General features: G+C 60.2%; 36 protein-coding genes (1 of these 36 cut by a window edge). 14 read left to right on the top strand and 22 right to left on the bottom strand.

Going from position 1 to position 47,052, the window contains the following annotated elements; all coding sequences use genetic code 11:
• The 3 genes in view from atuC to IB250_RS11085 are tightly spaced (at most 14 nt apart) and all read right to left on the bottom strand, a layout consistent with a single transcriptional unit that may run on beyond the window.
• A protein-coding gene (atuC, locus tag IB250_RS11075; RefSeq protein ID WP_192344112.1) for a geranyl-CoA carboxylase subunit beta crosses the window boundary here: on the bottom strand, positions 1 to 978 show its 5' portion. Its footprint begins 639 nt before the window's first position; the window shows 978 of its 1,617 coding nt (coding positions 1–978); its start codon is at positions 976 to 978; its stop codon lies off the left edge, out of view.
• Between the two features lie 2 nt (positions 979 to 980).
• Positions 981 to 1,895, bottom strand: coding sequence for an SDR family oxidoreductase (locus IB250_RS11080; RefSeq protein WP_192344113.1), 915 nt, complete (start codon positions 1,893 to 1,895; stop codon positions 981 to 983).
• A 14-nt stretch (positions 1,896 to 1,909) separates the two neighbouring features.
• Positions 1,910 to 3,712 (bottom strand): acyclic terpene utilization AtuA family protein, encoded by a 1,803-nt coding sequence (locus IB250_RS11085; RefSeq protein WP_192344114.1) that lies wholly within the window; start codon positions 3,710 to 3,712, stop codon positions 1,910 to 1,912.
• A 178-nt stretch (positions 3,713 to 3,890) separates the two neighbouring features.
• Between IB250_RS11085 and IB250_RS11090 the strand changes: the two genes are divergently transcribed.
• The 3 genes from IB250_RS11090 (at position 3,891) to IB250_RS11100 (ending at position 6,531) form a co-directional block, all read left to right on the top strand.
• Positions 3,891 to 4,517 (top strand): TetR/AcrR family transcriptional regulator, encoded by a 627-nt coding sequence (locus tag IB250_RS11090; RefSeq protein WP_192344115.1) that lies wholly within the window; start codon positions 3,891 to 3,893, stop codon positions 4,515 to 4,517.
• A gap of 93 nt (positions 4,518 to 4,610) precedes the next feature.
• Positions 4,611 to 5,405: a substrate-binding periplasmic protein gene (locus tag IB250_RS11095; protein ID WP_192344116.1), complete on the top strand. Its 795-nt coding sequence runs from the start codon at positions 4,611 to 4,613 to the stop codon at positions 5,403 to 5,405.
• Between the two features lie 112 nt (positions 5,406 to 5,517).
• Positions 5,518 to 6,531: a GNAT family N-acetyltransferase gene (locus tag IB250_RS11100; RefSeq protein ID WP_192344117.1), complete on the top strand. Its 1,014-nt coding sequence runs from the start codon at positions 5,518 to 5,520 to the stop codon at positions 6,529 to 6,531.
• An 81-nt stretch (positions 6,532 to 6,612) separates the two neighbouring features.
• Here IB250_RS11100 and IB250_RS11105 read toward each other — a convergent pair whose 3' ends face one another.
• Complete coding sequence (locus tag IB250_RS11105; RefSeq protein ID WP_007894994.1) at positions 6,613 to 7,161, bottom strand: RNA polymerase factor sigma-70; 549 nt, start codon at positions 7,159 to 7,161, stop codon at positions 6,613 to 6,615.
• A 381-nt stretch (positions 7,162 to 7,542) separates the two neighbouring features.
• Between IB250_RS11105 and IB250_RS11110 the strand changes: the two genes are divergently transcribed.
• Together IB250_RS11110 and IB250_RS11115 are read left to right on the top strand one after the other, a co-directional pair.
• A complete protein-coding gene (locus IB250_RS11110; protein ID WP_192344118.1) occupies positions 7,543 to 20,526 on the top strand; it encodes a non-ribosomal peptide synthetase in 12,984 nt (4,327 codons plus the stop codon).
• 202 nt (positions 20,527 to 20,728) lie between these two features.
• Complete coding sequence (locus IB250_RS11115) at positions 20,729 to 21,541, top strand: alpha/beta fold hydrolase (protein ID WP_192344119.1); 813 nt, start codon at positions 20,729 to 20,731, stop codon at positions 21,539 to 21,541.
• Between the two features lie 94 nt (positions 21,542 to 21,635).
• Here IB250_RS11115 and dsbG read toward each other — a convergent pair whose 3' ends face one another.
• The 5 genes from dsbG to IB250_RS11140 form a co-directional block, all read right to left on the bottom strand.
• A complete protein-coding gene (gene dsbG, locus IB250_RS11120; protein ID WP_192344120.1) occupies positions 21,636 to 22,403 on the bottom strand; it encodes a thiol:disulfide interchange protein DsbG in 768 nt (255 codons plus the stop codon).
• Positions 22,379 to 23,245 carry a TlpA disulfide reductase family protein gene (locus IB250_RS11125; RefSeq protein WP_192344121.1) on the bottom strand — a complete coding sequence of 289 codons (867 nt, stop codon included), beginning with the start codon at positions 23,243 to 23,245 and terminating at the stop codon, positions 22,379 to 22,381. Before IB250_RS11125 ends, dsbG begins: the two co-directional genes overlap by 25 nt.
• The gene (dsbD, locus tag IB250_RS11130; protein ID WP_192344122.1) at positions 23,245 to 24,987 is read right to left on the bottom strand and encodes a protein-disulfide reductase DsbD; all 1,743 of its coding nucleotides are present in this window, start codon (positions 24,985 to 24,987) and stop codon (positions 23,245 to 23,247) included. Before dsbD ends, IB250_RS11125 begins: the two co-directional genes overlap by 1 nt.
• A gap of 140 nt (positions 24,988 to 25,127) precedes the next feature.
• Positions 25,128 to 26,096, bottom strand: coding sequence for a tetratricopeptide repeat protein (locus tag IB250_RS11135; RefSeq protein ID WP_192344123.1), 969 nt, complete (start codon positions 26,094 to 26,096; stop codon positions 25,128 to 25,130).
• A gap of 176 nt (positions 26,097 to 26,272) precedes the next feature.
• Entirely contained in the window at positions 26,273 to 26,968 is a 696-nt protein-coding gene (locus IB250_RS11140; RefSeq protein WP_192344124.1) for a hypothetical protein, read from the bottom strand.
• 323 nt (positions 26,969 to 27,291) lie between these two features.
• Here IB250_RS11140 and IB250_RS11145 point away from each other — a divergent pair, with 323 nt between their 5' ends.
• The 5 genes from IB250_RS11145 (at position 27,292) to IB250_RS11165 (ending at position 31,907) form a co-directional block, all read left to right on the top strand.
• A complete protein-coding gene (locus tag IB250_RS11145; protein ID WP_192344125.1) occupies positions 27,292 to 27,972 on the top strand; it encodes a response regulator in 681 nt (226 codons plus the stop codon).
• Positions 27,969 to 29,294 carry an ATP-binding protein gene (locus tag IB250_RS11150; RefSeq protein WP_192344126.1) on the top strand — a complete coding sequence of 442 codons (1,326 nt, stop codon included), beginning with the start codon at positions 27,969 to 27,971 and terminating at the stop codon, positions 29,292 to 29,294. The genes IB250_RS11145 and IB250_RS11150 overlap by 4 nt, the downstream gene beginning before the upstream one ends.
• 262 nt (positions 29,295 to 29,556) lie before the next feature.
• Positions 29,557 to 30,042 (top strand): GNAT family N-acetyltransferase, encoded by a 486-nt coding sequence (locus IB250_RS11155; RefSeq protein ID WP_192344127.1) that lies wholly within the window; start codon positions 29,557 to 29,559, stop codon positions 30,040 to 30,042.
• Between the two features lie 143 nt (positions 30,043 to 30,185).
• Positions 30,186 to 31,598: an aspartate aminotransferase family protein gene (locus IB250_RS11160; RefSeq protein ID WP_192344128.1), complete on the top strand. Its 1,413-nt coding sequence runs from the start codon at positions 30,186 to 30,188 to the stop codon at positions 31,596 to 31,598.
• Between the two features lie 81 nt (positions 31,599 to 31,679).
• On the top strand, positions 31,680 to 31,907 hold the full coding sequence (locus tag IB250_RS11165) for an MbtH family protein (protein ID WP_007934245.1): 228 nt from the start codon (positions 31,680 to 31,682) through the stop codon (positions 31,905 to 31,907).
• Positions 31,908 to 32,111: 204 nt separating this feature from the next.
• Here IB250_RS11165 and IB250_RS11170 read toward each other — a convergent pair whose 3' ends face one another.
• The 9 genes from IB250_RS11170 to IB250_RS11210 form a co-directional block, all read right to left on the bottom strand.
• The gene (locus IB250_RS11170; RefSeq protein ID WP_192344129.1) at positions 32,112 to 33,083 is read right to left on the bottom strand and encodes a metal ABC transporter substrate-binding protein; all 972 of its coding nucleotides are present in this window, start codon (positions 33,081 to 33,083) and stop codon (positions 32,112 to 32,114) included.
• A complete protein-coding gene (locus IB250_RS11175; protein WP_192344130.1) occupies positions 33,084 to 33,983 on the bottom strand; it encodes a metal ABC transporter permease in 900 nt (299 codons plus the stop codon).
• Entirely contained in the window at positions 33,983 to 34,732 is a 750-nt protein-coding gene (locus IB250_RS11180; protein WP_192344131.1) for a metal ABC transporter ATP-binding protein, read from the bottom strand. The genes IB250_RS11175 and IB250_RS11180 overlap by 1 nt, the downstream gene beginning before the upstream one ends.
• Positions 34,729 to 35,658, bottom strand: coding sequence for a metal ABC transporter substrate-binding protein (locus tag IB250_RS11185; RefSeq protein WP_192344132.1), 930 nt, complete (start codon positions 35,656 to 35,658; stop codon positions 34,729 to 34,731). Before IB250_RS11185 ends, IB250_RS11180 begins: the two co-directional genes overlap by 4 nt.
• 35 nt (positions 35,659 to 35,693) lie before the next feature.
• Positions 35,694 to 36,269, bottom strand: coding sequence for a DUF6162 family protein (locus IB250_RS11190; RefSeq protein WP_192344133.1), 576 nt, complete (start codon positions 36,267 to 36,269; stop codon positions 35,694 to 35,696).
• The gene (locus tag IB250_RS11195) at positions 36,266 to 36,586 is read right to left on the bottom strand and encodes a hypothetical protein (RefSeq protein WP_063341052.1); all 321 of its coding nucleotides are present in this window, start codon (positions 36,584 to 36,586) and stop codon (positions 36,266 to 36,268) included. Before IB250_RS11195 ends, IB250_RS11190 begins: the two co-directional genes overlap by 4 nt.
• Positions 36,583 to 37,125: a thiamine pyrophosphate-binding protein gene (locus tag IB250_RS11200; protein ID WP_192344134.1), complete on the bottom strand. Its 543-nt coding sequence runs from the start codon at positions 37,123 to 37,125 to the stop codon at positions 36,583 to 36,585. The genes IB250_RS11195 and IB250_RS11200 overlap by 4 nt, the downstream gene beginning before the upstream one ends.
• Complete coding sequence (locus tag IB250_RS11205; protein WP_192344135.1) at positions 37,122 to 38,327, bottom strand: PepSY-associated TM helix domain-containing protein; 1,206 nt, start codon at positions 38,325 to 38,327, stop codon at positions 37,122 to 37,124. The genes IB250_RS11200 and IB250_RS11205 overlap by 4 nt, the downstream gene beginning before the upstream one ends.
• A 359-nt stretch (positions 38,328 to 38,686) precedes the next feature.
• Positions 38,687 to 39,145, bottom strand: a complete 459-nt coding sequence (locus IB250_RS11210) for a VOC family protein (protein WP_192344136.1) — start codon at positions 39,143 to 39,145, stop codon at positions 38,687 to 38,689.
• A 223-nt stretch (positions 39,146 to 39,368) separates the two neighbouring features.
• Between IB250_RS11210 and IB250_RS11215 the strand changes: the two genes are divergently transcribed.
• The 4 genes from IB250_RS11215 to IB250_RS11230 all read left to right on the top strand — a co-directional run bounded on the left by IB250_RS11215 (position 39,369) and on the right by IB250_RS11230 (position 43,586).
• Positions 39,369 to 39,638, top strand: coding sequence for a hypothetical protein (locus IB250_RS11215; RefSeq protein ID WP_192344137.1), 270 nt, complete (start codon positions 39,369 to 39,371; stop codon positions 39,636 to 39,638).
• Between the two features lie 97 nt (positions 39,639 to 39,735).
• Positions 39,736 to 40,350 carry a LysE family translocator gene (locus tag IB250_RS11220; RefSeq protein WP_008075565.1) on the top strand — a complete coding sequence of 205 codons (615 nt, stop codon included), beginning with the start codon at positions 39,736 to 39,738 and terminating at the stop codon, positions 40,348 to 40,350.
• 205 nt (positions 40,351 to 40,555) lie between these two features.
• Entirely contained in the window at positions 40,556 to 41,722 is a 1,167-nt protein-coding gene (locus tag IB250_RS11225) for a cysteine desulfurase family protein (RefSeq protein ID WP_192344138.1), read from the top strand.
• A gap of 55 nt (positions 41,723 to 41,777) precedes the next feature.
• Positions 41,778 to 43,586: an aminopeptidase P family protein gene (locus IB250_RS11230; protein WP_192344139.1), complete on the top strand. Its 1,809-nt coding sequence runs from the start codon at positions 41,778 to 41,780 to the stop codon at positions 43,584 to 43,586.
• A gap of 58 nt (positions 43,587 to 43,644) precedes the next feature.
• On the opposite strand, the gene IB250_RS11235 is transcribed toward IB250_RS11230, so the two are convergent.
• From IB250_RS11235 to rhtA, 4 genes are all read right to left on the bottom strand, one after another.
• The gene (locus tag IB250_RS11235; protein WP_192344140.1) at positions 43,645 to 44,241 is read right to left on the bottom strand and encodes a 2-hydroxychromene-2-carboxylate isomerase; all 597 of its coding nucleotides are present in this window, start codon (positions 44,239 to 44,241) and stop codon (positions 43,645 to 43,647) included.
• 37 nt (positions 44,242 to 44,278) lie between these two features.
• A complete protein-coding gene (locus IB250_RS11240) occupies positions 44,279 to 45,019 on the bottom strand; it encodes an SDR family oxidoreductase (protein WP_192344141.1) in 741 nt (246 codons plus the stop codon).
• 98 nt (positions 45,020 to 45,117) lie between these two features.
• The gene (locus tag IB250_RS11245) at positions 45,118 to 45,399 is read right to left on the bottom strand and encodes a hypothetical protein (RefSeq protein WP_192344142.1); all 282 of its coding nucleotides are present in this window, start codon (positions 45,397 to 45,399) and stop codon (positions 45,118 to 45,120) included.
• A gap of 168 nt (positions 45,400 to 45,567) precedes the next feature.
• Positions 45,568 to 46,455, bottom strand: coding sequence for a threonine/homoserine exporter RhtA (gene rhtA, locus IB250_RS11250; protein ID WP_192344143.1), 888 nt, complete (start codon positions 46,453 to 46,455; stop codon positions 45,568 to 45,570).
• Between the last annotated feature and the right edge of the window lie 597 nt (positions 46,456 to 47,052).

The following is a 47,052-nucleotide window of genomic DNA, read 5'->3' on the forward strand; positions in this document are numbered from 1 at the left end:
TTGCTGATCGAACTCGCCCTTGAATTCGAGGAAGTTCGACGCGTCGGCAACCCGGGCGATGATTTCGCGCACGTCGTAGGACTTTTTCGGGTCATCCGGGATCAGTCCCAGCAGTTCGTCGATGGGGTAGAGCGGTTCTTCCCACCGACGTTCGGGTAACCATGGCAACTGATCGTTCCACGGCAACAGGCTCATGATCTCACGCACCTGGCGCACGCCATCGGCATCGTTCTCGGCCAGGTATTCGGCAGTGCCGGCGGTTTGCGCATGCATCTGGGCGCCGCCCAGTTCTTCGTCGGTAGCGACTTCACCGGTGGCAGCCTTGAGCAGCGGCGGTCCGGCAAGAAACAGCTTGGCCTTGCCGCGCACCACCACCACGTAATCCGACAACCCCGGCTGATAAGCACCGCCCGCCGTGGCCGAGCCATGGACCACGGTGATTTGCGGCAAGCCCATGGCCGACATCCGCGCCTGATTGGCAAAGCTGCGCGCGCCTTCGACGAAAATCTCCGCCGCGTAATTGAGGTTGGCGCCTCCGCTTTCCGCGAGGGTGATTACCGGCAATTTGTTTTCCATGGCGATCTGTTGCAGGCGCAGGGATTTTTTCAAACCGCTGGGGGAAATGGTTCCACCCTTGATCGCGCTGTTGTTCGCCACCACCAAAACCCGCGCGCCGGACACGTAACCGATCCCGGCGATCAAACCGCCGCCGGCCGAGCTGCCGTCCTTGTCGTCGTGCAGCTTGTAGCCGGCCAGGCTCGCCAGTTCGAGGAACGGCGCGCCGGGGTCAAGCAGCAGGTTAAGCCGCTCCCGGGGCAGCAGTTGCCCGCGCTTGTCGAACCTGGGCTTGGCTTCGGCGGCCTTGCTCAGCAGGTTCTGTTCGAGCTGGCGGACCTGCTCGATGCCGGCCAGCATGGCCGCACGGTGACGAGCGAACGATTCGCTGAACGGGTCTACCTGGGACTGGATGACCGGCATGGTTATTCCTTGTCCTTGAGTTCGTCTGGTTTGGAGGCGTCAGGTTTGGACGCGTCGGGTCTGAGTACTTCGGGTAAATAGGCGCGGTGAAAGCCGTTGTAGGAATGACTGTTCTGCGCCTTGTGCATCGGCCACGCCCGCCCGCCGAGGCTGGCGGCGCCGTCGATGCGCAACGTGCTGCCGCTGACAAAAGCGGCTGCCGGGCTGAGCAGAAAAACAATCGCCGCGCTGATTTCCGATTCGGTGCCGATGCGCTTGAGCGGTACGTGTTCGCACAGGGTCGGGATTACGGCCCGGAACGCACCTTCGTAGGTGTCCATGCCGCTGGAAGCGACCCAGCCCGGCGCGACGGCGTTGACCCGCACGCCGGCATAGCCCCATTCAAACGCGGCGGTCTTGGTGAAGTTGTCCATGCCCGAGCGCGCCGCGCCCGAGTGACCCATGCCGGGCATGCCGCCCCACATGTCGGCGAGCATGTTGACGATGGCGCCGCCGTGCTTGCTCATGGACTGATTGAACACCTCACGGGCCATCAGAAAACCACCCACCAGATTGGTGCGCAGTATGGTTTCGAAACCTTTCTGATTGATCGACGCCAGGGGCGAGGGGTACTGCCCGCCGGCATTGTTGACCAGCCCATGAATCGGCCCGTGTTTGCGGATCAATTCGCTGACCAATTGCGTGACGGCGTCTTCATCGCGGATATCGCAGACCTGCCAACTGGCTTTCCCTCCGTCTTCGGTGATTTCGGCGGTGACCTTTTTCAGTTTCTCGGCATTACGCCCCACCAGCAGCACCTGCGCGCCGAGGGCTGCGAGCTCGTGGGCGGTGCAACGGCCGATACCGCTGCCGCCACCGGTGACGATGATGTTTTGGCCAGCGAACAGGTCGGGTTTGTAAATCGAGTCATAAGCCATGGCGACGGTTTCCTCTAGTTGACCTGATCGGCGATGCGCCGAGGCACCGGAATCTGGATCTCCAGCAGTTGTTGGGCGAACGCCTTGCCTTGCGGATCGATCCGCAGGCTGGCCACGCCACCGCCGCCGAGCGCGTTCTCCAGAAGAAAATTAAAGCTCTGAGTGCCGGGTAAATACCAGCGTTCGACACGCCCGTGGATCGGGTCGAGGACATGGCTCATCCAATCGACCATCACCTCCGGTGTCAGCGCTTCGGCGATCCATGGCAGGTAGTCGGGATGGCGGGCCATGACGCCGATATTGCTGTGATTGCCCTTGTCGCCGGAACGCGCCACGGCGAGTTTGATCAGGGCCACGCTGGCGTCGGCGCGCTCGGTGGGTTGGGGCGGATCGAACGGTAGCGGCAAGTCATCCGGATCGAGTACATCGAGGGCGGGCAGGGCGCACGGGTGGCGCTCACCGGCGAGGTCGATTTGCAGGGTGCAAGCCGTTTTGTCGATCAGGAATGAAAACAGCCGAATCAGCGGGTACACCGTCGGCCGCCCGCCGACGATCCCGGTCAACCCCGGCGCCATGCCGGTGGCGGCTTGGGCGATTTCCCGGGAAAACAGAATCAAGGCCTGTTTGCTTGGGTGGCGCACGGCGAGTTTGATCACCACTTCGCGGCTGTCCTGGCGCTGGCCGTGGGGGCCATAAGTCGCTTCGCTGCCCAGCAACTCAATGTTCACTTCGCTGTAGGGCGCCCAGCCGCGCTGGCTGAACATTTCCGAGGTTTTGTTGATGATCGCCCGGCTGACCCGTCGGGCCTTGGCCACGGCATCGATCCCGGCGATCAGGCAACTGGCGGTGCAGCGGAAACCGTCCGGATATGTGGCGCTGACCTTGTAGTGATCGGTCGGCGGCAAGCCTTTAGCGCCATGCACCTGAACCGCGTTTTTACCTTGCTGCACGAGTTTGACCTGACTGAAATCGCATACCACGTCGGGCAGCAAATAGGCCTGCGGGTCGCCGATTTCATACAGCATCTGCTCGCCAACGGTCAGGGGCGTAACCAGGCCGCCGGAACCATCGGGTTTGCTGACGATAAACTGGCCGTCGGCGCCGACTTCGACGATCGGAAAACCGATGTGTTCGTAATCGGGCACGTCGTGCCAATCGGTGAAATTGCCGCCGGTGCACTGGGCGCCACATTCAATGAGATGCCCGGCCAATGCAGCCTGGGCGAGTTTGTCGTAGTCGTGCCACGACCAGTCGAACTCATGCACCAGCGCGGCGCTGACCACGGCGCTGTCGACCACGCGCCCGGTAATCACAATGTCGGCGCCCAGGCGCAGGGCTTCGACGATGCCCGGCGCGCCGAGGTAGGCGTTGGTCGATACGCACATCGGCGGCAGGGGCGTACCACTGAACATCTCATGCAGGCCAAGGCTGCTCAGGTGTTTGAACTGCGGCTGCAGATCGTCACCCGACAGCACGGCAATCTTCAGCGTCACCCCGACCTTGTCGCAAGCCGCTTGCAGGGCAGCGGCGCAAGCTTGTGGATTGACGCCGCCGGCATTGCTGATGACGCGGATCTTCTGTTCCGCGAGCTGGTTGAGGAGGGGACTGAGGACTTCGATGAAGTCGCTGGCGTAGCCGGCCCCCGGATCTTTCATCCTCGCCCCGGCCATGATCGACATCGTGATCTCGGCCAGATAATCGAACACCAGATAGTCCAGCCGCCCGCCTTCCACCAGTTGCTCGGCGGCGGTCGAGGTGTCGCCCCAGAATGCGCTGGCGCACCCGATGCGGATTGTTTTAGGCGCAGTCAATTCCATAACCACCTCCGACAGAAGTGCTTCGAGACTACCAAGCAAGCGCTTGGTTTGTAAACGGCTGAAATATCTTCTGCCCAAGCGCTTGCTTGGTCGTCCCCGCCAGCTTAAATTGCCCGCGCAACCCTGCTGTTTTAGCGGGCAGCGGCGCAATTGATTGATCGACTGTAGGAGAGAACGGGTGGACGAGCAAAAAGCCCTGAGGGTGATGCGCGAATTGGTCGACAGCGGCCAATTGACCGACCCGGACAGCGCCCGCGGCAAACTGCTGCAAGTGGCCGCTCACCTGTTTCGTCATAAAGGTTATGAACGTACCACCGTGCGTGACCTTGCCGGTGCGGTAGGTATTCAGTCTGGCAGTATTTTTCATCACTTCAAAAGCAAGGATGAGATCCTGCGGGCAGTGATGGAGGAGACCATTCGCTACAACACCGCGTTGATGCGTGCAGCCCTGGCCGAGGCCGGCAGTGTGCGCGAGCGGGTTTTGGCGCTGATTCGCTGCGAATTGCAGTCGATCATGGGCGGCAGCGGCGAAGCCATGGCGGTGCTGGTGTATGAGTGGCGTTCGCTATCAGCGGAAGGTCAGGCGCAAGTTTTGGCGCTGCGTGATATTTATGAAGACATCTGGTTGCAGGTGCTGGGCGAAGCCAAGGACGCCGGTTTTATCCGTGGCGACGTGTTCATCACCCGCCGTTTCCTGACGGGCGCGTTATCCTGGACCACCACCTGGTTTCGTGCCGATGGCAACATGAGCCTCGATCAATTGGCCGATGAGGCGTTGATTCTGGTGCTTGAAGAACGGCAGTGAACCGTCTATCTCGGCAAGAAACTGGCTAAGTTGGCGAAACCGCCTAGCTTGAATGCATTGATGGATATTTTTTTCGGGGAGTAGGCTGTTTTGATGTCTTCACCAATTCGAACAGTGTCTCGGCTTTTGCTGGCGGCGCTTGCTGTGTGCTGCGTGTTGCCATCTCAGGCTGCGCAACAGGTGCGGGTCGGTGCCGCGCATTTTCCACCCTACACCGTGCGCCCGGAGTCCGGTGCCGACACCGGTCTGTTGCCGCAACTGGTGGAAGCGCTGAATCAGTTGCAAACGGACTATCAGTTTGTACTGGTGCCCACCTCGATTCCTCGACGTTTCAACGATTTCAAGGACGGCCGGGTCGACATGGCGATTTTCGAGAACCCGAACTGGGGGTGGAAGGACATCCCGCACACCCTCGTCGACATGGGCCTGGAAGATGCAGAAATCTTTGTCGCGCAGAAGCAACCCGGTCGCGATGAGAATTACTTCAAGGACCTGACGGGCAAGCGTCTGGCGCTGTACAGCGGCTATCACTACGAGTTTGCCAATTTCAATGCCGATCCCAAGTATCTGGCCGACGCCTACAAGGCCACGCTGACCTATTCCCATGACAGCAACTTGCTGATGGTGCTGCGCGCACGAGCGGACATTGCCTTGGTGACACGTTCGTACCTGAGCGATTACCTGCTGCGTAACGAGAAAGTCGGCGAGCAATTGCTGGTGTCGCAACGGATCGATCAGGTCTATCACCATTACGCGCTGATTCGCCCGCAGGCGCCGATTACCGGTGAAGCGTTTGGCAAGTTGCTGCAAGGCCTGCGGAACAACGGCCAGATGCTGAAGATTTTCAACCCCTACAAAATTGCCCTGGTGCCGGTGGGCAAGCCCTGAATCGTGCCCCTGATTAGTGCCATGGGACGAGCATTTGGCGACTGCGCTTAAATTTCCAGCCCCGGCTCACGTCACATCGTTGAACTGTCGACGATTACCGTGAGCCCCACCCATGTCCAATCTGAATGACCTGACCACCCTGGCCTTGCCGTCAGGCAACTGTCTTGTAGCCGATGAAACCGCCAGCCGCCTGAGCCTCAGCCTGCAAGGGCAACCGTTGATCGAGCTGCGGCTGACCCGCGAGCCGCAATTGCATCTGCGGCTGGAGGAGCGTTTCGGCCGTCCTGACGGTCAGGCATTCTGGGCGGCTTGCTATTGGCTGTTTGCCCGTGACGCGGCGTGTCAGCGTCTGATCTGGCAACTCGATGACGTGCCCACCGAAGCCTTGCTCAGCGGATTGCTGATCGCGACCGAAGTCACCGGCCAGTATCGCTGCGAACGCACGCTGTTCTGGCAATTGCCTCAGCCGTGGCTGGGTGAGTCGCGCACTGGCAGCTATCCGCAGCAAATGGTCATCAGTGGCGGCAAGCGCCATCCATTGCGTGCGGTCAAACCCCGTGGTGAGGTGTATCGACGTTTCGATGCGCGGCTCGGTGCGTGGGTTTCCCTGCGCACGGTAGAAATCGAGCATGACCTGGCGCGTTTCAACCGATGGCAGAACAGCCCGCGGGTGGCGAGTTTCTGGCAGGAGGAGGGCAGTCTCGAGAAGCATCGTGAATACCTGAGCAAGCTCGAAGCCGACCCGCATACCTTGACGCTGATCGGCTGCTTCGATGATCAGCCGTTTGCCTATTTTGAAGCCTATTGGGCCAAGGAAGATCGCATTGCGCCGTTCTACGATGCCGGCGATTACGACCGTGGCATTCACATGCTGGTGGGCGAAGAAACTCATCGCGGCCCGCACAAGGTGGCGAGCTGGCTATCGGCGCTGGTGCATTACCTGTTTCTCGACGATCCACGCACTCAACGAGTGGTCGCCGAGCCTCGCGCCGACAACGCGAAGATGATCGGGCATATGCACAATCAGTGTTTCCACTGCGAAAAAGAGTTCGACTTCCCGCACAAGCGCGCGGCGCTGATGGTGTTGGGGCGTGAGCGGTTTTTTGATCGGTGTTCGTTGGCTTGATGCGTAAGGCTCAAGACTTGCTTTGGTCTTGAGCCAGCCATCGCGAGCCTGCTCGCGATGGGGGCGCCGCGATTTAAAATCTTAACGGCGCGCGAAGGTATCCGCACGATTGCCCGACACCTTGCGGCAATGCACCAGCGCATCACGAATCATGAAGTTCACCAGGGTGGGCGAGACGCCGAGTTCCTTGGCGATGTCTTTTTGCGGTACGCCGTGCAGGCGGTACATCTCGAAGGCGTAACGGGTGCGGCTGGGCAGCTCCGTCAGCGCATCGGCAATGTTTTCCAGGGTCGAGAAATTCATGTGCGAGGTTTCCGGCGAAGCGCCCTGAATCACCACGTTCAGACCTTCCTCTTCCGGGCCCGAATACTTCTGCTCCAGCGCTTGCTTGCGGTAATGATCGATCGCCAGGTTGCGCACGATCTGAAACAGATAGCTGAGCTGCGCCTTGATTGATGACGTGATCTGCGGCGCCGATTGCAGCCGGAAGAACGCATCCTGCACAACATCTTCGGCGCGTGATCGGCAACCGGTGATGCGGGCGGCAATCTTGACCAGAATCAGTCGGTTGTCGACGAAGGCCTGAAGTAGCGGTGAATCGCACCTGCTTGTGGATACTTGTTCCGTCATTGGAAATCACCTTGCTGCAAATAGGGTCGTGGGACGACAGGGGGGTCGGAGTCGTCCTACACATCGAGCGACAAATTAGGCTTAATGATAATGATTGTCAATTGAGAAATAGAATTAATGCTCCGCATAAGAGCAGAGTGAGAACTGCGACACGCTGACTCACCTACCTGACTGCAAGCCTGCCGGCGCTCAAGCCTGGCGACTAATTATTTCAAGACTTCATCCGTTCTCATTGGTGAATGGCTGCGGGCGCAAGCCCCGGCCAAACCAGCATTCTCAAGCCTTGCGCGGTCGGCGAAGACCGCGTCCTGCATGCCCATGAACGGGCGTGACGTACGAAAACCGATTCCACTTGCAAGCCGAATTCAGGCAGGAAACCTCATGACCGACGCGTTCGAACTCCCTAGCACACTGGTCCAAGCCCTTCAGCGCCGCGCGGCCCTGACGCCGGACCGGGTGGCCTTGCGTTTTCTCGCCGAAACCCAGGATCAGGCTGTGGTGCTCAGTTATCGTGAGCTCGATCAACGGGCGCGAACCATTGCCGGCGCGTTGCAGGCCGAGACGTCATTTGGCGATCGCGCGGTGTTGCTGTTTCCCAGCGGCCCGGATTACGTCGCGGCGTTTTTTGGCTGTCTGTACGCCGGCGTGATCGCGGTGCCAGCCTATCCGCCTGAATCGACCCGTCGTCATCACCAGGAACGTCTGCTGTCGATCATTAGCGATGCCGAACCGCGCTTGCTGCTGACCAGCGCCGACCAGCGCGACGCGCTACTGCAAATCGACGAGGCGCCGCCGCTGCTGTGTGTCGACACCCTCGATAGCGCCCTGGCCGAGCATTGGGTTGCGCCGGACTTGCACGGCGATCACATTGCGTTCCTGCAATACACCTCCGGCTCCACTGCGTTGCCTAAAGGCGTGCAAGTCAGTCACGGCAACCTGGTGGCCAACGAGCTATTGATTCGCCACGGATTCGGCATCGACCTGAACCCCGACGACGTGATCGTCAGCTGGCTGCCGCTGTACCACGATATGGGCTTGATCGGCGGCTTGTTGCAGCCGATTTTCAGCGGCGTGCCCTGTGTGTTGATGTCGCCGGCCTACTTCCTCGGCCGACCATTGCGCTGGCTGGAGGCGATCAGCGAATACGGCGGCACCATCAGCGGCGGGCCGGACTTCGCCTATCGACTGTGCAGCGAACGGGTCAGCGAATCGGCGCTGGAGCGCCTCGACCTGAGTGGCTGGCGCGTGGCGTATTCCGGTTCCGAACCGATTCGCCTCGACACCCTGGACCGCTTCGCCGAGAAGTTCGCGGCCTGTGGCTTTACCTCGGACAGTTTCATGGCCTCTTACGGCCTGGCGGAAGCCACGTTGTTCGTGGCCGGCAGCCCGCGCGGCCAGGGCATTCCATCGTTGCGCGTGGATGATCAGGTGCTCGCGCAGAACCGAGCCGAACCGGGCGATGGCAGTCCGATCATGAGCTGCGGCATCAGCCAGCCGGATCACGCGGTGCTGATTGTCGATTCCGTATCGCTCGAAGAACTCGCCGATAACGCGATCGGTGAAGTCTGGGCCAGCGGGCCGAGCATCGCTCATGGCTACTGGCGCAACCCCGAAGCCACGGCCCAAACGTTCGTCCAGCACGCCGGTCGCACCTGGCTGCGCACTGGCGACCTGGGCTTTATGCGTGACGGTGAGCTGTTCATCACCGGGCGTCTGAAAGACATGCTGATCGTGCGCGGTCACAACCTTTATCCGCAGGACATCGAGCAGACCATCGAGCGTGAAGTGGAGGTGGTGCGCAAAGGTCGCGTGGCCGCATTTGCAGTCAACATCGAGGGGCAGGAAGGCATCGGCATCGTCGCGGAAATCAGCCGCAGCGTGCAGAAAATTCTGCCGCCCGAGGCGTTGATAAAAGCCATCCGTCAAGCGGTGGCCGAGGCGTATCAGCAAGCGCCGAGCGTGGTGGTGTTGCTCAATCCGGGGGCGCTGCCGAAGACGTCCAGCGGCAAGTTGCAACGCTCGGCGTGCCGCAATCGCCTGGCCGATGGCAGCCTCGACAGCTATGCGCTGTTCCCGTCGACAGACATCGCCAACCCATCCGAAACTGAATCGGGCTCTGAGCTGCAAACGTTGATCGGCCAGCTCTGGTGCGAGCAATTGCAGGTCAAGCAGGTCAACGCCGATGATCACTTCTTCCTGCTCGGCGGCAACTCCATCGCCGCCACTCAAGTGGTCGCACGCCTGCGTGAAGCGTTGGGGCTGGAGCTAAATCTGCGCCTGCTGTTCGAAGCGCCGACCCTCAGCGCATTCGCTGCCGCAGTCGCTCAGCAACAACAGGATGGCGGTGTGGCCCAAGGTGCGATCATGCCTTTGTCGCGCAGCGACGCCATACCGCAATCCCTGGCACAAAACCGTTTGTGGATCACCTGGCAACTCGACCCGCAGAGCAGCGCCTACAACATTCCCGGTGCCTTGCACCTGCGCGGCGAACTGGACGAAGACGCCTTGCTCGCCAGTTTCCAGCAACTGATCGAACGTCACGAATCCCTGCGCACGCGATTTTTCGAGCGGGACGGTATGGCCCTGCAACAGGTCATTGCTGCCGGCGAATTCAACCTGCAAGTAATCGACATCAGCGACCTGCCAGCCGCCGAGCGTGAAGCCCGAGCGCAGCAAATCCGCGAGGACGAAGCCCGCACCCGGTTCGATCTGGAAAAAGGCCCGCTGCTGTCGGTGACGTTGGTGCGCCTCGGCGATGAAGACCATCAACTGCTGGTGACGATGCACCACATCATCGCCGACGGCTGGTCGATGAACGTGCTGATCGACGAGTTCTCGCGCCTGTATGCGGCAGCCTCTCAAGGCCAGACCGCCAGCCTTCCAGCGTTGCTAACTCAATACGCCGACTACGGCAGCTGGCAGCGTCAGTGGTTGGCGCAAGGGGAGGGCGAGCGACAACTCGCTTACTGGAAAGAACAGTTGGGTGACGAGCATCCGACCCTGAGCCTGGCCACCGATCATCCGCGTTCGGCGCAACACATTCACAGCGCCGCCCGCCACACGCTGCGTTTGAACGCGAACCTGAGCGATGTCATTCGCCAGACCGCCCAGGCCCATGAATCGACGCCGTTCATGCTGCTGCTCGCAGCATTCCAGAGCCTGCTGCATCGCTACAGCGGTCAACGCGACATCCGCATCGGCATACCGAATGCCAACCGTCCGCGTCTGGAAACCCAAGGGCTGATCGGCTTCTTCATCAACACCCAGGTGTTGCGTGCCGAGGTGGATTCGCGACTGCCGTTCGTTGAGTTGCTGGCGCAAACCCGTCAAGCCGCATTGGGCGCGCAAGCGCATCAGGACCTGCCGTTCGAACAACTGCTCGAAGCCTTCCCCCAGGCCCGCGAGCAGGGCTTGTTCCAGGTGATGTTCAACCATCAGCAACGGGATCTCACTGCGCTGCGTCGCTTGCCGGGACTGCTCGCCGAAGAGCTGCCGTGGCACAGTCGCGAAGCCAAGTTCGACCTGCAACTGCATAGCGAAGAAGACCGTAACGGGCGCTTGAGCCTGTCGTTCGACTACGCCAGCGAATTGTTTGACGGGGCGACCATCGAGCGCCTGGCCGAGCATTTCAGCAACCTGCTGCGAGCCATTTGTGAGCAACCGAAAGCCGCTATCGGCGACCTGCAACTGCTGGCCCCGAGCGAGCACGATCAGCAATCCGACTGGAGCGCCGCATCGTGTACACCCGCCAATCAATGGCTGCCTGAGTTGCTCAACGAACAAGCGCGCCAGACCCCGGAGCGCACTGCGCTGCTGTGGGACGGTGGCAACCTGGATTTCGCCGAACTGCACGCCCAGGCCAACCGCCTGGCGCATTACCTGCGCGACAAAGGTGTCGGCCCGGACGTGTGCGTGGCCATCGCCGCCGAGCGCTCGCCGCAGTTGTTGATTGGCTTGCTGGCGATCATCAAGGCCGGTGGCGCTTATGTGCCGCTGGACCCGGACTACCCGGCCGAGCGCCTGGCCTACATGCTCAGCGACAGTGGTGTCGAACTGCTGCTGACCCAAACCGGGTTACTCGACCGCCTGCCGGCCACCGACGGCGTCAGCGTGATTGCCATGGACGCCCTGCATCTGGAGAACTGGCCAAGCCATGCGCCCGGTCTGCACCTGCACGGCGACAACCTGGCCTACGTGATTTACACCTCCGGTTCCACCGGTCAGCCGAAGGGCGTCGGCAATACTCACGCGGCCCTCGCTGAACGCCTGCAATGGATGCAAGCCGCCTACCGTCTGGACCAAACCGATGTGCTGATGCAAAAAGCACCGATCAGTTTCGACGTGTCGGTGTGGGAGTGCTTCTGGCCGCTGATCACCGGGTGCCGCCTGCTGATCGCCGGCCCTGACGAACACCGCGATCCGCACCGCATCGCCCAACTGGTCCAGCAATTCGGCGTGACCACACTGCACTTCGTACCACCGTTGCTTTCGTTGTTCATCGACGAACCACTCAGCGCCGAATGTACCAGCCTGCGCCGACTGTTCTCAGGCGGCGAAGCCTTGCCCGCCGAACTGCGAAACCGGGTGTTGGCGCAACTGCCAGCGGTGCAACTGCACAACCGCTATGGCCCGACCGAAACCGCGATCAACGTCACCCACTGGCATTGCACAACCGCAGATGGCGAGCGCTCGCCGATTGGCCGGCCATTGGGCAACGTGCTGTGCCGCGTGTTCGACAGCGACCTCAACCCGGTACCGGCCGGTGTGCCGGGTGAACTGTGCATCAGCGGTCTCGGTTTGGCCCGAGGCTATCTCGGCCGTCCGGCGCTGACCGCCGAACGCTTTGTGGTCGATCCGCTGGGCGAACAGGGCGCACGTCTGTACCGCACCGGCGACCGTGCTCGCTGGACCGCCGACGGCGTGATCGAATACCTCGGACGTCTCGATCAGCAAGTCAAACTGCGTGGTTTTCGTGTCGAGCCGGAAGAGATCGAAGCGCGTCTGTTGGCGCAGGCTGGCGTCGCCCAAGCGGTGGTGCTGGTGCGCGAAACGGCGGCGGGCGGACAGTTGATCGGTTACTACACCGCCACCGAAACCAGCGAAACCATCGATGCTCAAACCACGCGCCTGAAAACCGCGCTGGCGGCTGAGCTGCCGGAATACATGGTTCCGGCGCAACTCATGCGTCTGGATGAAATGCCCCTGAGCCCAAGCGGCAAACTCGACCGTCGCGCCTTGCCGGAACCTCAGTGGCAAATCCGCGAACATGTCGAACCGGTCACTGCCCTTGAACAACAAATCGCCGGTATCTGGCGCGAGGTGCTGGGCCAAACGCAGATCGGCCTGCGCGACGACTTCTTCGCCCTCGGCGGCCATTCTTTGCTGGCCACGCAAATCATCTCCCGTACCCGCCAGGTCTGCGACGTCGAGTTGCCATTGCGTGCGCTGTTCGAAGCCAGTGAACTGGGCGCGTTTGCCGAACAGGTTCGCTTGATCCAGGCCAGCGGCAAAACCAACAAACAGCCGCCGATCGAGAAGGTCGACCGCAGCCAACCGGTGCCACTGTCCTATTCTCAGCAACGGATGTGGTTCCTCTGGCAGATGGAACCGGACAGCCCGGCCTACAACGTCGGCGGCATGGCGCGGTTGCGCGGCGTGCTGGATGTCGGGCGTTTCGAAGCGGCATTGCAAGCGCTGATCATGCGTCACGAAACCCTGCGTACGACCTTCCCGAGCGTCGACGGCGTGGCCCGGCAACAGGTTCATCCAGACACCCGCCTGCGCATGGACTGGAAGGATTTCACCACGCTGGATGCCGATGGCCGCGAATGGCAGGTCCAGCAACTGGCCGATGATGAAGCCCATAAACCTTTCGATCTGGAAACCGGACCGCTGCTGCGAGCTTGTCTGGTCAAGACCGCCGAGCAGGAGCATTACTTCGTCCTGACTCTGCACCACATCGTCACCGAAGGTTGGGCGATGGACATCTTCGCCCGGGAACTGAGCGCGCTCTATGAAGCCTTCGTCGATGACCGAGATTCGCCGCTGCAACCGCTGCCGGTGCAGTACCTGGATTACAGCGTGTGGCAACGGCAGTGGCTGGAATCCGGCGAACGTCAGCGTCAGCTCGATTACTGGACCGCGCAACTGGGCCGCGAACATCCGCTGCTGGAACTGCCGGCCGATCGTCCCCGTCCGCCGGTGCAAAGCCATCAGGGCGAACTGTTCCGCTTCGATCTGAGTGATGACCTCGCGGCGCGGGTTCGTGCCTTCAATGCCTATAACGGTCTGACCCTGTTCATGACCATGACTGCCGCGCTGGCGGTGCTGCTTTACCGCTACAGCGGCCAGACCGACCTGCGCATCGGTGCGCCGGTGGCCAACCGCATTCGCCCGGAAAGCGAAGGGCTGATTGGCGCATTCCTCAACACGCAAGTGCTGCGTTGCCAGCTCGACGGGCAGATGTCTGTCGGCGAGTTGTTCGAGCAGGTTCGCCACACCGTGATCGAAGGCCAGTCCCATCAGGACCTGCCGTTCGATCATCTGGTGGAAGCCTTGCAGCCACCGCGCAGTGCGGCTTACAACCCGCTGTTCCAGGTGATGTGCAACGTGCAGCGCTGGGAATTCCAGCAGAGTCGCACCCTGGCCGGGATGACCGTCGAGTACTTGGCCAACGATGCGCGAGCGACCAAGTTCGACCTCAACCTGGAAGTCACCGACCTCGACCATCGCCTCGGTTGCTGCCTGACCTACAGCACCGATTTGTTCGATGAGCCGCGCATTGCGCGCATGGCCGGGCACTGGCGCAACCTGCTGGAAGCGTTGCTCGCCGATCCGCAACAGCGCCTCAGCGAACTGCCGTTGCTGGAAGCCACTGAACAGCAAAACCTGCTCGACAGCCTCGGCGTCGAGCCGGGCGAGCATCGCCTCGATCAGTGCATTCATCACCTGTTCAGCGAGCAGGCGCTGGTGCGTAAGGACGCACCGGCCCTGACGTTCGCCGGGCAAACCCTGAGCTACGCCGAGCTCGACAGTCGCGCCAATCGTCTGGCCTGGATGCTGCGCGAGCGTGGAGTCGGGCCGCAGGTTCGGGTCGGTCTGGCCCTGGAGCGTTCGCTGGAGATGGTCGTCGGCCTGCTGGCGATCCTCAAGGCGGGCGGCGCCTATGTGCCGCTGGACCCGGAGTACCCGCTGGACCGCTTGCACTACATGATCGAAGACAGCGGCATCGGTGTGCTGCTCAGCGATGCGGCGATGTTCGCGGCCCTCGGTGAACTGCCGGCCAGCGTCGGCCGCTGGTGCCTGGAAGAAGATGCCGTCGAACTGGCCAATTACCCGGCCACTGAGCTGCCGTTTATCAGCCTGCCGCAACATCAGGCGTATCTGATTTACACCTCGGGCTCCACCGGCAAACCGAAAGGCGTGGTGGTGTCCCACGGTGAAATCGCCATGCATTGCCGCGCCGTGATCGAACGCTTCGGTATGCGCCCGGATGACTGCGAGTTGCACTTCTATTCGATCAACTTCGATGCCGCGACCGAACGTCTGCTGGTGCCGCTGTTGAGCGGTGCGCAGGTGATCCTGCGTGCGCAAGGCCAGTGGGATGCAGAAGAAATCTGTGGGCTGATTCGTCGCCATAACATCAACATTCTTGGTTTCACCCCGAGCTACGGCAGCCAGTTGGCGCAATGGCTGGCGACCCAGGGCGAAACCCTGCCGGTGCGCATGTGCATCACCGGCGGCGAGGCCCTGACCGGCGAACACCTGCAACGGATTCGCGCGGCGTTCAAACCGAGCCTGTTTTTCAACGCTTATGGCCCGACCGAAACCGTGGTCATGCCGCTCGCCAGCCTGGCGCCCGAGCAATTGGAGGAGGGGCTGGGCAGCGTGCCGATCGGCAGCGTGATCGGCGCGCGGGTGGCGTACATCCTCGATGCCGATCTGGCGTTGGTACCGCAAGGCGCGACGGGCGAGTTGTACGTCGGCGGTGCCGGCCTGGCGCAGGGGTATCACCAGCGTCCGGGCATGACTGCCGAACGGTTTGTCGCCGACCCCTTTGCAGCGAACGGCGGGCGTTTGTACCGCACCGGCGACCTTGTCCGTCAGCGCGCCGATGGGTTGGTCGAGTACCTCGGCCGCATCGACCATCAAGTGAAGATCCGTGGTTTCCGCATCGAACTGGGAGAGATCGAAACCCGTCTGCTGGAACATGAATCGATCCGTGAAGCCGTCGTTCTGGCGCTCGATGCACCGAGCGGCAAACAACTGGTGGGCTATCTGGTCAGCGATGTGGCCGAGCAGGACGAATCACAACAAGCCACACTGCGCGAAGCCTTGAAGAATCACCTCAAAGCTCAGTTGCCGGATTACATGGTGCCGACCCACTTGATCCTGCTGGGCAGCATGCCGCTGACCGCCAACGGCAAACTCGACCGTCGTGCATTGCCTGCTCCGGACCCGGAGCTGAACCGTCAGCAATACGTGGCGCCAAGCAACGAACTTGAACTGACCCTGGCCGGCATCTGGTGCGAAGTGCTGAACGTCCAGCAAGTGGGCCTCAACGACAACTTCTTCGAGCTGGGCGGCGATTCGATTCTGTCGATCCAGGTGGTCAGCCGAGCGCGCCAGCAGGGCATCCACTTCAGCCCGCGTGACCTGTTCCAGCACCAGACTGTGCAGACGCTGGGTGCGGTGGCAACCAGCACCGAGCAGGTCACGGCCGAGCAAGGTTTGCTGACGGGCGAATCGCATTTGACGCCGATTCAACACTGGTTCTTCGACACTGAAATCCCGGAGCGTCAACACTGGAACCAAGCGTTGCTGCTGGAACCAGCGGTGGCACTGGAACCGCATCGTCTGGAGCAAGCGCTGCTGGCAGTGATCGAACAGCACGACGCCTTGCGCCTGCGTTTCACCGAGGTTGACGGCCATTGGCAGGCCCGGCACCAGGCGGTTTCTGACGCCGCCGTGCTGTGGCAGGTGCACGTGCCGGCCATGGACAACTGCGCGGCGCTGTTCGCCGATGCCCAACGCAGCCTCGACCTTGAGCAAGGGCCGCTGATGCGGGCGCTGCTGGTCGACGATTCCGAGGGGCAACAACGGCTGTTCATTGCCATTCACCACTTGGTGGTGGACGGGGTGTCGTGGCGGGTGCTGCTGGACGATCTGCAAACGGTTTATCGTCAACTCGAGTCCCGACAGCCAGTAAAACTGCCGGCGAAAACCAGTGCCTTCAGGGACTGGGCCGCGCGGTTGCAGGCTTACGCCGGCAGCGAATCCCTGCGTGAAGAGTTGAGCTGGTGGCAGGCGCAATTGGCCGGCCCAAGCGCTGAATTACCGTGTGATCGGCCTCAGGGCGGTCAACAGAATCGTCACGCACAAACCGTCAGCGTGCGCCTCGATAGCGAGCGTACCCGCCAACTGCTGCAACAGGCGCCGACGGCCTATCGCACCCAGGTCAATGACCTGCTGCTGACCGCATTGGCCCGTGTGATGTGCCGCTGGAGCGGTCACGAATCGGCGTTGATTCAACTCGAAGGCCATGGCCGCGAAACCCTGTTCGACGAGATCGACCTGACCCGCACCGTTGGCTGGTTCACCAGTGCTTACCCGCTGCGTTTGACACCTGTGGCAGAGCAGGGCGCCTCGATCAAGGCGATCAAGGAGCAACTGCGCGCGGTACCGCACAAAGGTTTGGGTTATGGCGTGCTGCGTTATCTGGCCGACGGTGTGTGCCGTCAGACCATGGCCGCGCTGCCGGTGGCGCCGATCACCTTCAACTACCTGGGGCAGTTCGACCAGAGCTTCGGCAGTGATGCGCTGTTCCGTCCGCTGGATGAACCAGTGGGCGCGGCCCACGATCCACACGCTCCGCTGCCCAACGAGCTGAGCGTCGACAGTCAGGTGTATGGCGGTGAGTTGGTGCTGCGCTGGACCTTCAGCGCCGAACGCCATGACCTGCAAACCATCACCGAACTGGCAGAGGCGTATCTGGGCGAATTGCAAAGCCTGATCCAGCATTGCCTGAGCGACAACGCGGGCGGCCTGACACCGTCGGACTTCCCGCTGGCCAGACTGACTCCGCCGCAACTCGACGCATTGCCCGTCCCGGCGGCGATGATCGAAGACGTCTACCCGCTGACCCCGATGCAGGAAGGCATGCTGCTGCACACCTTGCTCGAACCGGGCACCGGCCTCTACTACATGCAGGATCGCTACCGCATCAACAGCGAACTCGACCCACAACGTTTCACCCAAGCCTGGCAAGCGGTGATCGCCCGACACGAAGCCTTGCGCGCCTCGTTCTGCTGGAACGTTGGCGAAGACATGCTGCAAGTGATCCACAAACCGGGCAGCACGCCGATCGAATATCTGGACTGGAGCGCGGTTGCCGAAACCGAGCAAGAGCCGAAGTTGCAGGCACTGCTGAAAAGCGAGCGCGAGGCCGGGTTCGATTTGCTCAACCAGGCACCGTTCCACCTGCGCTTGATCCGCGTGGGCGCGGCGCGTTACTGGTTCATGATGAGCAACCACCACATCCTCATCGATGCCTGGTGCCGTTCGTTGCTGATGAACGATTTCTTCGAGATCTACACCGCCCTCGGCGAAGGTCGCGAAGCGCAGCTGGCCGTGCCGCCGCGTTATCGCGATTACATCGGCTGGCTGCAACGCCAGAGCCTGGCCGAAGCGCGGCAGTGGTGGCAGCAGAACCTGCGAGGTTTCGAGCGCACCACGCCGATTCCGAGTGACCGGCCATTCCTGCGTGAACATGCCGGCGACAGCGGCGGCATGATCGTCGGCGACCGCTACACACGGCTCGATGCCCGCGATGGTGCGCAACTGCGCGAGCTGGCCCAGGCCCATCAGCTGACCATCAACACCTTCGCCCAAGCGGCGTGGGCGCTGGTGCTGCGTCGCCTGAGCGGTGATCGCGACGTGCTGTTCGGCGTCACGGTGGCCGGGCGTCCGGTGCAGATGCCAGAGATGCAGCGCACCGTCGGGCTGTTCATCAACAGCATCGCCCTGCGGGTGAAAATGCCCGAGGACGATCAGCGTTGCAGCGTTCGTCAGTGGCTCAGCGATTTGCTCGACAGCAACATGCAACTGCGCGAATACGAATACCTGCCGCTGGTGAGCATTCAGGAAAACAGCGAACTGCCTAAAGGCCAGCCGCTGTTCGACAGCCTGTTCGTGTTCGAAAACGCGCCGGTGGAAGTCTCGGTGCTGGACCGTGCGCAAAGCTTCAACGCGACCTCGGATTCGGGCCGCACCCACACCAACTTCCCGTTGACGGCGGTGTGTTATCCGGGGGATGACCTTGGCTTGCACCTGTCCTACGACCAGCGTTATTTCGATGAATCCACGGTCGAGCGCATGCTCGGCGAATTCAAGCGCCTGCTGCTGGCGCTGGTCGAAGGCTTCCATGGCGACATGGCCGACCTGCCGCTGCTGGGCACCGAGGAAAAAGACTTCCTGATCCATGGCTGCAACCAGAGCGAATACGACTACCCGCTGGAGCACAGCTATGTCTCGTTGTTCGAAGCGCAGGTCGCCAAGCATCCGCAGCGAGTTGCCGCCAGTTGCCTGGATCAGCAACACAGCTACGTTGAGCTGAACCAGCGCAGCAACCGTCTCGGCCATGCGCTGATTGCGGCCGGCGTCGGCCTGGATCAACCGGTGGCGTTGCTCGCTGAACGTAACCTCGATCTGTTGGGCATGATCATTGGCAGCTTCAAGGCCGGTGCCGGTTACCTGCCGCTGGACCCGGGCCTGCCGAGCCAGCGCCTGAGCCGGATCATCGACCTGAGCCGCACGCCGTTGCTGGTCTGCACTCAGGCGTGTCGTGAACAAGCCATCGCGCTGCTGGAAGAGTTCGGTTGTGCCAATCGACCTCGATTGCTGGTTTGGGAAGACGTGCAGGCGAGCGATGCATCGGTGGCCAATCCGGGCATTTACAGCGGCCCGGACAACCTCGCTTACGTGATTTACACCTCGGGTTCCACCGGCCTGCCGAAGGGCGTGATGGTCGAGCAGCGCGGCATGCTCAATAACCAGTTGAGCAAGGTGCCGTACCTGAAACTGAGCGACGCCGACGTGATCGCGCAGACCGCTTCGCAAAGCTTCGACATTTCGGTCTGGCAGTTCCTCGCGGCGCCGTTGTTCGGTGCTCGGGTGGACATCGTGCCGAACAGCATCGCCCACGATCCGCAAGGCTTGTTGGCTCACGTTCAGAGCCAGGGCATCACCGTGCTGGAAAGCGTGCCGTCGCTGATTCAGGGCATGCTCGCCCAGGACCGCATGAGCCTCGATGGCCTGCGCTGGATGCTGCCGACGGGTGAAGCGATGCCGCCGGAGCTGGCGTATCAATGGTTGCTGCGTTATCCGCAGATCGGTTTGGTGAACGCCTATGGGCCGGCGGAATGCTCCGACGATGTGGCGTTCTTCCGCGTTGATCTGGCCTCGACACGTGGCAATTACTTGCCGATTGGTACGCCGACCGATAACAACCGTTTGTACCTGCTCGATGGCGCGCTGGAGTTGGTGCCATTGGGAGCGGTGGGTGAGTTGTGTGTGGCCGGCATTGGCGTGGGTCGTGGCTATGTGAGCGATCCGTTGCGTACCGCTCAGGTGTTTGTGCCGAACCCGTTCGGCGCACCGGGGGATCGCCTGTATCGCACCGGTGACCTGGCCCGACGTCGCAGCGACGGCGTGCTGGAATACGTCGGGCGTATCGGCCATCAAGTGAAAATCCGCGGTTACCGCATCGAACTGGGTGAAATCGAAGCCCGTCTGCACGAGCAGCCGGAAGTTCGCGACGCGGCGGTGGGTGTGCAGGAAGGCGTCAACGGCAAGCATTTGGTCGGCTATCTGGTTGCAGCGGATTCGGCGCTGAATCCGAATGAACGACTGGAGCGTATCAAGCAACGTCTGCGCGCAGAGTTGCCGGAATACATGGTGCCGCTGCACTGGTTGTGGCTCGACAAGCTGCCGCTCAACGCCAACGGCAAACTCGATCGCAAGGCCTTGCCGGCACTGGAGATTGGCCAGTTGCAAAGCCAGGACTATCAGGCGCCGCGCAACGAGCTGGAGCAGACCCTGGCCGATATTTGGGCCGAGGTGTTGAAGGTCGAGAAGGTCGGCGTGCGTGACAACTTCTTCGAGCTCGGCGGGCATTCGCTGCTGGCCACACAGATCGCCTCGCGGGTGCAAAAAACCCTGCAACGCAACGTGCCGCTGCGGGCGATGTTCGAGTGCAGCACGGTGGCGGAGCTGGCCGAGTACATCGAGGGGTTGGCGGCGAGCGACATTACCGAGGAAAAGGTGGATCGGTTGAATGACCTGATGGCGGCGTTGGAGGGGCTGTAATTCTTTAGCGTTTGTGAAGGCCCCTTCGCGAGCAAGCCCGCTCCCACATGGGGCTTGCGAATACAGATCCAGTGTGGGAGCGGGCTTGCTCGCGAAAGGGCCAGTGCAAACACCACATAAGGTTCGGGTTGACTGCCGATCGCCACCGGCTCAGTCTTCCTGTGCTTTTTTAATGGATATTATTTCACCAGGGAGACAGTCGATGCCCTTCGTAACGGTTGACGGACAAGCGCTTCACTACATAGATCAAGGCACAGGCCCTGCGGTACTGCTGGCCGGCAGTTACCTGTGGGATCAGGCTATGTGGGTGCCGCAGATTACGGCGCTGTCGCAGCACTATCGGGTCATCGCCCTGGACCTGTGGGGCCATGGCCAATCCGGGCGGATGCCCGAATGCACAAACTCGCTGGATGACGTGGCACGCCAGGCCCTGGCATTGCTCGATCATCTGGACATCCATAAGGTCACGCTGGTCGGTCTTTCGGTCGGTGCCATGTGGGGCGTTCGACTGGCGCTGTCAGCACCGCAGCGGCTCAACGGTCTGGTGCTGATGGACACCTACGTCGGCGTCGAGCCGGAACCGACTCGCCAATACTATTTCTCGCTGTTCAAGCAGATCGAAGACAGCGGTGTGATCTCACCGCAGTTGCTCGACATCGTGGTGCCGATCTTTTTCCGGCCCGGCATCGATCCGCAATCGGCGCTGTATCAGGATTTCCGCGCCAGACTGGCTGCGCTGCCGGCCGACCGCTTACGTGAAAGCATCGTGCCAATGGGGCGGATTACCTTTGGTCGTGATGATCTGTTGCCGCGCCTGGGTGAACTGAACCCTGAAACCACGCTGTTGATGTGCGGCGATCAGGACAAACCGCGACCGCCGTCGGAAACCAGAGAAATGGCCGAGTTGATTGGTTGCCCGTATGTGCTGGTGCCGGAGGCTGGGCATATCTCCAATCTGGAGAATCCGCAGTTCGTTACAGATGCACTGCTGAAGTTTCTAGGCGGGAGAAATTAGCCGATTTTGATGGCCTCATCGCGAGCAGGCTCGCTCCCACAGGTGACCGCATATCCCTGTGGGAGCGAGCCTGCTCGCGATGGGGGCGGTGGGATTACTTCGGCCCCAAAATCTTCACCAATTTATCCGGCGACGGCGCACCTTGCTGCTGTTGCAGCTGGCCCTTGTCATCCATGTAGAAAATCGCTGGAGTGGCGGCCAGTTCCAGGTCTTCCATCAACTGCATGTTCGCCGCGAGTTTCGCCTGAATCGCCGGCGGCACATCTTTCAGGGCTTTGAGCGAGCTGTCCTTGCCGGATTTTTCGTGGTCTGCCAACGCTTTTTGCGGGTCTTTGGCAGCCAGCAGCGCGGCGGATTTACCCGGGCTGTCTTCGCGAATGATGCCGACCATGATGTGCCGCAACTGCACCTTGCCGGCCTTGACCCACGGCCGCGCCTGTTCCCAGAACATGTTGCAGTACGGGCAATTCGGGTCACTGAACAGATAGACGATTCGCGGTGCATCCTTGTTGCCGTCACCGATCCAGTTGCTCGCTTCCATCTTGCCCCAGACTTCCTTGGCCATTGGCGCGTAGACCAGTTTCTGCAACGGCGCGCTGCTCATGTCATTGCCTTCGGCGTCGTACAAATTGCCCAGCAGTACATGTTTGCCGTCCGGGGTCAGGTACAGCGCCATGCCGCGGTTCTGGTACTGCGCTGCATAACCGCGCAGGCCGTCGGGGGCGTCGAAGGTGCCGACGATTTTGGCGCCCTTGGCTTCGATCTTCTTGATCGCTTCAGGCAATTCTTCGGCCTGTACCGACGGCAAGTGCAGCAGGGCGGCACCCAGGGTTAACGTCAGCAGGTGGCGGAGGCGGAGCATGGCAATTTCCTTGAAGGCGTGGCCGGGATGGCCGGGTTCGGGGTGTCGAAGTTTTCCAGGGCGCGGGCCAGGCTGGCTTCAGAGAGCTCGCCCAGATGGCTGCCCAGCAGGTGCCCGTCGGGGCTATAGAACAGCGTAGTCGGCAATGCCATGGAACCCACGGCCTGACCCAAGCGACCGCGGCCATCGAACAGCACGTTAGTCAGGCTCAGGCCCTGGGTTTCGAGGAAGGTGGCGACGCTCTGCATGCTTTCGGCCTGGTTGACGAACAGGAAGGTCAGGTCCGGGCGTTGCAACTGGGCATTTTCCAGTACCGGCATTTCCCGGCGGCATGGCGGGCACCAGGTGGCCCAAAGATTGATGACCAGCGGGCCGCCCTGGTAATCGCTGAGTTGCACCGTTTGGCCGGCGGCATTGCGCAGGGTGATCGGCGGCAGGCGCGTGCCTTGTTCGTAAATATTCAGGGAGAAGGTTGCCAGCAGCCAGAATGCCAGACCGCAGGCCACGCCAAAGCCCAACGGCTTGCGCAGGCCCGGGCGACGCCAGCCTCGATACGCGGCGGCAAGCAACAGCACGACCACCCCGGGCCAGGCAAGAAAACCACCGTCGCGCAGGTCGATGATCTGCCACGGATCGTTGCGATACTGCGCCCAGTAGGCAATCACGAAACCGACCCGGGCCGCCAGCAGGCCCAGCAGGAACAGGCTGAACAGCACCGACTCCGGGTTCTCGCCACCACGCTTAGCCACCCGCCAGCCGACAAAAGTCGCCAGTGCCAGGGCACTGATCAGCAGCAGGTGATTAAGCGCGATGGCAAAGGTGCCGAGGGTAAAGGTCAGCATTAACGGGCGTCTCGGGTGGTGGTCCAGCGTTGCAGGAAGGTGCCGGCATCGACCTCACCGGTGATGCGCTGGCTGCGGCGCTCTTCGCCGTCGGGGCCGATCCACAACAGGCTTGGCGGCCCCGGCACTTTATAACGGCCGAGCAGTTCGCGGCTGGCGGCATTGTCGGCGGTGACGTCCAGCCGTAGCAAGCGTACATCGCTGAGTGCTTGCAGGACCTGCGCTTTGCCAAAGACCTGTTTTTCCATGACTTTGCACGCCACACACCAGTCGGCGTAGTAGTCCAGCAGCACCCATTGGCCTTGAGCCCGAGCGACATCCAGCTCCCGTTGCAGTGCGGCTGGCTCCTTGATTGTGATGAAGGCGTCGTGACTGACAGGGCTTGCGCCGGTGCCGTCACGGCTGATGCTATAGACCTGCAGCGGCTGGTACGGGTCGTCACTGCCACCGGCGGCACCCACCACCAGCAGACTGCCCCACAGCCCCAACAGCAATGAACTGGCACCGAACAGATGGGCGACGCGGCCAAACCCCTGCGACTGCTTCCAGGCGCTGTAGGCGGCGATCAGCAGCAAGGCTCCGCACAAGCCGAGCCACAGCGATTCATCCAGTACCGGGCGCAGCATCAGCAGCGCAGTAGCGAGGAACAGGAAGCCGAACACGCCTTTGAGCAGGTTCATCCAGGCGCCGGGTTTGGGCAGGAAACGATTGCCGACGGTCACCAGCAATAGCAGCGGTATACCGATGCCGATGCCCATCGCGAACAGAATCAGCCCGCCGTGCAGCGCATTGCCGCTCTGGGCGATATAGAGCAGGGCGCCGGCCAATGGGGCGGTCATGCACGGTCCCACCAGCAGGCCGGACAAGGCTCCCAGCAAACCGGCACCGATCAGGTTGCCACCGCGCTGATTGCGCGAAACATGTTCCAGTCGATCACGCACCGCTACCGGTAATTGCAGCTCGAAGAAACCGAACATCGGCAAGGCCAGCAGCACGAAAATCGCGGCAAAACTGCCGAGCAACCAAGGGTTTTGCAGCAACGCCTGAAGGTTCGCACCGAGCAATGCCGCCAGCACGCCCATCGCCGCATACACCAGTGCCATGCTGATCACGTAGCTGCCGGCCAGTGCAAAACCGCGCTTGGGCGTGGCGCCACTGCCAACGATCAACCCCGCCAGAATCGGCAACATCGGCAACGAGCACGGCGTGAACGCCAGCAGCAGGCCCAAGCCGAAGAACACCAGCAGGCTCCAGCCCAGCGCCCGTTGTTGCAGGTCGCTGGCCAAGGCTTGATCCGGTGCCTCATTTAAAAGGCTCGGCATTGTGGTGTTGCCTAAATACACCACTTGAGTGTGGGGCGGATAACACAACCCGGCATCGGCACAGCCCTGGAAACCCACCTTGATCTGGCCGCTGGCACCCGCCGGGATCTTCAGTTCCAGGCCTTGGCGATAAACCTGCTGTTCACCGAAAAACTCATCGCTGTGAGCTTCACCTTCAGGCAACACCGGTTTGTACTGCGCAGGCAAATCGTCGAACTTCAGGCGTTTTTGGTACAGGTAGTAACCGTCGGCAATCTGCCAGAACAATTGCGTTTCACCGGACGCCAGGCGCTCGGAGGTGAAGATGAACGCTTTTTCGATGGGTAGAAAGTCGGGTTTTCTGTCGAATGGATTGTTCCCCGGCTGCGCCTGAGCAAGGCTGGCGAACAGCCAGAGAAGAAAAACAAGAAAACCGCGCATCGACAAAGCCTTAAACATTGCAATTGCCGAGCACGATGATGGCTGCCGATTAACCCGGTGTTAACGAGCAGGACATGATTATTAGTCAGGCTGATTCGCGCTGAAATCCAGGATTCACAGCGCGAATCATCCTTAATGGCTTACTGAAGATCGCTGTAGGTCAATCTGAATTCCGACAGTGGGGGATGCGTACGCTTCCACTCCTGCGCAAATGCCTTGCCGGCTTCTATGTCTTCTTTGGACATGTCCTGCGCAATGATTGAAAGATTGTTTAACGCGGTGTTATAGCGCGGGGATTCCCGAGAGGTATCGAGCACCAGCCAAATGAGGCCGTAACTTTTGATCAGGTTCTTCTCGAAGCCATATTCGGTATCAATGCCATTCTCATCCTCATAGACGCCACCCAACCCATAGCCGTACTCGAGCACCGCGTTTACATCGTTCAATTGCGCCCTTTTGATCAGCCACTCTCTCCTGGCGGGAAGATCATGGCTAATGGGTGGGCGATTGCTGTACCAGTGCATCGCTCGGGAGAACCCCGCCTCGGCCGCACGTTTGAGCCAACGGTCGATAGTGGACCTGCGTTCAATCGCATCCGGAATGAGGGTGTGGTCCTTGTCATACACGATGGCGAGTATGTATTGCCCTTCCAGAAAACCTGCTTCAGCCGATTTTTTCAGCCAGGCGATATCCTTGGTTATTTCATAAAGTTGAAGCATGGCTTCGCCATCGCCGCTGTCGGCACGCCCTTGCGCAAGTGTTTTGGCTTGCTCAAGGGACGCGTCATCGGCCAATCGCAGCAGGGCGTAGACGTCGCCCTGAGCTGCTGCCAGGGCGTACCAATCTCTGTCGGCGTGGGTTTTATCCTCTTTCTTGAGGTTGTTTTCCCGGCGCCTGATGACTTCTGCGAGTGCGTACTGCGATTTACGATCCCCAGCGGTGGCGGCAATGGTCAGATAAGCCTCCGAATCCCGGTATTCCCCCAGGTTGTAGAGCTCCAGCCCCTTTTTTCTGGCGGTTTCTTGCTCATTGGTCAACCGGGCAATCAGCGAACTCAATGTGTTGAGCAAGCTGAACAGCGTCGACAAAGCGGATGAGTGTGTATACATAGTCAATACCTGTGTGAGTGGACAATTGGGGTGGTACGCACACAGGTTATTCAGGTGAGAAGGAGGACGTGCGTTACATATATATATGACGCGCGGGGAAGCACCTGTCTGGAGAAAAGACAGCGGTCCCCCGGCCCAAGGCATGATCCTCCCAGGCAGCGGAATCCGATGCCGTCTCAGTCTTGTATCAACCCTGGCCAGGATTCGTCATCTATTATTGTCGGTCCTGTCTCTGCCCTGTTGTCCTTTATGTTGTATCTGATGTATCTGTTGTTGGTCAGAAAGATATAGAAATAACTGTCGAAAAGCGGGGCGTCGTTTTGCACGGCTGTTATGATTCGGTTTTTGTAAGGTCCCAATCCGGGCCAGGAGTCAGGTGTGATGGGTTTTATTGATGTTTTTTGTGTTCTGTAATTGAAGTTGATGTAGTGTCCATCATTCGTCAAAAACTTGAATAGATATTTGAAGCCGAATATTTCCCACCATGTGCCGGCCACGATGCGGTCGAAATAAGGAAGTAGCGAGTGCCACAACGAATCTTCAAGTCGATAGGTTCCGGTTACTTTGTCGTAATCCTGGTCGTACTTACAGACCATTGGAGTGCCATTGGCATAATAGAACAGCCATAAAATGTCATCACCTCCGTTCGGGTAGCCCCCAACCCCAGTGACTGTAAAGCCGAAACGCAGATCTTTGACGTGAGCGTGAAAGCTTCCCCAGTTATCGGCTGTTATCTCGGCAGGATATCCCTCGTCAACCTTGTTCTCGCCAAGATCAAATCTGGAATATGTATTGCTGTCTTTGAAGAAGAAGTAAATTTTATCTTTTCCTGCGCGCCAATCGACGGCAACAAAATTCTTGAGTGTCGGCATGATCTGATTCCTTTCAGTTGACTGAAGAGTGTTTTAGTAAGTAATGGCATCTCTTTGAACACTGTTAATGTCGGAGTTAGACTATCGTCAGATATTGATCTTTGATATGGCTTTTTATGGGTTGATTGTTTCGGTTTGAGACTGATATGTTTCATGTCAACTAAGTGGGGGGTGTCAAAATGATCAAGGCGATCATCAAATACCCATCTGGTACGCTGCACGACCACTGAACGAAAGGCCTGCTTCTCGTCGGCCGTGGGGCTTGCCATAATTGCGGCTTAATCCACATCTGTTTGACTCGCGTTTTTGCTCATGGAGCTCCCATGCACGTACTGGTTTGCGAAGACGATGAGCTGATTGCCAGCGGCATTGTTGCCGGCCTCACGGCCCAGGGCCTGACGGTGGAACACGTGGCCACCGCGTCCGCCGCCCGGGCGATGCTCAAGGTGGCCGAGTTCGACGTCATGGTGCTCGATCTCGGCCTGCCGGACGAAGATGGCCTCAAGTTGTTGCAGCAGTTGCGTCACCATGGCCTCGAAATCCCGGTGCTGATCCTCACTGCGCGGGATTCGGTCACCGACCGGGTCGACGGTCTGCAAGCCGGTGCCGATGACTACTTGCTCAAACCGTTTGACCTGCGCGAACTCGCCGCCCGTCTGCATACGCTGTTGCGACGGGTGGCGGGTCGCAGCGTCAACCTGATTGAACATGGTCGTTTGACCTACGACCCGAGCAGCCGAGAAACCCTGCTCGGCGGCCGCCCCGTCGATTTGTCGCGCCGTGAACAATCGCTGTTGCAAGCTTTGCTGCATAACCGTGGCCGGGTGTTGTCCACCGAGCAACTCAAGGACAGTGTCTACGGTTTCAATGACGAACTGGAAAGCAACGCCCTTAACGTCCATATCCATCACCTGCGGCGCAAACTCGGCAACGGCATCGTCGAGACCGTGCGTGGCCTGGGCTATCGCCTGGGGCCGGCCGATGGCGCAGAGCAATCGAAGTGATGAGTCTGCGTTTGCGCCTGAGCCTGACCCTCGGCGCCGCGTTTGCGCTGATCTGGGCCCTGGCCGCCGCCTGGATGCTCAGTGATCTGCGCAACCAGATGATGTTTTCCTTGGACCAGCGGCTGGTGGCGTCGGCGCGGATGGTGGCCGGGCTGCTGGAGCAACTGCCGGCGTTGCCGAGCAAGGGCGAGGGGACCCATTTCAGCGCTGAACAGCTGAGCATCCCTGGCGGCATGGCCTGTCAGGTCAGCTCTTTGCGCGGCGAAATCCTGGCGCGCAGCCACAGCAGCCCCGAACAAACCCTGGAAGCCGAAAAAATGGGCTTCCATGATCAAATGATCGACGGCGCACCCTGGCGCAGCTTCACCCTGGCGCGCGGTGATGTGCGCATTACCACTGCCGACCGGCAAATCGAGCGCGAAGCGCTGAACATGTCCATCCTGCTGGCGGCCTCGGTACCGGTCGGCGTGGCGCTGCTCGGCTGCCTGTGTCTGTTGTGGCTCGGCATCGGTCAGGGGCTGGCACCGCTCAATCGTATGCGCGATGCGCTGATGCGACGCAGTGCCGATTCCCTGGAACCGTTGCAAATCCAGCCGTTGCCCAGCGAACTGCAACCGCTGCTGGAAACCCAGAATCAGTTGTTCCTGCGTATTGGCAAGACCATCGAGCGCGAGCGGCGCCTGACCGGTGATGCCGCGCATGAATTGCGCAGCCCGCTGACCGCGATCAAAACCCACCTGCAAGTGGCGCGCATGACTGAAGGCAGTGCACGGGATCAGTCCCTGGCGCGGGCTGAAGAGGGCGCTGACCGACTTCACCGCACGCTTGAACAATTGCTGCTGCTGGCGCGCGTCGAGGGCAGTCTGTCGTTCGATGATGGCGTGCAATGCAGCGCCGAACAGGTGGCGAAACTGGCGATTCAGGATGCGGCCAGCGGTGATCGTCAGCGGATCCAGTTTCGGTTGCCGGCCACATTCTCCGATGCGCCGCTGCAAATGCCTGCGGTGCTGTCGATTGCCGCATTGCGCAACCTGCTCGACAACGCCCTGCGCCATACCCCAGGAAATGGGGCCGTGGAGCTGAGCCTGGAAACCACCAACAATCGCGTGCGCTTTTTGGTCCGCGACCACGGCCCGGGGATTGCCGAAGATGACCTGCAACACCTGACCCAACGCTTCTGGCGCAACGGCCAGAGCACCGGTTGCGGCCTCGGCCTGGCGATTGTCCAGGCCATCGTCCAGCGTTGCGGCTGCACCCTGCATTTCGACAGTCGCCCGGATGGCTTGCGGGTCGAGCTGACAATGCCTCTGCAACCGGTCTGACAGGCCACCGCAGAGCAAATGTGAGAGCGGGCTTGCTCGCGAAGGCGGACTATCAGCCAACATCATTTTTGAACGTGAAATCGCTTTCGCGGGCAAGCCCGCTCCCACAGTGGATATGTGTGATCACAGGATCCATGACTCCTGAATCAAGATATCTGGTCTGTGTCGCACACCAAATGTAACGTCTCTCCATTAGCCACCCGACCCCCACAGCGCTATCGTCCCTGGCAGCTTTGACTCAATGGATTGAGGTAACAGCGCCATGGATGCATCGATACACATCTGCAAGGCAACGCCTGCCGACGCCGGGATCATCAGCCGCATCGTCGAGCGCTCCATTCGCGTCGGCTGCGCGCTGGACCATCGCAACGATCCGCGAACCGTCGCCACCTGGACTCACAACAAAACCATCGAACACGTGCAACCCTGGCTGGCCGACTCGCGCTTGTACCTGAACATCGCCCTGTTGCAGGACAAACCGATCGGCGTCGCCATGGCGGCGATCAGCGGCAAGATCGCGTTCTGCTATGTACAGCCGGAATGGTTTCGACGAGGCGCCGGACAAGCGCTGGTGCATGATCTCGAAACCTGGTTGATCGCTCAGGGTTTGCCTCACGCGCGGCTCAACAGCACCCGTACCGGTGAGGCGTTTTACCACCGTCTGGGTTACCGGGCTTGCGCTGAAACCTTCACCGTGGCGGGACTCCACGCCATTCCCATGCACAAGGCGCTGTCACCACCTTCATAGAAAGCTGATCGAGGGTCTAAATCCTTGAGGTCCTGATGCGTTTCCAGAACAGGAAAACCTGCAAGTGCGCCCCGTGACCGGAACGCGCACCTGCCCGGTGTGCAGTTTTGGTCACTATCAACAGCGTATTGAGGGATCGAGAGATGTCAGTCGCTATCAGCCTTATCGAAGATCAGCCTGCCCGGATCGTTCCGACGCCTGCCGAGACGCTTTATCAGTTCAACGAATCGCCATTGCTGGCTCGTCAAAGCCGGCAGGAGTCGAACGCTCGCAGCTATCCGCGGCGCATTCCCCTGGCACTCAAGCGTGCCAAGGGCATTTATGTCGAGGATGTAGAAGGCCGCAGTTTCATTGATTGCCTGGCCGGTGCGGGGACTCTGGCTTTGGGACACAACCACCCGGTGGTGATCGAAGCGATCCAGCAAGTGCTGACCGATGAACTGCCGCTGCACACACTCGACCTCACCACGCCGGTCAAGGATCAGTTTGTTCAGGACCTGTTCGGTCTGTTGCCGCCGGCATTGGCCGCTGAAGCGAAGATTCAGTTCTGCGGCCCCACCGGCACCGATGCGGTAGAAGCCGCGCTGAAACTGGTGCGCATCGCCACCGGACGCAGCACGGTTTTGTCGTTCCAGGGCGCTTATCACGGCATGAGCCAGGGCGCGCTGAGCCTGATGGGCAGTCTGGGGCCGAAGAAACCGTTGGGTGCGTTGCTCAGCAGTGGCGTGCAGTTCATGCCGTATCCCTACGATTACCGTTGCCCGTTCGGGCTCGGCGGCGAGCAGGGGGTGCAGGTCAACCTGAGTTACCTGGAAAACCTGCTGAATGATCCGGAGGCCGGCGTGCAATTGCCCGCTGCGGTGATCGTCGAAGCGGTGCAGGGCGAGGGAGGGGTGATTCCGGCCGATCTCGACTGGCTGCGCGGCTTGCGACGCATCACCGAAAAGGCCGGCGTAGCGCTGATCGTCGATGAAATCCAGAGCGGTTTTGCCCGCACCGGCAAGATGTTCGCCTTCGAGCACGCCGGGATCATTCCGGACGTGGTGGTGATGTCCAAAGCCATCGGCGGCAGCCTGCCGCTGGCGGTGGTGGTCTATCGCGACTGGCTCGACACCTGGCTGCCGGGCGCCCATGCCGGGACCTTCCGCGGTAATCAGATGGCAATGGCCGCAGGGTCTGCGGTGATGCGCTACCTGACAGAGCACAAGGTTTGCGAGCACGCCGCCGCCATGGGCGAACGCTTGAGTGAACACCTGCACATCCTGCAACGGGACTTCCCGCAACTGGGCGATATCCGCGGACGGGGCTTGATGCTGGGCGTTGAGCTGGTCGACCCGACCGGCGCGCCGGACGCTCAAGGGCATCCACCGATATTCGCTCGTCTGGCGCCGTTGGTGCAGCGCGAATGCCTCAAACGCGGATTGATCCTCGAGCTGGGCGGGCGTCACGGCGGTGTCGTGCGTTTCCTGCCACCGTTGGTGATCACAGCAGCAGAAATCGATCGGGTGGCCGACATTTTCGGCAGGGCCATGGCCGCAGCCACCGCCAGCCTTTAAATTTTTTGGTGCCTTGAACGTTCCTTCTACATAACGGCTGCGCACGGCGTGCAGCCCACCCTACAACGATGGAGAGACAGCATGACGTCAGTATTCGACCGCGAGGACATCCTCTTTCAGGTCGTGGTCAACCACGAAGAGCAATACTCGATCTGGCCCGACTACAAAGCCGTGCCACAAGGCTGGCGCACCGTGGGCAAGAGCGGCCTGAAAAAGGAATGCCTGGCCTACATCGAAGAGGTCTGGACCGACATGCGTCCACTGAGCCTGCGCCAGAAAATGGAAGAACAGGCGGCTGTGGCTCACTGAGTCACCGCGCAAAAAGAAGCCCGCTGATCTTATCGGTTCAGCGGGCTTTTTCTTGGTCTGGATTCCGTGTTGCCTGTCAGGCCGCCTTCGCGAGCAAGCCCGCTCCCACAGTGGATTTGTGTCGATCACAGAATCTGCGATCACCACTGCTCAAATGTGGGAGCGGGCTTGCTCGCGAAGAACGATTACACGGTGCAACTGACGTTACGCGCCGTTTAACCCTTTGATCACTAAACCCACATTCCCTTCCAATTCGGCCACCGGGTCCACCGCATCGACACTCAACACCACTAACCGACTACCCGCTTCGGCAATCACTGCTTTCACCGCGTCCGGCGGCTGGCGATGATGCAGCACCACCGCCACATCATTGTTTTTGAGCGTTGCGCCCAATTGCGTCAGCGCCTGCGGCGTCCACTCGGCATCCGGCCGTGCATCCAGGCCGATCAGCTCTAGGTTGAGGCCGCCAATCAGGTAGCCGAAATGATCGCTCAGGCTCATCACACTCAAGTTGTCGGCATTGGCCAAGCGTGATTCGCTGTCAGCGCTAAGCTTGAGCAGGCGCTGTTTGAGTGCTGCCAGGTTGGCGTCTATCTTCGGTTTGGCCGCTGGCGCCAGGCGCACCAGGTCTGCCGCCATCACATCCGCCATCCGGCCCATGTTGTTGCTGGCCAACCAAGGCTGACTGTTCAAGCCGTCGATCTTGCTGCCAGGCTGTACGGCGATGCCGGGCAGGGCGCCATCCACCGGACGGGCGGCGTCGATTTCAATGATGCGGATATTGCTGCGACGGGCGTTCGGGTACAGCGGATCATCCGGCCATAGCGAACGCAGGCCGATGACCGCATCGGCGTCGATCGCCAGCTTATTGAGCGCTTGAGCGCCACGGCCGGTGAAATATGCGGTCTGCCGACTGCCGGGCAGGTTGGCCGGCGCGGCGCGCTCAAGGCTGACATCGGTGCCCTCCAGCAGCAGGGCACCCAGACCGTAGGTCACAGGCAACGCCGCCAGCACCAGCACTTTGTGCGTTGAAGTCGAGGCGAAGAGCGCGGTGTTACCGACACCGTGATTGGCCAACAGACGCATCGGTTCGAAGGTGTCGGTGGCGGATGCGTTGAACGAGGCTGGCCCACACAAGGTCAGCGCCAGGGTCAATTGACGCAGAGAAAAAGACATTTATCCGAGGTTCCCTTTCAGACTTGGAACGATGCCACGAGCAATCGCGGCCAGGGCGAAGGCGATACCGGCCACCAGAATGATCGCGGCACCGGACGGGATAGGCAGGTCAACGACAATCGGCGCGAGAATTCCGCACAGCGTGCTGACCGTGGCGATCAGCACCGAACACCAGAAAAAACCCTTCAGCGACTGACTGAGCAATCGTGCGGCCGCCGCTGGAATCACCAACAGTGCGCCGACCAGAATCGCCCCGATGACTTTCACCGCCGCCACCGTGATCAGGGTCACCAGAATCACGAACAGATAATCCAGAGTCTTCACCGCCACACCGCGTACCGCCGCCAGCTGCGGATTGAAACTGGCGAGCATGATGCGGTTGTACAGCGGCAGGGCCAGCGCCATCACCAGCGAACCAACAATGGCCAACACCAGCAGGTCATTGCCGTTGACTGTCAGCACTGAACCGAACAGCACGTTTTCCAGGATGTGCACATTGATCTTGCCCGCCAGAATCAATAACAGGCTGGCGCCCAACGCCAACGACACAGAAAGGAACACACCGATCAAAGTATCCGGCGCCAGCCCCGTACGGTTGCGTAAATAGTTGAGCAAAATGCCGAACAACAGGCAGTAACCGAACAGGCTGCCATAAGGCCCGGTGTAGGGCTCGCCGAGCAGAATGCCAATGGCCACACCGGTTAGCGCCGCGTGGCCCACGGCTTCGGAGAAGAATGCGAAACGCTTGACCACCACCAGCGTACCCAAACCGCCCAACACCGGGCCGATCAACAGCCCGGCGAGCAGCGCGTTGACCACAAATCCATAGGCCAGCGCTTCCGGCAGGTAACCCGACGAGGCCCAACCCTGGACCATCAAACGAAAGGCTTCGTAACTCATCAGGCAGCGCTCCGGGGATGGGTCGAGAACAAGGTCAGCAGTCGCTCCGGGGTCAGTGCCTGTTTCGGCGTGGCATCGAACAGCACCCGGCGATTGAGCCCGGTGACCCGGTCCGCCAGTCGCCCGACCGCTTCCAGATCATGCTCGATCCACAGCACGGTGATGCCGCTCTGGCGCCAGTCGCCCAGTAGTCGTTCGAACACTTGAATGCCGGCCTCATCGAGGGCCGACATCGGTTCGTCGAGCACCAGCAATTGCGGCGCCGGAATCAGCCCTTGGGCCAACAAAACGCGCTGGCGCTCACCGCCGGACAATGCGCCCATGCGCCGCTTGCGTTTGTCCTGCATGCCGACCCGTTCCAGTGCTTCGCCGATGGCCGCCGCGTAGTGCTTGCTCAACCCGAGAAACGCCGGGCGCCGCTGGCACATGGCGGCCATGAAGTCATCGACAGTCATCGGTAAACCGCGATCGAATTCCAGCGCCTGAGGCACGTAGCCGATGGTCCCCGGTTCGCCAGGCCATTGCAGGCTCAAGCGACCCTGATGCGGCATCTGCCCGAGCAGGGTCTTGATCAGCGAGCTCTTGCCTCCACCGTTGGGGCCGACCAGTGCATGCACGCTGCCGGGCTGGACCTCAAAGGTCACCTTGTCGAGGATCGTCGTGCGACCCAGCGTGAGGCTGACCTCGGCGAAATCCAAGGTCGGCCCCGCTCCCACAGCGGATTCAGTGATGGTTTCTTGAGCCGTCATGCGCCGGACTCCTGAATCGCGCGGACCACGGTATTGAGGTTGCCGGTCATTTCTTTTTCGTACTTGTCGGCGGTGTATTCGCCATAGGAAATGTGCGACAGCGGATACAGCTTCACCCCGGATTCACGCTGGATGGTCTCGACGTAAGTGGACGGGAAATCCATCTCCGAGAAGATCACTTTGACGTCCAGTTCCCGCAGTTGATCGATGGTTTTTTTCAGCTGGCTGGGGCTCGGTTCGATGCCGTGGGCCGGCTCGACCACAGCAGTCACTTCCAGGCCAAACTCGCGCAGCAGATAGTCGTAGGCAGCATGGACGGTGGCCACCCGCAGCTCGGCGTTCGGCGCCTGGGTCAGTTTTGCCAGGGCGTCGGCGCGCATCTGCCGCAGGCGTTTGCCATAGGCGCGGGCGTTTTGTGTATAGGTTTTGGCATTGGCCGGGTCGAGCTTGCCCAGTTCCCGGGCGATGTTGTTGACCTGGGCAATGGAAGCGCTGATCGACAGGAATGTGTGCGGGTTGACCACCTTGCCGGCGCCCCGTGCAGCGACACCGGTGGCGGCCAGCAGGGGCACGTTTTCGTTGGCTTCGATCACCTTGATGTTCGGCGTTTCGCTGGCGGCGATCATGCGGTCGGCGAAGTCGTCATGGCCCACGCCGTTGAGCACGACCACGTCCAGCCCGCTGATGCGTTTGATGTCTTCGGCCCGTGGCTCGTAGGCATGCGGGTTGAAGCCGGCCGGGATCAGCGGCACCACTTCGGCCTTGTCGCCGACGATGTTGGCCACGTAACTGTAATAAGGATGCAGGGTGATGCCGATGCGCAGACGCTTGGCTTCGTCGGCGCTGGCCAAAGGTGTCAGCGAACAGGCAAACAGGCCGATCAGCAGCAGGCGCATAAAGGAATGACGTTGAGATGAACTAGGCATGGGAAAGCGGTCTTCTCTCGGGTGAAGGCGAGGGTTCAATGCCGATGCTGGCGGGTGACGCCGGCATCGAATTGCGCGACGATCTGCTGCCAGCCGGCGCCATTGAGCGCAGCGTCGGTGAGATCGTTCGGAACGGGGAGGGCGCTGCCGCGGTTGAGCCAGATGTCTGGCGCGGAGTCGTCTTCAGCGGTCAAACGCATCAAAAACGAGCCGGCGACGGTTGGGGTCTGGCTCTGGCCGAAATACGCCTTCGCGCCCAGCAACTGCCAGGCATGGCTGCCGCGGCTGACAGAACTGGCATCCTGGGCAAACGGCGCAAAGCCTTCATCGGCGAGGGTGGCGGGTGTGGGCAGTGCTTGCTGTTCCTGACGCAACAGATGAATTTCATCCAGCGTGACCCGCAGGTCGGCGTAAATACCTTGCTCGGAGGCGCTAAGGTCACGACGGGCATCCAGTTGATGGCTGCCAACGCTACTCACCTCCTGAGCCTCGCCGCGCCAAGCGACCACCGAGCCGGCAACCGCCAGGATCATCAGGCACAGCAGCAACACATAGAGGGTTTCATGGCCGGCGCCAGCCGGGCGGACGACGTGCGTGGTTGGTGTAGTCATGGGGCTTGGATGTCCGCTTGGTCGATCTCGACGACGTGGCCGGGACCGGCGTCGAACAGCACGTAGAACTCGGCGCCGGGCTTCTTGAACGTCAGGGTCGAATCGGCGCCGAGTTTGCCCGGCACCAGAATGGTTTCGTCGTAGCCGATCACGTCCAGGGTCACGCCCGGCGCGCCGCTGCCGTCGGAGAAACCGCCGGTGCACTGGATCTGTTCGGCATCGATGGCCTTGCATTCGCACATCGGGTTGTGAGCCAGGGCGCTGGTGCTGAAGGCGGCGCAGAACATCAATAGAACGGGGCGAAAAGCGTTGATCATGGTTTGCCTCCTTGTTTGTTCAGCCAGGCGAGGGTGGCCGGGGATGCCTGGCTCAGGGGGATGGACGCTTGATGCATGGCGCCGTCCCAGCCTTCCATGGTGATCCACAGTTCGGCGTCGGTTTTGGTCTTTTCGGGCACCGGCAGCATCGCGCCCATGCGGTATGGTGTACCGAAGAAAATCACCCCGGCGGCGCGCAGGCTGCGGGGTTTGCCGATGCGCAGGTAAGTCGCCTTGACCTCATCGCGACAGCGTTCGCACAGCGCTGCGTTGAAGCCTTTCATGTAGCCGGCGGGGCCGGTCAACAGGGGCGCTTCGTTGCGCAGTTCGGCCAGTTGCAGGCTCCAGGGGCCGACCTGGATTTCGCCGATTTCCCGCTCCCCCAGTCCGCTGTCACCGCGAAACAGCGAGGCGTCGGCAAAGTATTTGGGCATGAAGCCCAAAGGGATCAGCAGCAAGAAAATGTTGATGTGGAAGCGCCATTTGCGCCAAAGAAGGCTCGCACGCGAAGGCTGCGGTGCAGTGATCGTCTTGCTCACAGGTTGCCCTCCGGAGTCTGGCGGTTCATGACCGTTTGCGGTCTCGACACCGGGCGCGGCGCCTTGTTGCTGCGCTTGAACGCATTGGCGGTGGCCAGGGCGGTGCGTTTGGTCCAGATCAGCAAGCCGCTGAGCACCATCATGCTCAGCAGCAAACCGAAGAAGAACCAGATCAGCTTGATCCAGATCCCGCCAAAGTCACCGGTGTGCAACGGACGCATCGACTCGGTCACGAATTCCAGGCTGGAGCGATCGGACAGCAGCCGTGTGCTGGCAATATCGCCGTTGTACGGGTTGACCTCGGCCGTTTGGTACATCAGGGGATACCAGCTACGACCGCCCACGGACAGATGGCTGTAAGCGTTGCTCGGCAGGGTGACGAAACTGGCGTCAAGTCCAGGGATTTGCTCCTGAGCGACCTTGATCGCCTGTTCCAGGCTGATCATCGGGGCCGGCTTGCCGGTGGTGGTCAACGGCACGCTTTCACGCGAGACGACCGACACCACCGGTTCCGTGGTAATCGAAATCTGGTTGTCGAACAGAATCGCCTTGATCAGGAACCAGACACCGGTGATCGAGATCACCGCAATGAACCAGATCGACCAGATGCCGCTGAGCCGATGAAAGTCGCCCCAGAAAATCCGCGCGCCATGGCGAATGCGCAGGGTCGGTCGAAAGAAGCCTTTCCAGAACCGTTTGTAGACCACCAACCCGGTCACCAGCGACGCCAGCATCGGCAGCCCGAGGAACGACACCAGATACCAGCCCCAGCTGTAGCCGTTGGTGAACGGCACCAGCCACCAGCCATGCAGTGCGCGGGTGAATGCCTTGAAATTGAATTGTGGAGCGGTGCCCTGAATCACCCCGCTATAGGGGTTCACATAGACCGTCACCGAGCGGCCGTCCGGGTAACTGACGTCCACGTCGAGGGCGAAATGCGACTCGTCGGGGCGACTGATGCCCTGGACCAGCGTCTGGGGTTCGGCCTGTTTGATGGCGGCGACAATCTGGTCATAGTTGAGCAGCGGCGCGTCGTCTGAAGGCGCGCTGGCGCGCATTTGCGGGTTGGCCAGCCAGACGATTTCCTGACTGACCACCGCCAGCGTGCCGGTCACACAGACGATCAATACAAAAAACCAGATGGGCAGCGCCAGCCAGCTATGGACCAGAAACCAGAGTTTTGAGCGGGATTTCTTCGACATGATTAAAGGTCTTGTTTCGATGAGAGGACTACTGCTGTGGGCTTCCCAGCGGTGCGGTCCATGAAAAGTCCGGCCGTGGCTTTTGCCTACGCGACCGACTGCATCTAAATAAGACGTATGAGCATCGGAAATCCCGAAAGGGGATATGAAAGTAAATGTTTCGTGTTGCTGGCTGGACGGGGGGCGGGTTTATTTGCGAAAAGGTCTGACAGTCAAATTGGATGTTGAAGGTGATGGCCTCTTCGCGAGCAAGCCCGCTCCCACATTGGATTGGTGTCGAACACACATTATGTGTACGCAGCCGATCAACTGTGGGAGCGGGCTTGCTCGCGAAGAGGCCCGAACATTCACTGGAAAACTCAACCCTGCTTAAACATCTCCTTCGCCCGCTGTTCGATCTGCTCCTGAGTCAGATCCTCCTTGCGCGTGGCCAGAAACCATAGATGCCCGTAGGGATCTTTCAAAGTCCCCGAACGGTCGCCATAAAACTGATCCTTGACCTCGGACACCTGCGTGGCACCGGCATCGATGGCCTGTTTAAAGGACTTGTCCACATCGTTCACATACAGATGCAGCCCCACGGACGGCGACTTGTCCGGGTTGCTCAATGGGCCCTGGTCGCAGGGTGTGCCAAGCATGATCGGGCAGTCACCAATACGCAGCTCAGCGTGCCCGATGCCGCCATCGGGCATGGCCAGGCGCATGACTTCGGTGGCGCCAAAGGCCTTCTTGTAGAAGTCGATGGCTTCGGCAGCTTTCTGAATGCCTAGATAAGGGGTGATGCTGTGATAACCCTCTGGAATAGGTTTTACGCTCATGACGGTTCTCCTTTTGTTGTGGGGTTAAGGTGTTCCTTCGCCGATTTCCGGTCGAATAACTATAGGTCAGCCCTTTTCCCGCAACCGAGTGCCCGACGAGCAGTTGCCGAAGGCTGCGATCTTTTGATCCGATACCCACTATCGAGAGCGTTGATTTCTACCCTTCGAGCGGCACGGGTAGCCTGTGTTCATTGACCAAAACACAGATCTGCGGACGCCCGAAATGAAATCTCTGCTCGCCACTTTGTTGCTGCTCGCCATCTCCGTTCTCGCCGGATGTGCCAGCCATGTTTCACCGGAATTGAGGCCCTACACCGCTGAAGAAACCCGGGAACTGGCACTGGAGGCGCTGAATCGTCGTGGCTTGTCCTTCGACGAGTACCATGCGAAGAAAGCCGAATTGCTCGGCCAGCCGGCAAAATCGTTCAGTTTCGACAAACAAGGCGAGATGAACGCCGAACGCGCAGTACAGCTGCACGGCCGCCAAAGCTGAGTGACAACTGTACTGCTCGAACTTTCACGCAACTGTCCATGGGTTTCCCTCAAGGCGTGCGATAGGGTCAATACCTGACCCTGATGGACTGCCACCCATGACACTCTCGCTCGACCTGCTGCTGGGCTTTGCCCTGTTTGCCCTTGTCACCTCGATCACCCCCGGTCCGAACAACACCATGTTGCTGGCCTCTGGCGTGAATTTCGGCTTTCAGCGCACCATTCCCCACATGCTGGGCATCACTTGTGGCTTCTTCGTCCTGGTGGTCGCTGTCGGTTTCGGCCTGGGCACGGTGTTTCAAACCTATCCAATGCTTTACACCGTGTTGCGCTATGTCGGCGCGGCGTATTTGCTGTACCTGGCGTGGAAGATTGCTCATTCCGGGCCGGTAGCCGAGGGTGAACAGGGTGAGGGCAGGCCGATCAGTTATTTGGGGGCGGCAGCGTTTCAATGGGTCAACCCCAAGGCCTGGATCATGGCCATCGGTGCCATCAGCACCTACACGCCGATGCAGGGCTATTTCACCAATGTGATTGTGATTGCCGCGGTCTTCGCCTTGATCAACCTGCCAAGCGTCGGGGTGTGGGCCGGTTGCGGCACGCTGTTGCGCAATGTGCTGCGCGATCGCCGCTGGTTGCGGCTGTTCAACTGGGGTATGGCCTTATTGTTGGTGGCTTCGATGTATCCGTTATTGCTCGAAAGTTTTAGCTGACGCATTGCTTCATCCGGTGGCCCGATGCCTGTTAAGCTCGACTTCAGGAGCGTTCCTACGCACTTTTAAATGAAGTTGTTCTTCTTTAATGGCCTGCGATCAGGTATTGCTGTCGTTCTGAAAATTCGGCGTCGCTCATGAGGCGGCGCTTTGACATTTCCAGTGATGAGCTTCCTGATCCCGGAACACGCTCTGCGAGTCTTTTATGAATAAACGTCCGTTGTATTTCGACTACGCCGCCACCACGCCGGTGGATGAGCGGGTCATCAAGGTCATGGTCGAGTGTCTGGGTTTCACCGGTAACTTCGGCAATCCTGCGTCCAGTTCCCACGCCTTCGGCCAACAGGCCCGGCAATCGGTCGAGCAAGCACGGCGCCAGGTGGCCGAATTGGTGGGCGCCCTGGCGGAACAGATCGTCTGGACCTCCGGCGCCACCGAATCCAACAACCTTGCCCTCAAGGGCGTGGCCCAGGCCCGCGGTGTTTCCGGCGGCCACATCATCACCAGCCAGATCGAACACAAAGCGATTCTCGACACTGCAAAACAGTTGCAGGACGCAGGCGTTGCGGTGACGTATCTGGTACCCGATGCCGATGGCCTGATTACTCCACAAGCGGTCAGCGAAGCGATGCGTGAGGACACCTTTCTGGTGTCGTTGATGCTGGTCAATAACGAACTGGGCACCCTCAACGACATCCCGGCCATCGGCCAGGTGGTGCGTGATCGCGATGCGTTATTCCACGTTGATGCGGCTCAGGGCGCGGGCAAAGTGGCGATCGATCTGGCCCGGTGGCCGGTGGATTTGATGTCGTTCTCGGCGCACAAGGTCTACGGTCCCAAAGGCATCGGCGCGCTGTATGTCGGTCCTCGTGCTCAGCAGCGTCTGCAGGCGCAGATCCACGGCGGCGGTCACGAGGGCGGGTTGCGTTCCGGCACGCTGGCGACGCACCAGATTGCCGCAATGGGGGCAGCCTTCGCGTTGGCGGCGCAATTGTTCGATGAGGAGAAAACCACCATCGCGCGTCTGCGTGAACGCTTGCTCGAACCGCTGCTGAGCATTCCCGGGGTCCGCCTCAATGGCAGCCCGACCCAGCGCATTCCCCATACCCTGAGCCTGACTTTCAACGAAGGCGAGTTCAGTTCCGCGGCGTTGAGCACCTCGATCGCATTTTCCGCGACCTCGGCCTGTAATTCCGCCAGCAATGCGCCGTCCCATGTGCTGCTGGCCCTGGGGCATGACGCACGCTCGGCCAGTCGCACCATTCGCTTGAGCCTGGGGCGTTTCACCACCGAACAGGATATCGATCAAGCGGTACACCTGATTAAAGCAACTTGCGCCAGTGCTCCGGCATTCTGGGCGACAGGTCCTTAAGCGCCGACTCCGATCGGCACCGAATAATAATGATGAGTGGTTAGCAGGAGACACGATGAGTACACAGCCTTTGACCAATGGATTGGTACCCCAGCGCCTGGCGCAAACCCGCGAGCTGATGAGCCGGGAGGGCATTCATGCTCTGCTGGTGCCGTCAGCCGACCCGCACCTGTCGGAATACCTGCCGGGCTATTGGCAGGGACGGCAGTGGCTGTCGGGTTTCCATGGCTCGGTGGGCACGCTGATCGTTACGCCGGATTTTGCCGGTGTCTGGGCCGACAGCCGCTATTGGGAACAAGCGAGCAAGGAGCTCAAGGGCAGCGGCATCGAACTGGTCAAGCTGCAACCGGGTCAACCCGGCCCGCTCGATTGGCTGGCCGAGCAAACCCCAGAAGGCGGTGTCGTTGCAGTCGATGGCGCGGTAATGGCCGTGGCCTCCGCGCGTACTTTAAGCAGCAAACTCGAAGAGCGCGGCGCACGTCTGCGCACGGACATCGATCTGCTGAATGAAGTCTGGAGTGATCGTCCAAGTCTGCCGAATGAGCCGATCTATCAACACTTGCCGCCTCAGGCGACGGTCAGCCGTGGCGAAAAACTCGCCAAACTGCGTGAGGTGCTGAAAGAGCGCGGTGCCGACTGGCACTTCATCGCCACCCTCGATGACATCGCCTGGCTGTTCAACCTGCGCGGCGGCGATGTGTCGTTCAATCCAGTGTTCGTGTCCTTCGCCCTGATCAGCCAGCAGCAGGCCACCTTGTTCGTCGCCCTGAGCAAAGTGAGCGCCGAGCTGCGCGCCATTCTTGAACAGGACGGCGTGACCCTGCGCGATTACAGCGAAGTAACCGCCGCCTTGCGCGCCGTGCCGAGCGGCGAGAGCCTGCAAGTCGATCCGGCGCGGGTCACGGCCGGTCTGCTGGATAACCTGAGCAGCGGCGTGAAACTGCTCGAAGGCCTGAACCCCACCACTCTGGCCAAGTCGCAGAAAAGCCTGGCCGATGCCGAACACATTCGTCGAGCCATGGAGCAGGACGGCGCGGCGCTGTGCGAATTCTTCGCCTGGCTGGAAGCGGCTTGGGGGCGTGAGCGCATCACCGAACTGACCATCGACGAACACTTGACCGCGGCGCGTACCCGACGTCCGGATTACGTGTCGCTGAGCTTCAACACCATTGCCGCGTTCAACGCCAACGGAGCGATGCCGCACTACCACGCCACCGAAGAAGAACACGCGGTAATTGAGGGTGACGGCCTGTTGCTGATCGACTCCGGCGGCCAATACCTGGGCGGTACCACCGACATCACCCGAATGGTGCCGGTGGGGACGCCGACTGACGAGCAGAAGCGCGATTGCACCCGCGTACTCAAAGGCGTGATTGCGCTCTCCCGTGCACAGTTTCCACGAGGCATTCTGTCGCCGTTGCTGGACGCTATTGCCCGCGCGCCGATCTGGGCCGAAAGCGTCGACTACGGCCACGGCACCGGTCACGGCGTCGGCTATTTCCTCAATGTTCACGAAGGTCCGCAAGTCATCGCCTATCAGGCCGCGGCGGCACCGCAAACAGCGATGCAGCCAGGCATGATCACCTCCATCGAACCGGGTACTTACCGTCCGGGTCGCTGGGGGGTGCGGATCGAGAATCTGGTATTGAATCGTGAAGCAGGCAAGAGCGAATTCGGGGAGTTCCTGAAATTCGAAACCCTGACTCTGTGCCCGATCGACACCCGTTGCCTGGAACCGTCGCTGCTGACTGAAGACGAAAAGCAGTGGTTCAACGGTTATCACGCCGAAGTGCGTGAGCGCTTGAGTCCATTGCTCGATGGCGCGACCCTTGAGTGGTTGAACACCCGAACCGCGGCTATTTGAGCGGTTTGAGTCCAGGCGCTGTTTCCAGCGCCTGGCTCAGGTCATAGGCAGGCGCTGGTTATTGCGCACGCAGGGCTTCAAGAACGAAGTCCAGCCGATCCTGGCCGAAGAACAACTGATCACCGACAAACATGCTCGGCGCACCGAATACACCGCGTTGCACCGCTTCCTCAGTGTTTTCCTTGAGGGCGGCTTTGACGGTTTCATCGGCGGTCATTGCCAGCACCTCGTTTGGATCGAAACCGTTTTGCGTCAGCACGGCGGCAACAGTCGCAGGATCATCGAGGCTGCATCCCTCAACCCAAAGGGCGTGAAACAGGCAATCGATAAACGCCTGAAAGCGTTCGGGGTGGCGTAGTTGCATACCTGTGACAGCGCGCATCAGCATCAGGGTATTGATCGGGAAGTTCGGGTTGAACTTCAGCTGTACGCCATAACGTTTGGCATAGCGGTCCAGGTCCTGAAACATGTAGCGACCCTTGGCCGGTACGTTGATGGGGGAAGCATTGCCAGTAGCTTTGAAGACGCCACCCAGCAGCATCGGTCTGTAGATCAGCTGACTATCGGTCTGTTTGCAGATCTTTGGCAGTTGGGTATGGGCCAGGTAAGTGGCGGGGCTGCCGAGGTCGAAAAAGAACTCCACGGTTTTGCTCATGGTCGATGTGCTCTTCTTGTTGTTGTAGGTGGAGGGCTTACCAGCGTTCGTTCCAGGGGCGCAGATCCAGCTCGAAGGTCCAGGCGTCCCGTGGCTGGCTGTGCAGGTACCAATAGTTGTCGGCGATGTGCTCGGGATTGAGGATGCCGTCCTGATCCTTGGTTGCGTATTTTTCCGGAAAGTTATCGCGGATAAAATCGGTATCGATGGCGCCATCCACTACGACGTGGGCGACGTGGATGTTCATTGGTCCCAGTTCGCGGGCCATGCTTTGCGCCAAGGCGCGAATCCCGTGCTTGGCCCCGGCGAAGGCGGCGAAACCCGCGGCGCCGCGCAAGCCAGCAGTGGCGCCTGTGAACAGGATCGTGCCCCGTTGGCGGGTGACCATGCGTTTGGCCACTTCACGGGCGTTGAGAAACCCTGAGAAACAGGCCATTTCCCAAATCTTGAAATACTTGCGGGCGGTTTCTTCGAGGATGCTGCACGGCACATTGGCGCCGATATTGAAGACGAACGCTTCGATGGGGCCGAGCTCGGTTTCGATCTGCTCGATGAGCGCTATCACGTCTTCTTCATTACGCGCATCACAGGCAAAACCGTGGGCCTTGCCGCCACTGGCGGTGATGGACTCTACCAATGGCTGGAGTTTGTCTGCGCTGCGACGTGTGACGCAGGCGATATACCCTTCACGGGCAAAACGTTTGGCGATGGCGCCGCCGGTGGCATCGCCCGCGCCGACGACCAGTACGATCTTCTTGTTATTGATAGCGGTGGTCATGGATATCGCCCTTTGCTGAACGGTCATTGACTGACAAACGTTAGCAGCATCGGAGCGAAGCGCCTATCGGGCTATGCAAGCCCGATAGGAGGGGAGGGTTACTTGCAGATGACGATCATGCTGCGGCTGGTATAGCCGGCAGGATTGAGGCCGAAGGGATAGTCACCGGGTTCTTCCACCGCATCCCCTGACTTGGCGATGACCTTGTAACCCTTGGGCGCGCACGAATTGGCGGCGCTGGTGTAGCACTTGTCCCACGAGGACGAGAGCCCCGAACAATTGATATGCAGTCCTTTCTTGCCGTGTTTCGTCTGGGGTTTCGAGGTCGCTGCGCAGCCCGCAATTGCAAGTACGGCGATCAGTATCAAAATTCGTTTCATTGCTGTCCTTAATAGCGGCCCCGGATCTGTGCCTGGGTCTGCCTGCATTCGCTTTTGCTTGAAGCGTTCTGATATCCCTATCTGAAAAAATCCATGTCTGACACTGAGTTACGTAGCCCAAACATGGCCTAATTGGGCGGTAAATACCAGACGTTCGTCAATCTTGTTTCAATCTGCTGCGACCACAGGCTTGGCGCTACTCCCCATGGTCATGGTCGCGCCGACGGAAGCCAGAATGATGCACAGGATAGCCAACCACTGTGACAGGGAAAGGTATTCCTGGAGAAACAACAGGCCGGACAGCGCACCGATCGCAGGTTCGATGCTCATCAATGTACCGAAGGTCCGGGCTGGTATCCGTGTGAGGGCGACCATCTCCAGGGTGTAGGGCAGGGCGGTGGACAAAATGGCGACCCCGATGGCCACGGGAATCAACGAGGGTGTCAGTAGCGCAGCGCCAGCGTGGACAATACCAATGGGAGCTACGAACAGGGCGGCAATCATCACGCCCAACGCAGCGGTCTGCACCCCATTATCAGCGCCAGCCTTCTGGCCGAACAGAATGTACAGCGCCCAGCAGACACCAGCACCGAGGGCATAACCTGCGCCGACCAGATCGATGCCCGTGCTCGTGGCGCCTGTCGGAATCAATAGCAGTAAACCCAGGGCTGCCAGAGCGATCCACAGAAAGTCGATCGCTCGACGTGAGGCGTAAATAGCGACTGCCAATGGGCCGGTGAACTCCAGGGCTACGGCGATACCCAAGGGGACAGTGCGCAAGGACATATAGAAGAGGAAGTTCATGCCGCCCAACGCCATCCCGTAGACGATAACGGTGCGCAGGGATTTCGCAGTGAGCTTCGCTCGCCATGGGCGCAATATCAGCAGCATGATCACACTGGCAAAGATCAGTCGCAGGGTGGTCGTTCCTTGAGCACCGATAACCGGGAACATGCTTTTGGCCAGAGAGGCTCCGGACTGGATCGATGCCATGGCTATCAAGAGCAGGCCAACCGAGAATAGGGTCGAGGCAAGACTGCGGGGGTGGTCATTCATTGCGTGGCATCGTCCGAAGTGGCAAGCGAGAGTATTGTTGTATGTGTTGGGCAATATACTGCGCATTCGTTGCGGGCGCGTCTATATATAAGCAGGGTTTTTGAACATCCTGATAGAAAAACCAAATCAGGGGTTGACGGCAGATTCTGGACGTCTATAATTCGCCCCACTTCCGGCGCAGTCGAAACGGAAAACTCCTTGATAAACAATGAGTTATGCAGTTTTCGGCAGCGGTTACGCTTCAGTTCATCGAAGCCAGAAGGAGTTGAAAGAGCGGTGTTGTTTGGCTCTTTTGACGGTTCGATCTTATCGGTCGAAAGCGGAGAAAAAGAGGTGTTGACAGCAGCGAGTAACGCTGTAGAATTCGCCTCCCGCTAACGAGAGATCGGAAGCGCAAGTGGTTGAAGTTGTTGAAGATTCCCAAGCGAAACTTTGAAAACTTCTGAAAATAACCGCTTGACAGTAACAGGGGCTGCTGTAGAATGCGCGCCTCGGTTGAGACGAAAGATCTTAACCAACCGCTCTTTAACAACTGAATCAAGCAATTCGTGTGGGTGCTTGTGGAGTCAGACTGATAGTCAACAAGATTATCAGCAT

Origin of the sequence: Pseudomonas sp. PDM09 (assembly GCF_014852305.1) — a bacterium.
Taxonomy (GTDB): Bacteria; Pseudomonadota; Gammaproteobacteria; order Pseudomonadales; family Pseudomonadaceae; genus Aquipseudomonas.

What these genes read in the sequence shown, in the direction of transcription:
- IB250_RS11080 (WP_192344113.1), bottom strand. Translation starts at nt 1,895, where the DNA reads ATGGCTTATGACTCGATTTACAAACCCGACCTGTTCGCTGGCCAAAAC.
- IB250_RS11170 (WP_192344129.1), bottom strand. Translation starts at nt 33,083, where the DNA reads ATGTCTTTTTCTCTGCGTCAATTGACCCTGGCGCTGACCTTGTGTGGG.
- IB250_RS11155 (WP_192344127.1), top strand. Translation starts at nt 29,557, where the DNA reads ATGGATGCATCGATACACATCTGCAAGGCAACGCCTGCCGACGCCGGG.
- IB250_RS11235 (WP_192344140.1), bottom strand. Translation starts at nt 44,241, where the DNA reads ATGAGCAAAACCGTGGAGTTCTTTTTCGACCTCGGCAGCCCCGCCACT.
- IB250_RS11160 (WP_192344128.1), top strand. Translation starts at nt 30,186, where the DNA reads ATGTCAGTCGCTATCAGCCTTATCGAAGATCAGCCTGCCCGGATCGTT.
- IB250_RS11215 (WP_192344137.1), top strand. Translation starts at nt 39,369, where the DNA reads ATGAAATCTCTGCTCGCCACTTTGTTGCTGCTCGCCATCTCCGTTCTC.
- rhtA (WP_192344143.1), bottom strand. Translation starts at nt 46,455, where the DNA reads ATGAATGACCACCCCCGCAGTCTTGCCTCGACCCTATTCTCGGTTGGC.
- dsbD (WP_192344122.1), bottom strand. Translation starts at nt 24,987, where the DNA reads ATGCGCGGTTTTCTTGTTTTTCTTCTCTGGCTGTTCGCCAGCCTTGCT.
- IB250_RS11140 (WP_192344124.1), bottom strand. Translation starts at nt 26,968, where the DNA reads ATGCCGACACTCAAGAATTTTGTTGCCGTCGATTGGCGCGCAGGAAAA.
- IB250_RS11225 (WP_192344138.1), top strand. Translation starts at nt 40,556, where the DNA reads ATGAATAAACGTCCGTTGTATTTCGACTACGCCGCCACCACGCCGGTG.
- IB250_RS11230 (WP_192344139.1), top strand. Translation starts at nt 41,778, where the DNA reads ATGAGTACACAGCCTTTGACCAATGGATTGGTACCCCAGCGCCTGGCG.
- IB250_RS11110 (WP_192344118.1), top strand. Translation starts at nt 7,543, where the DNA reads ATGACCGACGCGTTCGAACTCCCTAGCACACTGGTCCAAGCCCTTCAG.
- IB250_RS11100 (WP_192344117.1), top strand. Translation starts at nt 5,518, where the DNA reads ATGTCCAATCTGAATGACCTGACCACCCTGGCCTTGCCGTCAGGCAAC.
- IB250_RS11210 (WP_192344136.1), bottom strand. Translation starts at nt 39,145, where the DNA reads ATGAGCGTAAAACCTATTCCAGAGGGTTATCACAGCATCACCCCTTAT.
- IB250_RS11135 (WP_192344123.1), bottom strand. Translation starts at nt 26,096, where the DNA reads ATGTATACACACTCATCCGCTTTGTCGACGCTGTTCAGCTTGCTCAAC.
- IB250_RS11085 (WP_192344114.1), bottom strand. Translation starts at nt 3,712, where the DNA reads ATGGAATTGACTGCGCCTAAAACAATCCGCATCGGGTGCGCCAGCGCA.
- IB250_RS11185 (WP_192344132.1), bottom strand. Translation starts at nt 35,658, where the DNA reads ATGCCTAGTTCATCTCAACGTCATTCCTTTATGCGCCTGCTGCTGATC.
- IB250_RS11205 (WP_192344135.1), bottom strand. Translation starts at nt 38,327, where the DNA reads ATGTCGAAGAAATCCCGCTCAAAACTCTGGTTTCTGGTCCATAGCTGG.
- IB250_RS11245 (WP_192344142.1), bottom strand. Translation starts at nt 45,399, where the DNA reads ATGAAACGAATTTTGATACTGATCGCCGTACTTGCAATTGCGGGCTGC.
- IB250_RS11105 (WP_007894994.1), bottom strand. Translation starts at nt 7,161, where the DNA reads ATGACGGAACAAGTATCCACAAGCAGGTGCGATTCACCGCTACTTCAG.
- IB250_RS11145 (WP_192344125.1), top strand. Translation starts at nt 27,292, where the DNA reads ATGCACGTACTGGTTTGCGAAGACGATGAGCTGATTGCCAGCGGCATT.
- IB250_RS11195 (WP_063341052.1), bottom strand. Translation starts at nt 36,586, where the DNA reads ATGATCAACGCTTTTCGCCCCGTTCTATTGATGTTCTGCGCCGCCTTC.
- IB250_RS11125 (WP_192344121.1), bottom strand. Translation starts at nt 23,245, where the DNA reads ATGCTGACCTTTACCCTCGGCACCTTTGCCATCGCGCTTAATCACCTG.
- IB250_RS11095 (WP_192344116.1), top strand. Translation starts at nt 4,611, where the DNA reads ATGTCTTCACCAATTCGAACAGTGTCTCGGCTTTTGCTGGCGGCGCTT.
- IB250_RS11165 (WP_007934245.1), top strand. Translation starts at nt 31,680, where the DNA reads ATGACGTCAGTATTCGACCGCGAGGACATCCTCTTTCAGGTCGTGGTC.
- IB250_RS11220 (WP_008075565.1), top strand. Translation starts at nt 39,736, where the DNA reads ATGACACTCTCGCTCGACCTGCTGCTGGGCTTTGCCCTGTTTGCCCTT.
- IB250_RS11115 (WP_192344119.1), top strand. Translation starts at nt 20,729, where the DNA reads ATGCCCTTCGTAACGGTTGACGGACAAGCGCTTCACTACATAGATCAA.
- IB250_RS11190 (WP_192344133.1), bottom strand. Translation starts at nt 36,269, where the DNA reads ATGACTACACCAACCACGCACGTCGTCCGCCCGGCTGGCGCCGGCCAT.
- IB250_RS11180 (WP_192344131.1), bottom strand. Translation starts at nt 34,732, where the DNA reads ATGACGGCTCAAGAAACCATCACTGAATCCGCTGTGGGAGCGGGGCCG.
- IB250_RS11175 (WP_192344130.1), bottom strand. Translation starts at nt 33,983, where the DNA reads ATGAGTTACGAAGCCTTTCGTTTGATGGTCCAGGGTTGGGCCTCGTCG.
- IB250_RS11240 (WP_192344141.1), bottom strand. Translation starts at nt 45,019, where the DNA reads ATGACCACCGCTATCAATAACAAGAAGATCGTACTGGTCGTCGGCGCG.
- dsbG (WP_192344120.1), bottom strand. Translation starts at nt 22,403, where the DNA reads ATGCTCCGCCTCCGCCACCTGCTGACGTTAACCCTGGGTGCCGCCCTG.